Genomic DNA, 57220 nt, shown 5'->3' with positions numbered 1-57220 from the left:
GCTTCGCGTGGGACTCCTACCGCCGCCTCATCCAGATGTTCGGCAAGACGGTCCTCGGCGTCGACGGCGACCTCTTCGAGGACGCGCTGGACGCGGCCAAGGAGGCCAAGAAAGTCGCGGTCGACACGGAGTTGGAGGCCGCGGACCTCAAGAAGCTGGTCACCAAGTTCAAGAAGATCGTCAAGACCGAGGCCGGGCGGGACTTCCCGCAGGACCCGCGCGAGCAGATGGACCTCGCCATCAAGGCGGTCTTCGACTCGTGGAACGGCGACCGCGCCAAGCTCTACCGCCGCCAGGAGCGCATCCCGCACGACCTCGGTACGGCCGTGAACATCTGCTCCATGGTCTTCGGCAACCTGGGCCCCGACTCGGGCACGGGCGTCGCGTTCACCCGCGACCCGGCCTCCGGCCACCAGGGCGTGTACGGCGACTACCTGCAGAACGCGCAGGGTGAGGACGTGGTGGCGGGCATCCGCAACACGGTCCCGCTGGCCGAGCTGGAGCGTATCGACAAGAAGTCGTACGACCGGCTGATGCAGATCATGGAGACGCTGGAGAACCACTACAAGGATCTCTGCGACATCGAGTTCACCATCGAACGCGGCCAGTTGTGGATGCTGCAGACCCGTGTCGGCAAGCGCACGGCGGGCGCCGCCTTCCGCATCGCCACCCAGCTGGTGGACCAGGGGCTCATCGACGAGGCCGAGGCGCTGCAGCGCGTCACCGGCGCTCAGTTGGCGCAGCTGATGTTCCCGCGGTTCGACGAGAAGGCGGAGGTCGAGCAGGTCGGCCGGGGCATCGCCGCCTCGCCGGGCGCGGCGGTCGGCAAGGCGGTCTTCGACTCGTACACAGCGGTGAAGTGGTCGCGTTCGGGCGAGAAGGTCATCCTGGTGCGCCGCGAGACGAACCCGGACGACCTCGACGGCATGATCGCCGCTGAGGGCATCCTGACGTCGCGCGGCGGCAAGACCTCCCACGCGGCCGTCGTCGCGCGCGGCATGGGCAAGACGTGCGTGTGCGGCGCGGAGGAGCTGGAGGTCGACACCAAGCGCCGGCGGATGACCGTGCCGGGCGGCCGCGTGGTCGAGGAGGGCGACCTCATCTCGATCGACGGGTCGAGCGGAAAGGTGTACCTGGGCGAGGTCCCGGTGGTTCCCTCGCCGGTCGTGGAGTACTTCGAGGGCCGGATGCACGCGGGCGCCGACGACGCCGACGAGCTGGTCGAGGCCGTGCACCGGATCATGGCGTTCGCCGACCGCAAGCGGCGCCTGCGGGTGCGCGCGAACGCGGACAATGCCGAGGACGCGCTGCGGGCGCGGCGCTTCGGCGCGCAGGGTATCGGCCTGTGCCGCACCGAGCACATGTTCCTCGGTGACCGGCGCGAGCTGGTCGAGCGCCTGATCCTGGCGGACACGGAGACCGAGCGCGAGGAGGCACTCAAGGAGCTGCTCCCGCTGCAGAAGAAGGACTTCGTGGAGCTGTTCGAGGCGATGGACGGGCTCCCGGTGACCGTCCGTCTGCTGGACCCGCCGCTGCACGAGTTCCTGCCCGACATCACCGAGCTCTCGGTGCGGGTGGCGCTGGCGGAGGCCCGTCAGGAGCCGCACGAGAACGAGCTGCGCCTGCTCCAGGCCGTGCACCGCCTGCACGAGCAGAACCCGATGCTGGGTCTGCGCGGTGTGCGCCTCGGGCTGGTCATTCCGGGCCTGTTCGCCATGCAGGTGCGTGCGATCGCCGAGGCGGCGGCCGATCGCAAGGGCGCGAAGGGCGACCCCCGCGCGGAGATCATGATCCCGCTCGTCGGCACCGTGCAGGAGCTGGAGATCGTGCGTGAGGAGGCCGACCGGGTCATCGCCGAGGTCCAGGCGGCCGCCGGAACCGAGCTGAAGCTGGCGATCGGCACGATGATCGAGCTGCCGCGTGCCGCGCTGACGGCCGGCCAGATCGCCGAGGCGGCGGAGTTCTTCTCCTTCGGCACGAACGACCTGACCCAGACGGTATGGGGCTTCAGCCGCGACGACGTGGAGGCCTCGTTCTTCACCTCCTACCTGGAGAAGGGCATCTTCGGCGTCAGCCCGTTCGAGACGATCGACAAGGACGGGGTCGGCAAGCTGGTCCGCGACGCGGCCAAGGCGGGCCGGGCGACGCGCCCCGACCTGAAGCTGGGCGTGTGCGGCGAGCACGGCGGTGACCCCGAGTCGGTCCACTTCTTCCACGAGGTGGGTCTTGACTACGTGTCCTGCTCGCCGTTCCGTATCCCGGTGGCCCGTCTGGAGGCCGGACGGGCGGCATCGCAGGCGCAGGGCAGCGACCACCGCTGACCGTTCCTTGAAACCTCCGGGGCCGTCGGCGGTCATCCTGACCCTCACCGACACGACGACGGCCCCGGACCGCCGGGAGAGGGCGGCACCCCTGTGCGGGGGGTGCCGCCCTCTCCCGTTCCCAACCTCAGAAGACGCTCAGGTTCATGGACCGTGCGCTTCTCCGCTCCTTAGTGTCGTGATCATGCCCGACATATCGCTGACCATGGTCGTTGTCCTCTGTCTTACCGCGTTCGCGGCCGGCTGGATCGATGCGGTGGTCGGCGGTGGAGGGCTCCTCCTGCTTCCCGTCCTGCTGCTCGCCCTGCCCGGCGGCACCGCGGCGAAGTTCGCGCTCGGCACCAACAAGGCGGTCGCGATCGTGGGTACGACGGGCGCGGCCGTGACGTACGCGCGCAGGGCGCCGGTCGATGTGGCCATGGCCGTGCGGATCGGGCTCGCGGCGCTCGCCGGGTCCACGGGCGGGGCCATGGTGGCCGCCGGGATGAGCACGGACGTCCTCAAGCCGGTCGTCATGGTCGTGCTGCTCGCTGTCGGGACCTTCGTGATCCTGCGGCCCGCCTTCGGGACGGCTCCCTCGACCGCGCCGGTCTCCGCGCGCCGCGTGCTGGCCGCGATCGGTCTGGCGGGCCTCGGTATCGGCTTCTACGACGGTCTCATCGGCCCCGGCACGGGCACCTTCCTCATCCTGGCGCTCACCGCTGTCCTCCACTTCGACCTGGTGACCGCCTCCGCCACCGCAAAGATCGTCAACTGCTGCACCAACGCCGGCGCCCTCGCCACGTTCGCCTGGAAGGGCACCGTCTTCTGGCAGCTGGCCGCGGTGATGGCGGTCTTCAACCTGGCGGGCGGCATGTTCGGCGCGCGCACCGCGCTGAAGAAGGGCAGCGGGTTCGTCCGGATCGTGCTGCTGACGGTGGTGTTCGCGCTGGTCGCGAACCTCGCCTACCAGCAGTGGCTGCGCTGAGCGGTCAGCGGCTGCCGGTGAGGTGGGCGAACACCACGACGTTCCCCTGGTAGCCCGTCGTCTTCGTGTAACCGCCGCCGCAGGTGATCACGCGCAGCTCGGGGCGCTTCGCCGCCCCGTACACCCTGTCGTCGGGGAAGTCCTTCGTCTCGTAGACCTCGACCGCGTACACCGTGAAGACGGCCGTCGAGCCGTCGCGGCGGTCGACCTCGATGGTGCTGCCCCTCGCCAGGGCGCCGAGGTCGTAGAAGACGGCCGGGCCCTGGGCGTTGTCGACGTGCCCGTCGATGATCGCGGTGCCGGTGTCGCCGGGGGTGGTGCCGGACTCGTACCAGCCGGCGAGGTTCTTCTGGTCGGAGGGCGGGGCGTCGAGGTTGCCGGCCTTGGTCAGGCCGAGGCCCGTCAGAGGGGCGTCCACACGTATCGACGGTATGCGGATGCGGTCAGGCGGGGAGGGCGGCAGCGCGGGTGCGGCGGAACGTTCGCGGTCGGCGTCCGTGGACGCCTGCGCGGCCGACGGCTGCGGTGGCGCGTGGCTGCTCTCCGCGGCACTGTGCAGCAGCCACGCACCGCCGCAGAGGGCTATCGCCGTGGCGGAGGCTATGGCGGCGTTGCCGACTCCGCCGGGGCTGCCGGCCTTGCTCACGTGTGCCTCCTTCGTGGACACGGCGTCCCGTGCCCCCTCCGGGCCGCGAGGGGCGTCGGACCCGGAGGGGAGGGGACGGCGGTACCGGCGGACGGACAGCGGAGGGTGTCCGTCAGATCCCGTCGCCTCTCGCGCGGCGATGCAGGAGCCAGGTACCGCCCGCGGCGGCGACGGCGAGAGCCGCCACGCCTGCCGCGGTCCGCACGGGGTCGGCGCCGAGTGCGCCGCCGACCCCCGTCTTCACGCTTCCCCGCGGACGCGTTCCGTCCGTGGCCGCGGTCAGGGTGACCGTCAGGTCGCCGGTCACGGTCGCCTGCCGGCCTCTGGAGCACTTCGCGACGATCTCGTACGTGCCCGGTTGAGCGCTCGGCGGCACCCTGAACTGCCCGATCATGTCCTTCTCGTGGGTGCTGGGCGCGAGCGTGAAGGTGCCGGCGCCGACCGCGGTGGCGTCGCCCGTCGCCAATCCGTCCGCGCCGCACGCCGCCGTGTTCACGGTGACATGGGCTCCCGGCACGACGCTGGAGGGAAGGATCTCAAGCTGCCCGGCGCCCTCGGCGTACGCGGGAACGGCCCCGAGGCCCGCGGCGACGGTGATCGCGGTACCGGTCAGCAGGCGGGCCGTACGTCGCATCGTGGCGCTCCTTGGAGGGGGCACGGCCCGCGACACCCCCAGTGTGCCGCTGCGTCGGTCGTACCCCTGCCCTTTCGAGGTAAAGGGCACTCGACCGCGCCCGCTCGTTGACGGAGCGTCAGAAATACGGTGAACGGGTGGCGGTGAAGCGGCCCGAGAGGCGTGAGGGCCAGGCGTTCCGGCAGGTCACCGGTGTGCGGATGATGAGCGGCAAAAGGAAGCCCGATGAGGGGAGGGGTGGCTGTGAAAGGGTGAATCGGGGTCCGGTGCGGGGTGGACGCATGCTGCCACTTGACCTCAAGAATGGTTGAGGTATCAGGCTGGTCTGCATGAACACCGCCACAGAGTCCCCTGTCTCGTCCCCTGTCTCGTCCCTCGTCTCGTCCCCTGTCCGTGTTGCCGTCGTGATCGGCAGCAACCGGCACGGCCGCTTCGGTCCCGTCGTCGCGAAGTGGCTGCTCGGCCGGATCCGCGAACGCGACGACCTCGTGCTCGACGTCGTGGACGTGGCCGAGGTCCCGCTGCCCACGACCCTGACCCCGTCCCCGGAGGCGACGGCCGCGCTCGCCGACGTCACCCCCAAACTGGCCGGTGCCGACGCTTTCATCGTCCTCACTCCCGAGTACAACCACTCCTTCCCGGCCGGCCTGAAGAACCTGATCGACTGGCATTTCTCCGAGTGGCGCGCCAAGCCGGTCGCCCTGGCCTCCTACGGCGGCATCTCCGGCGGCCTGCGCGCGGTGGAGCACCTTCGCCAGGTCTTCGCGGAACTGCACGCGGTGACGGTGCGGGACACCGTGTCGTTCATGGGCGGGAGCGCGGCGTTCGACGAGGAGGGCAACCCGCGTGACGCGGCCGGTCCGGATGCGGCGGTGAAGGTGATGCTGGACCAACTGATCTGGTGGGCAAAGGCGTTGCGGGAGGCGAAGGAGAAGAGGCCGTACGCCGGTTAGCCTTCTGCGGAGCCCGAAGGCCTTCAGCCGTGAGAATGGAGTCGATCTGAGGACCCCCATGGCTGGACCGCCGAGGATCTTCACCCACCGTATCGAGGCCGAAGTGCCACGCGGCCCGACCGTCGTGACCATCCGGGGAGCGGGCGCGTGAGACTGCCGTTCTTCGTCTACGGGACCCTGCGCCCCGGCGAGCGCAACCACGACCGCCTCCTGCGTGGCCGTGTCCGGTCCGAAGAGCCGGGGCTGCTGCCCGGGGCCGTTCTGTACGAAGGTCCCGGATACCCGTACGCCGTGGCGGAGGAGGGCGGCACGGTCAGCGGAGAGATCGTCACCGCGTTGCCCGAGGCGTACGGGGAACTGCTCGGTGCGCTGGACCGCCTGGAGGAGTACGTGCCGGGCGATCCCCGCAGCCTGTACGAGCGAGTGGCCCGGGATGTGACGGCCGCCGACGGCAGGACCGTGCGGGCCTGGGTGTACCTCGCCGCGCCCGCCGTCGCTGCACGACTGAGAGCGCACGGCAGACCGATCGAGGGCGGGGACTGGCTCGCCCGGCGCTGAGGCCCGGTAGGCAACGGCCGCCCCGGACATGGCGTCGTAGCGGCAGTCGGGCGCCCGCGTCGCTCGTGCGGGCGACCGCCTCCGTGCGCCCCTGCCCGGCGCCCGGTCGTCGCGCCTAGGGTCCCGGCCATGACCGATAGCGACATCACCCGGCGGCGTGCGCTCGCGCTGGGCGGCGCCGCGGCGGGTGCGGTCCTGGGACTCGGTATCGCCTCCTGCACCTCCTCGGACCGCGGCTCGCCCGCGTCGGCGCCGGACGACGCGTCGAACGCCGCCCCGGACGCCGAACTGTGCATGCTCAACCCGAGCACCACGGAGGGCCCTTACTACCTGGAGGGCGCGCTCTTCCGCAGGGACATCACCGAGGGCAAGAAGGGCGTTCCGCTCACGGTACGGCTGACCGTGCGCGACCAGCCCCACACCTGCGCACCCCTGAAGGGCGCGTTCGTCGAGATCTGGCAGCCCGACGCCTGGGGCTACTTCTCCGGCTACACGGCCCTGCCTCCGGGCGGCACGGTGCCCGCCGCCGACGCGGACGCCAGCGGCGCGAACCCCGAGACGTATCTGCGCGGCTACCAGAGGACCGGCGCCGACGGAGTCGCCGAGTTCAGGACGATCTTCCCCGGCTGGTACAAGTCGCGCGCCCCCCACATCTACGTCAAGGTGCACACCGGCGGCAGGAAGACCGGCCGCACCTACGAGGGCGGCAGGGTCAACTGGACCGGACAGCTCTTCTTCGACGACCGGTACGCCGACGCGGTGTTCGCCAAGGCCCCGTACACCGAGCACATCGGGACGAGCGCGCGGCTCGCGCAGGACACGGTGTATCACGGGGGCGGTGAGCGGGACGGCCTGATGCATGTCGCCGGGAACGCGGACGCGGGGTTCGTCGCGACGCTGACCGTCGGGATCGACCCGACGCGGGAGAACGCCGGGGCGGAGGTCGACGGCGAAAGCCCCGCCCGGCCGAGTTCCCCGCCGAGTTCCTCGCCTCCGAGCTCCTCGCCGTCGAGTGCCCCGCCGACTGCTTCGCGTTCCTCGCCGTCGGGCACCCCGTCGCCGGGCGGCGGCCCGCCGTCGACTTCCGCGCCGCCCCGCGAGGCCTCCACCGCCGCCGTGGCGACTACTGGCGCGACAAGGAACGCGTGATGCCCGCCGCGATCGTCGTCGCCAGGATCCAGCCGGTGGCGATCAGCAGATACGACAGCCACTGGTATCCGGCGCGTGGCGCGAACGCCCCCGCCTGCCCGAAGTCGATGATCGGCAGGAGCAGGTCGAGGGTGTAGAAGAGCGGGTTGAAGCCGGGTGCCTCGGAGGGCTTCAGCGCGGGCGGGTGGTGCAGGGCGAAGGCGACCGTGCCGGTGCACAGCAGCAACAGCAGCCAGCTCGCGGCCCGCATCGGGCGGAAGCCGTAGCCGACCGCCGCGTCCTGCACATAGCCCCACAGCCGGGCGTAGGCCGGCAGCGTGCGGCGGTGCCGGCGGAGCTTGGCCAGCTGGACGGTGCGGGCCGCCGCCTCGTCGCCCGCCGTGCGGTACGCCGCGGTCAACTGCTCGTAGGCGTACGGCTGATAGCCGTCGGCCTCGCGCTCCAGCAGCGGGAGGCGTTTTTCGGCGGGGAGGTGCGGGGCCAGCACGCGGTAGCTCAGGCCGTCCATCCGGACCTGCCGGGGCCAGAACTCCGGCGGGACGTGCAGCAGGTCCAGCTGGGTGCGGCGCAGGTTCACGGCGCCCTCGACGGGCGCGGCATCGCGCAGCCACAGTTCGCCTATGACACAGCTGCTGGCGCGCAGGGCCTGGCCGTCCGGGTGGGACAGGCTGGCGTAGGTGAAAACGAGCTGGCCCGGAATCCGGGAGCCCTTCAGGTTGACCAGCCCCTTTGCCCGTAGCCCTTTGGCGAGCAGGTCTGTGCCAAGAGTCAGAGTCTCGGCCTCAAGGGCCGTGTCACCGGGGGCGTGCAGCTGTGCGTCGTTGAGGTTGACCTGCCCGGCGACGGTGGCCCCCTTCAACCGGACCTGGCCGTGGGCGGTGAGCCCGACGGCCCACACGTCCGTGCCCACCTCCGCGTGGTTGAGCTGGAGGACGGGCTCCTCGGCGGCCTCGTCGGGGCTGCCGAGCCGCGCCTTGTTGACGAAGACCGCACCGGAGAGCTTCGCGCCCGCGAGCCGTACCGGGCCCGAGATCCGGCAGCAGGTGAGCCGCAGCACCCCGTCGACGCGGAGCGTTCCCGCGGTGAGCCCCGGAAGCACCGAGTCGGTCAGGACCAGCGCGGGGATCCGCGCCCCGTACAGGTTCGGGACCCCCTCGAAATGACAGGACCGCAGCCGGACGGGATGGTCGATCGTCCCGTACATCAGATGCAGCACCCCGGTGATCCGAGCGCCCCATATCTTCAGTCCGGCGATCTCGCCGCCCCGGGTGGGCCCGCCGAGCAGCAGCGCCCGCAGCACCTCGGCCCGGACGGTCCGCTCGGGACCCCAGGACGTGCCCTGGGCCGCGTCGTCGTCGGCGCCTTCGCGGAAGTCGACCGTGGCGCCGAGCGGGAAGGCTTCCCAGACGCGGCGCTCCGCCGGGGTCAGGTCGGTGATCTCCACGGTCAGCCCCGCCCCGCCGCCAGCGCCTTGGCGATCCCTGGCTCCTTCGGGCCGAGGAACGTCGGATCCGGCCGGAACAGGGCCTCCAGGGCCGCCTTGCCCGCGGCGAAGACCTCCCGCGCTCCCCCGTAGTACCAGGTCGCGTCGTGCTTGGCGTCGACACCGACGCCGTACGAGGTCACGCCCGCCGCCTGGCACAGGGCGACCGCGCGGCGGATGTGGAAGCCCTGGGTGATCAGGACCGCGCGGTCGACGCCGAAGACCTTCTTCGCGCGGACGCAGGAGTCCCAGGTGTCGAAACCCGCGTAGTCGCTGACGATGCGCCCGTTCGGCACGCCGTGCCTGGTCAGGTAGGCGCGCATGGCGTCCGGTTCGTCGTAGTCCTCGCGGCTGTTGTCGCCGGTGACGAGAACGACCTCGATACGGCCCGCCCGGTACAGCCGCGCCGCCGCGTCCAGACGGTGGGCGAGGTACGGCGACGGCTCGCCGCCGTTCCACAGACCGGCGCCGAAGACGACGGCGACCTCGGTGCGAGGCGCGCCCTTCGTCGTGTAGAGCCGGTCGCCCGTCGCCAGGAACAGCCACGTCGCCGGCAGCAGCGCCAGCACGCACAGGAGCATCAGGAGCTGTACGGCCCTGCGCTGCCCGGCACGGGTGCGCGGCAGGCGCGGTCTGCGGAGCGTCAGGCGCGGCAGGCGCATCGAACACATCCCCCGGGGTCGGTGGTAACACCCATGAAGACGCGCCGGACGATGATCCGGTTCGCGCGGCACACGAGGGACATCGCCTCGCCCGCCGGATACGGGCGCCCGCATCCCGATTGTCCCCTGCTGCGATTACTGTCGGGTCATGGACGGGACTGCACCGAAGGCCTACGAGACCTCTACGCGGCAGGAGACCGGCTCGACGATCGGCCCGGCGTACGAGGCGGCGGCCGTCGAACGCTGGGCCCCCGAGCCCGACAAGCGTCCGGGCCGCACCGCTTTCCAGCGCGACCGCGCGCGGGTGCTGCACTCGGCCGCACTGCGCCGGCTGGCGGGCAAGACCCAGGTCGTCACCCCGGGCACCGGCGGTCGGGCGCAGGCCTGGGACGCCACCCCCCGCACCCGGCTCACCCATTCGCTGGAATGCGCCCAGGTCGGCCGCGAGCTGGGCGCCGCCCTCGGCTGCGACCCCGACCTCGTCGAGGCCGCCTGCCTCTCCCACGACCTCGGCCACCCGCCCTTCGGGCACAACGGCGAACAGGCGCTGAACGAGTTCGCGGAGGACTGCGGGGGCTTCGAGGGCAACGCCCAGTCCCTGCGCCTGCTCGCCCGTATCGAGCCGAAACGGTTCGTCCGCAGCGCGGCGACGGGGAAACTCGTCAGCGTGGGCCTGAACCTGACCCGCGCCGTTCTCGACGCCGCCATCAAGTACCCCTGGCCGCGCGGCGCCCACCCCAGCGACCCCAAGTCCCCGAAGTTCGGCGTCTACGAGGACGACCGGCCGGTCTTCGACTGGGTCCGCATGGGCGCCCCCGCGCACCGCGCGTGCTTCGAGGCCCAGGTCATGGACTGGGCCGACGACGTCGCCTACTCGGTGCACGATGTGGAGGACGGCCTGCACGCGGGTCACATCGACCCGGCCAGCCTGCACGCCGAGCCCGAGCGACAGGCGGTCTTCGCCGTCGCCGTCGGGCGGTACGTGCCGGCGGACACCGACCCCGACGAACTCGCCGAGGCCCTCGACCGGCTGCTCGCCCAGGAGTGGTGGCCGCACGGCTACGACGGCTCGGCGGTCGCCCAGGCCCGCCTCAAGGACGCCACCAGCCAGCTCATCGGCCGTTTCTGCCTGGCCGCGGAGGGCGCTACCTGGGCGGCATGGGGGCACCGCCCAGCCCGTCCGGGCACGGGGTCGGGCAGCGGCCGCCTCACCCGGTACACCGCCGAACTCGTCGTACCGCGCAGCACCCGCATGGAGTGCGCGGTCCTCAAGGCGGTCGCCGACCGGTACGTGATGCAGCGCGCCGAGCAGGAACGGCTGCGCGCCGACCAGCGCGTCGTGGTCGCCGAGCTCGCCGAGGAGCTCACCGGCCGCGCGCCCCACGGGCTCGATCCACAGTTCCGGGCACTGTTCGAGGAGGCGGCCGACGACCGCGCCCGCAAGCGGGTGATCGTCGACCAGATCGCCTCGCTCACGGACGCCTCGGCACGCTCCCTGCACGCGAGACTGACGGGGCGCCTGTGACCTGTATGTGACCCAGCGTGGCCTGATCGGGCCACTACCTCTTCCCGCATCACGCTCCGTGCGGGACGCTCGCACAACGGCGACATCATCACCAGGAGGCATCAAGTGGTCGACGCGGATCAGACGTTCGTCATCGTGGGAGGAGGTCTGGCCGGCGCGAAGGCGGCCGAGACGCTCCGTACGGAGGGCTTCACCGGCCGCGTGATCTTGATCTGCGACGAACGCGACCGCCCCTATGAGCGGCCGCCCCTGTCCAAGGGTTATCTGCTCGGCAAGGAGGAGCGCGACAGCGTCTTCGTGCACGAGCCCGCCTGGTACGCGCGCAACGACGTCGAACTGCACCTCGGTCAGACCGTGGACGCCGTCGACCGTGCCGCGAAGACGGTCCGTTTCGGCGATGACGGGACGCTCGTCCACTACGACAAGCTGCTGTTCGCCACCGGCGCCGAGCCCCGGCGGCTGGACATCCCGGGCACGGACCTCGCGGGCGTCCACCATCTGCGCCGCCTCGCCCACGCCGAGCGCCTCAAGGGCGTCCTGGCCACGCTCGGCCGGGACAACGGCCACCTGGTGATCGCGGGCGCCGGCTGGATCGGCCTGGAGGTGGCGGCGGCGGCCCGCGTGTACGGCGCCGAGGTCACCGTCGTCGAGCCCGAGCCGACCCCGCTGCACGGGGTCCTGGGCCCCGAGCTGGGCAACCTCTTCGCCGAACTGCACCGCGAACACGGCGTCCGCTTCCACTTCGGGGTCCGGCTCACCGAGATCATCGGCCAGGACGGCATGGTGCTGGCCGCCCGCACCGACGACGGCGAGGAACATCCCGCGCACGGCGTGCTCGCCGCGATCGGCGCGGCGCCACGAGTGGCTCTCGCGGAGGCGGCCGGGCTGGAACTGGCCGACCGTGCGCACGGGGGCGGCATCGCGGTGGACACACGGCTGCGCACCTCCGACCCCGACATCTACGCCGCCGGTGACGTGGCGTCCTTCCCCCTGGAGCTGTTCGGCACCAGGCTGCGTGTGGAGCACTGGGCGAACGCGCTGAACGGCGGCCCGGCGGCGGCCCGGTCGATGCTCGGGCGGGAGCTGACGTACGACCGGGTGCCGTACTTCTTCTCGGACCAGTACGACATGGGGATGGAGTACTCGGGGTGGGCACCGCCCGGGTCGTACGACGAGGTGGTGATCCGGGGCGACGCCGGCAAACGGCACTTCATCGCGTTCTGGCTGAAGGAGGGGAGAGTGCTGGCCGGGATGAACGTGAATGTGTGGGACGTCACAGAGCGGATCCAGGCCCTGATCAAGGCGAGGACCGTGGTCGATCCGGAAGCGCTCGCGGACCCGGGGGTACCGCTGGAGACTCTGTCCGCCTAGGCGTCCGGCGGGGTGTCCGTGGGTCTGTCAGCACGGTCCCCCGCCTTCTTCCGGAGCGCGGCACGAGCCGCGTGCATGTCTGCGCTCCCCCGTAGAATCTCCTCGTGGCAGGACGGATCAACGACGAGGACGTGAAGGCGGTACGGGACGCGGTCCCGATCGACTCCGTCGTGTCCGAATACCTCCAGCTACGCAACGCGGGCGGCGGGAACCTGAAGGGGCTGTGCCCCTTCCACGACGAGAAGTCGCCGTCCTTCCAGGTCAGCCCGAGCAAGGGCCTGTTCCACTGCTTCGGCTGCCAAGAGGGCGGCGACACCATCACCTTCGTGATGAAGGTCGACCACCTCTCCTTCTCGGAGGCGGTCGAGCGCCTCGCCGCCCGCGCGGGCATCACGCTGCGGTACGAGGAAGGCGGGTACAACCCCACCCACCAGCGCGGCGAGCGCATCCGCCTGGTCGAGGCGCACCAGCTCGCCGCCCAGTGGTACGCCGAACAGCTGGGCAGCAGCCCCGAGGCCGACACCGGACGCAAATTCCTGGCCGAGCGCGGCTTCGACCAGGCCGCCGCCGTGCACTTCGGCGTCGGCTACAGCCCCCAGGGCTGGGACCACCTCACCCGCTATCTGCGCGGCAAGGGCTTCAGCGACAAGGAACTGCTGCTCTCCGGCCTCTCCCAGGAGGGCCGCCGAGGCCCCATCGACCGCTTCCGCGGCCGGCTGATGTGGCCGATCCGCGACATCGGCGGGGACGTGGTGGGCTTCGGCGCGCGCAAGCTGTACGAGGCGGACAACGGCCCGAAGTACCTGAACACCCCCGAAACGGCGATCTACAAGAAGTCGCAGGTCCTCTACGGCATCGACCTGGCCAAGAAGGAGATCGCGAAGGCGAGCCGCGCGGTCGTGGTCGAGGGCTACACCGACGTCATGGCCTGCCACCTCGCGGGTGTCACCACAGCCATCGCGACCTGCGGAACGGCCTTCGGCGGTGAACACATCAAGATCCTGCGGCGGCTGCTGATGGACAACGGCTCGGCGCGGGTGATCTTCACCTTCGACGGTGACGCGGCCGGCCAGAAGGCGGCCCTGCGTGCCTTCGAGGACGACCAGAAGTTCGCCGCCGAGACGTACATCGCGATCGCGCCGGACGGCATGGACCCCTGCGAGCTGCGCCTCGCCAAGGGTGACGAGAGCGTCGCCGACCTGGTCGTCCCCCGGACGCCGCTGTTCGAGTTCGCGCTGCGCCAGATCGTCGGCCGCTATGACCTCGAAACCCCCGCGGGCCGTGCCGCCGCGCTCGACGAGGCGGCTCCGGTCGTCGCCCGTATCAAGAACAGCGGCGCCCAGCACGAGGTCGCGGTGCAGCTCGCCGGCATGCTCGGCATCCTGGACACGCAGTTCGTGGTCAAGCGGGTGGCGCAGTTGGCCCGTTGGGCGCGTGAGCGGGGCGGCAGGGGTCCGGCGCCGAGCGGGCAGCGCCCGGCGCGGCCGTACGAGGCGACCCCGCGTCCGACCGTGACGGGCCCGGCGCTCAACCTCCGCAACCCGGTCTACGCGACCGAGCGCGAGCTGCTCAAACTCGCCCTCCAGCAGCCCGAGTTGGTCTCCCCGGCCTTCGACGCCTATGGCGTCGACGAGTTCACTGCGGCACCGTACGCGGCCGTCCGTGAGGCGATTTTGGAGTCGGGCGGGGCGGAGTACGGCGTACAGGACCCGCAGGAGTACCTGATCCGCGTCCGCGAGGCGGCCCCCGACGACACGGTCCGCGCCATGGTCACGGAACTCGCCGTCGAGGCGATCATGCGCCGGACGGTGGACGAGGCGTACGCGGGCACCGTGCTCGTCACGGTCCGCCGCCGCGCGGTCGAGCGCCGCGTCCGCGACGTCCAGAGCTCCCTGACCCGCCTGGGCTCCCACGGGGACCCGGCCCACCTGTCCGCGGTCCAGAACGAACTGTGGGTTCTGCAGCAGTACGACCAGGCCCTGCGGGAGAGGGGCGCGGCGGCGCTCTGAGCCCGAGCGCGCGAGCGGCTGTGCCTCCGGGACGACCTGAGTAACCGCGCGGTCACGGACCGGACTCAAAAAGTGGTCGCACGCCCCTCGTGGCGGCGATGTGTCGTACCCCACACTGGATTCCGGTTCCTGAGTCCTCGGAGCGCGGCCGACCCGCACACGGCGGGTCCGGCACCTCGCGGCTCCGCTCGATGACTTCGGGATGCCCGGCGGGCGGACCCGTCGGCCCCATCCCCGACGTACCGCTGTTGCATGCCTTGGCAGCGACATTCCTGGAGGTCGCCCCCGTGCAGACCCAGACCCTCACCCAGACCGACACCCGTACGGACGAGCCGGACGCGGAGACCGACGTCCTCCCGGCCATGCCGGCGCAGAGCAGGCTCGTGCACCATCCCGAGACGGAGCCGGAGCCGGAACCGCAGGGCCGGCCCACCGGCGCCGTGGAGACCGTCGAGGCCGGCGAGACGCCCGAGCCCGTCGACCCGTTCCGCGGCCACGCCGACACCGGCCCCTCCTCGGACCTGTTCCGTCAGTACCTGCGCGAGATCGGCCGCGTTCCCCTGCTCACAGCCGCCGAGGAGGTCGAACTCGCCCGCCGCGTCGAAGCCGGACTTTTCGCGGAGGAGAAGCTCGGCAACACCCCCGACCTGGACACCCGACTCGCCCTGGACCTCGACAGGCTGGTGGTCATGGGGCGGATGGCCAAGCGGCGGCTCATCGAGGCCAACCTGCGGCTCGTCGTCTCCGTCGCCAAGCGGTACGTCGGCCGCGGGCTGACCATGCTCGATCTGGTCCAGGAAGGGAACCTCGGTCTGATCAGGGCCGTCGAGAAGTTCGACTACGCCCGCGGGTACAAGTTCTCGACGTACGCGACCTGGTGGATTCGTCAGGCCATGTCGCGCGCCCTGGCCGACCAGGCCCGCACCATCCGCGTCCCGGTCCACGTCGTGGAGCTGATCAACCGCGTCGTCCGCGTCCAGCGCCGCATGCTCCAGGAACGCGGCTACGAGCCGACGCCGGAGGAGGTCGCCGCGCACCTGGGCCTGTCCGGCGAACGCGTCAGCGAGGTGCTGCGGCTCGCCCAGGAACCGGTCTCGCTGCACGCGCCCGTGGGGGAGGAGGACGACGTGGCCCTCGGTGACCTCATCGAGGACGGCGACGCCACGAGTCCGGTCGAGTCCGCTGCCTTCCTGCTGCTCAGGGAACACCTGGAGGCGGTCCTGTCCACCCTCGGCGAACGCGAGAGGAAGGTCGTACAGCTGCGGTACGGCCTCATGGACGGCCGCCCCCGCACTCTGGAGGAGATAGGCCGCCTCTTCGGCGTGACCCGCGAGCGGATCCGGCAGATCGAGTCGAAGACGCTGAACAAGCTGCGGGATCACACGTTCGCGGACCAGCTCAGGGGATACCTCGACTGACCGGGAGCCGCCCCACCGGGCGGCCCCCCAAGGCTCAGTCGACCTCCGCCACGGCCTGCGCGAACTGTGCCTTGTACAGCCGCGCGTACGCCCCGTCGGCCGTCAACAGCTCCTCGTGCGCGCCCTGTTCGACGATGGAACCGTTCTCCATCACGAGGATCGTGTCCGCGTCCCGGATCGTGGAGAGACGGTGCGCGATGACGAACGACGTCCGCCCGTGCGCGAGTTTGGCCATCGCCTTCTGGATGAGCACCTCGGTACGGGTGTCGACCGAACTCGTCGCCTCGTCCAGCACCAGGATCACCGGGTCGGACAGGAACGCCCGCGCGATGGTGATCAGTTGCTTCTCACCCGCGCTGACGCCCGTGCCCTCGTCGTCGATCACGGTGTCGTAGCCGTCCGGCAGCGTACGGATGAACCGGTCCGCGTGCGCGGCCCGCGCCGCCTCCTCGATCTCCCCGCGCGTGACCTCGCGCGCGGCACCGTAGGCGATGTTCTCCGCGATCGTGCCCCCGAACAGCCAGGTGTCCTGGAGTACCATCCCCACCCCGGCTCGCAGCTCGTCCCGGGACATCTTGGCGATGTCGACGCCGTCGAGCGTGATCCGGCCGCCGGTGACCTCGTAGAACCTCATCAGCAGGTTCACGAGCGTCGTCTTCCCCGCTCCGGTCGGGCCGACGATCGCGACCGTCCGCCCCGGCTCCACCTTCAACGACAGGTCCTCGATGAGCGGCTTGTCGGGGTCGTAGCGGAACGACACGTTCTCCAACGCGACGCGTCCGCGCAGCTCGTCGGGGCGCATCCCGGGCTCGGGGTCCGCCCCCTGCTCCTCCGCGTCCAGCAGTTCGAAGATCCGCTCCGCCGAGGCGACACCCGACTGTACGAGGTTCGCCATCGACGCGACCTGCGTCAGCGGCATCGAGAACTGCCGCGAGTACTGGATGAAGGCCTGCACGTCACCGATGGACAGCGAGCCGGAGGCGACCCTGAGACCGCCGACGACCGCGATCAGCACGTAGTTCAGGTTGGAGACGAACATCATCAGCGGCTGCATCACACCGCTGTTGAACTGCGCCTTGAAGCCTGCCTCGTACAGCTTCTCGTTGTGCTCGGCGAACTGCTGCGCCGACTCCTTCTGGCGCCCGAACACCTTCACCAGCGTGTGCCCGGTGTACATCTCCTCGATGTGCGCGTTCAGTTTGCCGGTGGTGCTCCACTGCTGCACGAAGTGCGGCTGCGAGCGTTTGCCGACCCGCGTGGCCACGAAGAAGGAGAGCGGCACGGTAACCAGCGCGACCAGCGCCAGCAGCCACGACACCCAGAACATCATCACCAGCACACCCACGACCGTCAGCAGTGAGTTGACGAGCTGGCCCAGCGACTGCTGGAGCGTCTGACCGATGTTGTCTATGTCGTTGGTCGCGCGGCTGAGCACCTCACCGCGCTGCCGCTGGTCGAAGTACGACAGGGGGAGCCGCGACAGCTTCCCCTGCACGGCCTCGCGCAGGCGGAAAACGGTCATGTTGATGGCCCGGTTGGAGAGCCGGGTGGCGACCGCCATCAGCAGGCCGGCGGCCAGGAACGTCACCAGCGCGAGCAGCAGGACGTTCCCCACGGCACCGAAGTCGATGCCCTTGCCCGGCGTGAAGTCCGTCCCGGAGAGCATGTCGGCGATGCCGCCCTCGCCCCGCTTCCGCATGGACTCCAGGACCTGCTCCTTGGACACCCCCGACGGCATCTGACGGCCGACGATCCCGGCGAAGACCAGGTCGGTCGCCCTGCCCAGGATCTTCGGTCCGACCACGGACAGGGCCACGCTCAGCACCACGCAGGCGAGCATCCCGTACATCGTGCCGCGTTCGGGCTTGAACTGGGCGAGGAGCCGTTTTCCGGACCCCTTGAAGTCCATCGAGCGCTGGTCGGGGCCCCCTCCGGCCATCATGCGTCCCATGGCCATCAGGCAGCCTCCGCTTCCGTGAGCTGGGAGAGCACGATCTCCCGGTAGGTCTCGTTGCTCGCCATCAGTTCCTGGTGGCGGCCGGCGCCGACGACCCGGCCCTCGTCCAGGACCAGAATCCGGTCGGCGTCCCGGATGGTCGACACACGCTGGGCGACGATCACCACGGTCGCCTCGGCGGTCTCCTGCCCCAGCGCCGAGCGCAGCGCCGCGTCGGTGGCGTAGTCGAGCGCGGAGAAGGAGTCGTCGAAGAGGTAGATCTCCGGGCGCTGCACCAGCGTGCGCGCGATGGCGAGCCGCTGCCGCTGGCCGCCGGAGACATTGGTGCCGCCCTGCGCGATGGGGGAGTCGAGGCCGTTCTCGAGCGCCTCGACGAACTCCTTGGCCTGCGCCACCTCCAGCGCGTGCCACAACTCCTCGTCGGTGGCGTCCGGGTTGCCGTACCGCAGATTGCTGGCGACCGTGCCCGCGAACAGGTACGGCTTCTGCGGGACGAGCCCGACCGCCTTCGCCAGCAGCCCGGGTTCGATCTCCTGGACGTTGACCCCGCCCACGAGCACCTCGCCCTCGGTGACGTCGAAGAGTCGGGGGATCAGCCCGAGCAGGGTCGACTTGCCACTGCCGGTGGACCCGATGACGGCCGTGGTCTCGCCGGGCCGCGCCACCAGGTCGATGGCCTTGAGTACCGGCTCCTCGGCCCCCGGATAGCCGAACCCGCCACCACGGATCTCCAGATGCCCGTGCCGCCGCAGTTCGACGACGGGCGCGGTGGGCGGCACGACGCTCGTCTCGGTGCCGAGCACTTCCTGGACGCGCTCGGCGCACACTTCCGCGCGCGGCACCATCATGAACATGAAGGTGGCCATCATCACGGACATCACGATCTGCATGAGGTAGGCGAGGAAGGCGGTCAGATCGCCGATCTGCATACCGCCGCTGTCGATGCGGTGCGCGCCGAACCAGACCACGGCGATCGACGAGAGGTTCACCACGGTCATCACCAGGGGGAACATCAGCGCCAGGGTGCGGCCGGTGCCGAGGGAGACCTCGGTGAGCTCGGTGTTCGCGCCCTTGAAGCGGTCCTTCTCGTAGCCGTCCCGGACGAAGGCGCGAATGACGCGGTTGCCGGAGATCTGCTCGCGCAGCACCCGGTTCACCGTGTCGAGACGGGTCTGCATGCTGCGGAACAGCGGCCGCAACCTGCGCACGATCAGCGTCACGCAGATGCCGAGCACCGGGACCACCGCGACCAGGACACCGGACAGCGGGACGTCCAGGCCGAGCGCCAGAACGATGCCGCCCACACACATGATCGGGGCCGACACCATCAGGGTGAACGTCATCAGGACGAGCATCTGGATCTGCTGCACGTCGTTCGTGGTCCGGGTGATCAACGACGGCGCACCGAAGTGACCCACCTCACGGGAGGAGAAGGACTGCACGCGGTCGAAGACGGCGGCCCGCATGTCCCGGCCGAGCGCCGACGCCGTACGGGCGCCGTAGTAGACGGCGCCCATGTTGCAGACCACCTGGCCCAGCGAGACACCGATCATCAGGCCGCCGAAGCTCAGGATGTACCCCGTGTCCCCCTTCACCACACCGTTGTCGATGATGTCCGCGTTGAGGGTGGGCAGATAGAGCGTGGCGCAGGTCTGCAGGAACTGCAGCAGCACCAGCAGAGTTATGGGTTTCTTGTACGGGCCCAGATGGGCCCTCAGAAGTCGTATGAGCACGCGAGATCTCTCGGAGTCGTCGGCGGTCGCGGGGCGGTCGGTGATGCACCACCCCCTATCGTCGAACACTCCACCGGCGTTACCTCAACCGATTAACCCAACAGTAGGGCGGGTATTGAGTCAGATTCAGCCGTGCGACGTAGGCCTGTGAATGTGACAGGCCCCCACCAGGCGCTCACACGCATGTACGACGACGCATGAGACGCACGTCACAGACGTTCCGGTCGTGCGACACAGTGGCGCCCTATTGCTGGAACGCCCCCGGATGCGTCTGCTCGCGTACCGACACGTACTGCCGGCGTACGGCCTGGCCCACCGCCAGATCCTCGCCCGGCTCCAGGACCTGCGCGACCGCGCCCTGCCAGGCGGGCGGGGTGTGCGGGTCGAGGGTGCCCTGGGAGGCGCCGAGCGCCCAGGCCGCCTGCCGGGCCGCGCCGATCGCCGCGTAGTCGGCGGGCTGTGGCACCACGACCTGTACGCCGAACAGCGCCGGTGCCGCCGCCTGCACGGCGGGCAGCTCCGCCGCGGCACCCAGCAGGAAGATCCGCCGTACGTCGACCCCGCGGCCGCGCAGCACGTCCAGCGCGTCCGCGAGCCCGCACAACATGCCCTCGAACGCGGCCCGCGCCAGGTGCTCGGGCTTCATCGACTCGCGCCGCAGTCCCGTCAGAGTGCCCGCGGTGTGCGGCAGGCTGGGGGTCCGCTCGCCCTCCAGGTACGGGAGCATGACGAGCCCGTGCGAGCCGGGCGTCGACTTCATCGCCAGGTCGGACAGCGACTCCAGATCGGGAACGCCGAGCAGTTCGGCGGTGCCGCGCAGGGCGCGCACGGCGTTGAGCGTGGTCACCACCGGCAGATGCATGCCCGTCGCGTCCGCGAGCGAGGTGATCATCCCGGTCGAGTCGACGAGCGCCTCGGGGTGCACCGCCATCACCGACCCGGAGGCGCCGAGCGAGACGACCGCGTCGCCGAGCCCGATGCCCAGGCCCAGGGCGGCGGCCATGGTCTCGCCGGTGCCCGCGGAGATCAGCAGCCCCTCCGGCGTCGTACCCGCCACCTCGGACGGGCCGAGCACCTCGGGCACCATGGCCGAGTGGCCGAGCGCCAGCTCGACCAGGTCGGTGCGATAGGTGCCGGTCGCGGCCGACCAGTACCCGGTCCCCGAGGCGCCGCCGCGATCGGTGGTCCTTCTCGCGGGCCGCCCCAGCAGTTGCCAGACGAGCCAGTCGTGGGCCTGCATCAGCACGGCGGTGCGCCGCACGTTGTCGGGTTCGGTTCTGGCGAGCCAGCGCAGCTTGGTCACGGGCTGCGCGGCCTGCGGTACACAGCCGACGGCCTCGGCCCAGGCCTGCCGTCCACCGAGGGCGTCGATGAGGTCCGCCGCTGCCACCTGCGCCCGCCGGTCGCCGCCGACCAGCGCGGGCCGTACGGTGGCGCCCTGGGTGTCGAGCGGGACGAGGGCGTTCTGCTGTGCGGAGACGCCGATGGCCTGCACGCCCTCCAGGAGGCCGCCGGCGGCCGCCTCTCCCAGGGACCGCAGCCATGCCTGCGGGTCGACGTCGGAGGGACGGCCCCCTCCCTCGGGGCGCTCCACCGGATGTGGCGCATAACCCTGCCTGAGCACGGCCCCCGTGTCCGTGTCGCAGACGACGATACGAGTGAAATCGGGCGAACTGTCCAACCCGGCGACTATCCCCATGGCGGAAATTCTGCCGTACCGGCGGGGGTGTGCGTGCCGCGCCGGTACGGCAGCCAGGGAGCTTGTGGGGCGCGCGCCCGCTGTCTCGCCGGGCGGTCAGGTGGTGCTCGTGCCCCAGTCGTCCTCGCCGCTTCCCTTGGCGCGTCGTTCGCGCAGGGAGCGCACCCGGGCGGCGACCGATTCGGGCACACAGGCCTTGTCGCTCACCGCGTGGAAGGCCCGGCCCGCGTACTGGCGCCCCTGCTGGGCGGCCGACTCGGCGGTGTTGCGCACCGCGGGATTCTGCGCGACCTGGCGGGCGGACTTCTTGAGCTGTTCGTATCGCTCGCGCCCGGCCCGGGTGCCCAGTACGTAACCGAGAGCCAGCCCGGCGAAGAACGTGAGCCGATAGCGCATGGCGGTCACCCTTCCCTTGTGTCTGCGTCGTTCCCTGCGTGAGCGTCGATCGCAGGGGATACCGATTGGCGGAGCACCCCCCTGCTTGCGCTAATGTATGTGTCGCAGCGAGCGAGCGCCCCCTGGCGGATACCCAGGGAGGTACGTTCGATGCGAACGAGGCATTCCTCCGTAGCTCAATTGGCAGAGCAGCCGGCTGTTAACCGGCAGGTTACTGGTTCGAGTCCAGTCGGGGGAGCTCGGTCCTCCGTAGCTCAATTGGCAGAGCAGCCGGCTGTTAACCGGCAGGTTACTGGTTCGAGTCCAGTCGGGGGAGCATGTTGGAAGGGGACCCCGCAGGGGTCCTTTTTCATGTCCGCAGGAACCGCCGCCCGCGCGGCGGAGTCCTCAAGGTCATGTGAAGCCGACCATGCGAAGCAGGAGATCGTATGAGCGGCTATGCTGCGGCAGACGGCGCGCACACTTGTACGCGACGCGCCGTACGGGGCGGTAGCTCAGCCGGTTAGAGCAGCGGACTCATAATCCGTCGGCCGTGGGTTCGAGTCCCACCCGCCCCACCGCAGGGTTCTCCCTGGAGAACTGTTTCTATCTGCGCAGACGTGAGAACGGGGGCCGCCACTCCACAGTGGCGGCCCCCGTTCAGCCGTTCGGACCAAGATCCAGGGCAAACGCAGAGGGCCCGGACGGCATCGGTCCGGGCCCAGTCAGCGCGGGCGCTCGTACAGCCAGTCGGCCTTGACGGCGTCCAGGATCCACTTCGCTGTTGCCGACCTTGCGTGGACCCGAACCGCGGAGGAAGTCGATCCGCTACTCGAACTCAATGTGACGGTGCGGCAGTTGAAGTCCCCGGGTGCGCGTCTTCGGCTCAGTGCGAGGCGAGGAGCTCAAGGGTGTCGACCACGCGGTTGGAGAAGCCCCACTCGTTGTCGTACCAGGCGACCACCTTGATGTGGCGACCGTCGACGCGGGTGAGCTTCGAGTCGAAGATCGACGAGGCCGGGTTTCCGGTGATGTCGGAGGACACGAGCTCGTCCTCCGAGTACTCGAGGATGCCGGCGAGGGGGCCCTCGGCCGCGGCACGGTAGGCCGCCAGCACGTCGTCGCGCGTCACATCGCGGGCGACGCTCGTGTTGAGCTCGACGATCGAGCCCACCGGGACCGGGACGCGGATCGAGTCGCCCGACAGCCTGCCGTCGAGATTCGGCAGCACACGCCCGATCGCCTTGGCCGCGCCCGTCGTGGTCGGGGCGATGTTGACGGCGGCGGCGCGGGCGCGGCGGGCGTCCCGGTGCGGGCCGTCCTGGAGGTTCTGCTCCTGCGTGTAGGCGTGCACCGTCGTCATGAAGCCGTGCTCGATGCCGGCGAGGTCGTCGAGGACCGCGGCGAGCGGGGCCAGCGCGTTGGTCGTGCACGACGCGTTCGAAACGATCGTGTGCGTGGCCGGATCGTAGACGTCGGTGTTGACGCCGTACGCGAGCGTGACATCGGCGCCGTCCGACGGGGCACCGACGAGCACCTTCTTCGCACCCGCGTCGAGGTGGCCGCGTGCGGCCTTCGCCGAGGTGAAGCGGCCGGTCGCCTCCAGCACGACGTCGACGCCGAGTTCGCCCCAGGGCAGCCGCGCCGGCTCCCGCTCGGCGAGCACCTTGATGCGGCGGCCGTCGACGACGAGGTCGTCCCCGTCGACGGTCACCGGGCGGCCGAGCCGGCCCGCCGTGCTGTCGAAGGCGAGCAGCCGCGCGAGGGCCGTGGGATCGGTCAGGTCGTTGACGGCGACGACTTCGAGGGCGCTGTCGCGTTCGAGCAGGGCGCGCAGCACATTGCGCCCGATGCGACCGAATCCGTTGATGGCGATGCGAGTCATGAGTGGTGTCCGTCCCTTCGGTTCCCTGCGAGATTCGCACGCACCCTGTGCCCCCACCAGTGGCGTGATCGCCAGCATCCGCAAGGATCGTGCCAAGGGACGGGCGCGCTATGTCCCGCGGGTGAAGGTGCGCCGGTACTCGATCGGCGAGGTGCCGAGGATGCGCTGGAAGTGGCGCCGCAGATTGGCGCTGGTGCCGAGACCGACCTCGGCGGCGATCTGCTCGACGCTGCGTTCTGATCGTTCGAGCAGCTCACGGGCCATGTCGACGCGGGCTCGCATCAACCATTGCATCGGCGTGTATCCGGTCTCCGTGACGAAACGACGGGAGAACGTGCGCGTCGAGACCGCCGCGTGCTGGGCGAGCAGCTCCAGGGTGAGTGGCTCGTCGAGCCGGCGCAGGGCCCACTCGCGGGTGGCGGTGAACCGCTCCCCGCGTGGCTCGGGAACGCTGCGCGGCACGTACTGCGCCTGGCCTCCGCTGCGGTAGGGGGCCGCGACCAGGCGCCGGGCGGCGTGGTTCGACGCGGCCACCCCGAGCTCGCCGCGCAGGATGTGCAGGCACAGGTCGATGCCCGAGGCCGCGCCCGCCGACGTCAGGACGTCGCCCTCGTCGACGAACAGGACGTTCTCGTCGACCCTCACCCGGGGATGCTTCACCGCCAGTGCCTGTGTGTAGTGCCAGTGAGTCGTGGCGCGCTTGCCGTCGAGCAGGCCGGTGGCGGCAAGCGCGAAGGCGCCCGTCGAGATGGCGGCGAGCCGCGCGCCCCGGTCGTGGGCGGCGGTCAGGGCGTCGAGGACGGCCTGGGGCGGGTCCTCGCGGTCCGGGAAGCGGTAGCCGGGGACGAACACGAGATCGGCCCACTCCAGGGCGTCGAGACCGTGCTCGACGGCGTAGGACAGGCCGTCTTGGCCACTGACCAGGCCGGGTGCCGCGCCGCACACCCGTACCTCGTACGGCATGCTGGCGCGGGTCGTGAACACCTGCGCGGGAATGCCGACATCGAGTGGCTTGGCTCCGGCCAGCACCAGGACGGCGACGCGGTGCAGGCGCAGGACCCCGGAGGGATGCATGCTCGGCTCTCTTCTACCTGAGCCTTGTCGAGCTCGGATGGTCTGGGACATCAGCGGTGACAGGGCGTTCACACAGGAGCACCCCACTACGGGGAACGGGCGCGGACTGCGTGAACCTCTCCCCCGATTTTGGACCCGTGCCGCGCCGCACCGCCAACTCCCCCCTTCGACGCACCGTCCGTGAGTATCCAGGCGACCGACGCCGTCCCCGGCCGCGACGTGCCGTCAGGCCGCGATCGGGTCGAGCGTCAGTGGCCGGATCTTGCCCTCCAGCATGGCGCCCACGCCCTGGACGGCACAGATGTCCGGCCGCTCGGCGATGTGTACGGGCATCCCGGTCGCCTGGCGCAGCATCTGATCGAGCCCCGGCAGCAGCGCGCTGCCGCCGACCATCATGATCCCGCGATCGGCGAGATCGGCCACCAGGTCGGGCGGGCAGTCCCGCAGCACCTTGCCGATGCCGTCGAGCACGGCCGTCAGCGGGGTCTGGATGGCCACCCGTACGGCGGCGGTGTCGATCCGGACGGACCGTGCGAGCCCGGTCGCCACGTCCCGTCCCTGGATCTCGGTGGAGGAGGGGCCGTGCGGGGTGAGCCCGTTACCGGACAGGGCGATCTGCAGGGGCCGTACCGACTGGCTCGGCAGCAGCAACGCGTGTTCGTGCCGCAGGTGTTGCACGATCGCGCGGTCGACGGCCTCGCCGCCCACCGGAATCCGTTCGGCGGTCACGATGTTCCCCAGCGACAACACGGCGATCTGGGTGGCCGCGGCCCCGCACACCATGATCATGGAGGCCTCGGGCTGCTCGACCGGCAGCCCGCACCCCACGGCGGCGGCGACGAGCGTGTCGACCAGCTCGACCCTTTTGGCCCCCAGCCCGACGAGGGTCTCGATGGCGGCACGCTGGGCCAGCGGATCCGCGTCGTGCGGGGTGCAGGCGGCGGCCCTCAGCCGGGGCTTGCGGCGCAGGGCGCGACGCAGCTTCTCGCCGAGCAGATGGCGCAGCATCCGCTGGGCCATGTCGATGTCGACGACGGTGCCGCCGGAAACGGGCCGTACGACACGGATGTAGGCGGGCGTGCGCCCCGTCATCTGTTCCGCCAGCTCACCGACGGCTATCAGCGCGCCTGTCCGGGTGTTCACGGCAGCGGCGCTGGGTTGGTCCACCACCAGCCCGGCTCCCTTGACGTACACACGGGTCCTGGCCGCCCCGAGGTCCACGGCGAAGTGGCAGCGGCGCAACTGGTCAAGGCTGACGGTCATGGCGGTACCTCCCGAGAACGGACCGCAGGCGGCCGCCGCGCGGCCGCCTCTTCTTACGCATCGTGCTAGGGAGAGAGGGGTCGCGCCCTTCGGGGTGGGCCGGGCGGAGTACGGCCGAACAGGGGAAGGCGTCGACGATGCCGGATGGGGTGATTGACTGTCCGCCTTCAGAGGGACTGAGCGGCCTGTAGAAGGAGAGGGGAGGCTGGAGACCGAGAGTGTGCGCGGGTCGGGGGGGCCGCGGGGCCTGCGTGGCGCTCGAGACGCCCTCCACGACGATCAGGGCCCCGTCCTCGGTCCTGAACGCCACCAACTCGTCCTGTTGCGGCCCGCTTTCCCACTGTGTGCCTTGGCGAACTCCACTGTGAAGGACAGCGCTTGGGGGTGTCGCGGATTCGGGGGACGGCATCGGCGGCCCGGTGGCGGGAACCCGCCACTGCGCTTTCCCGTCACGAACGACCAACTCCCTTGCGACACAAGCGCCCTGACACTCTTCGGAGCATTCGACGAAGAGAGGGCATGGATGTCCACAGCACCAGTCAGACGCGGGATGACCCTGCTGTCCGCCGGGCTCTTGCTCGCGCTGTTGCCACCAGGGAACGCCGGCGCGGCGAGCAGTTCACCGGCCCCCGCGCGCACCGCCACCGCCGCCCATACCGTCACGCTTGTGACGGGTGACAAGGTGACCGTCACCGACCTCGGAGGCGGGAAGAAGACCGTCTCCGTGGAGCGGCCCCGAGGAGCCACCGGAGCAGTACGGACCGACGTCGCGAACGGGGACGTCACCGTCGTACCGGATGAGGCCCTGCCGTATCTGCGGGCCGGCACGCTCGACCGGCGGCTGTTCGACGTCAGCACCCTGATCCGGCAGGGGCTCAGTGACGCGAAGGCCGACACGCTGCCGCTGATCGTGACCTACGGCAAGGGCACGCGGCAGGCGGCGCTCCGAGGTGCCGCGCGGACCCGTTCGCTGCCGAGCATCGACGGCGCCGCCCTCGACGCCACCAAGGGGCGCACCTTCTGGCGGGCCCTCACCGGACAGCGCGGCATCGGCAAGGTCTGGCTCGACGGCCGGGTCAAGGCCGACATGGCGGAGAGCAACCAGCAGATCGGCACGAAGTCCGCGTGGGACGCCGGCTTCACCGGCAAGGGCGTCACCGTCGCCGTCCTCGACACCGGAGCGGACACCGGACACCCGGACCTGGCGGGGCGCGTCTCCCAGACCAAGAGTTTCATCGACGGGCAGGAGGTCGCCGACCGCAACGGGCACGGCACGCACGTCACCTCCACCGTCGGCGGCAGCGGCGCCGCCTCCGACGGCACCGAGCGCGGCGTGGCGCCCGACACCACTCTTGCCGTCGGCAAGGTGCTCAGCGACCAGGGCACGGGCAGCGAGTCGCAGATCATCGCCGGTATGGAGTGGGCCGCACGCGACGTACACGCGAGGATCATCTCCATGAGCCTCGGGTCGAGCGAGGCCAGCGACGGCACCGACCCCATGGCCGAGGCCGTCAACACCCTCTCCAAGGAGACCGGCGCCCTCTTCGTCATCGCGGCCGGGAACACCGGCGCTCCCTCCTCCATAGGCTCGCCCGGCGCCGCCGACTCCGCGCTGACCGTCGGCGCCGTCGACTCCGCCGACCAGGCCGCCTACTTCACCAGCGCCGGACCCCGGTACGGGGACAACGCGCTCAAGCCCGACATCTCCGCGCCCGGGGTCGACATCCTCGCCGCGCGCTCCCAACTCGTCAGCGGCAGCGGCTACTACACGCGGATGAGCGGTACGTCGATGGCGACCCCGCACGTAGCCGGTGTCGCCGCCCTGCTCGCCGAGGAGCACCCCGACTGGACCGGCGCACGGCTCAAGGACGCGCTGATGTCCAGCTCGAAGCAGGTCGACGACTCGGCCTACACGTTGGGTACGGGCCGGGTGAGCGTTTCGGACGCCGTCACGGCGCAGGTCACCGCCACCGGCAGCGCCGACCTCGGCTTCTACGGCTGGCCGTACGACGCGAACAAGCCGGTCACCCGCACCGTCACCTACAGCAACTCCTCGGACAAGTCAGTTGAGCTGAACCTGGGTGTGCAGGGCGCACCCGACGGGGTCGCCACGCTCGCCGACTCCACGCTCACCGTGCCCGCGCACGGCACCGCGTCCACCACCGTCACCGGCGACGGTTCCAAGGCGCCGGTCGGGAACCTCTCCGGGCAGATCATCGCCTCCGAGCACGGCACTCCCGTCGCCCACACCGCGTTCGGGCTGGTCAAGGAGGACGAGCGGTACACGCTCACCGTGCACGTCAAGGACCGGGACGGCAGCTCCACCCCCGCCGACCTCGTCGTGCAGCAGCTCGCGAAGGGCACCGACCCGTTCCCCGCCCGCGTCGGCGACTCCGGCACCCTCGAGCTGCGGCTCAAGCCGGGCAATTACAGCCTGGCCTCCTTCCTCGACGTGCGCGGCAGCCATGGCGCCGACTCGCTCGGGCTCGGCTTCCTCGCCGCACCCGAGATCGCCCTCGACCGGGACCGCGAGGTCACCCTGGACGGCCGGCGGCTGAGGGAGATCAGCGCCGATGTCCACCGGACCACCCAGACCCGGCAGTTGCTGATGGAGTACGACCGCAACGCGGGCGGCTCCGACTACTTCGGCGGGGTCCAGGTGCCGGTGAAGTACGACAGCATCTTCGCCGCACCCACCGAGAAGGTCACCCAGGGCAGCTTCGAGTACCGCACCGTGTGGCGGCTGGGCAAGCCTCTGCTGGAGGTCAAGGGCCTCGGTGAGGCGGTCTCACAGCCCGGCGCCACACTGATCGAGGGACGCACCCGGCTGCCGCTCGTCGACGTCGGGGACGGTCCGTTCCCGGCGGACGTGCGCGGCAAGGCCGTCCTGGCGCGCCTGACCGACGGCACCGAACCCACCGACCTCGCGCAGGCCGCCCAGGACGCCGGCGTCAAGGCCCTGTTCGTCACCGACGACACCCCCGGACGCCTCAACGCATGGTGGGGCACTGACGACGGCGCGGACCGGCCGCTGCAGATCGCCACCGTGAACGCGGCGGACGCGGCCCGGCTGCGCAAGGCCGGGCAGGTCGACATGACGGGGACCCGCAACACCCCGTATGTGTACGACCTGTCGCAGGGACACCAGGGAGCCGTCCCCGACAAGGACCTCACCTACGCCCCCGGCCCGCGCGAACTCGCCGTGCTGGACACGAAGTTCCACGCCGTGAAGCCGGTGAGCGGCAGCGAGTTCCGGTACTCGCTCACCGACGACGCCTTCCCCATCGGCATCGGCTTCCAGGAGTGGATCGACTACCCGGCCGAGCGGACCGACTATGTGTCGACCGGGCCCGGTCAGCTGTGGCACGAGTCCGTGAACGCCGGTACCGGCACCCTGGAGGAACGAAGCGGCCGGGTCCGCTACCAGGGCGGAGAGCATTCCACGCTGAACTGGTTCAAGCCCGTCTGGCACCCCTGGCTCGGCACCGGCCTCGGCTGGGGACAGCAGCGCACCGGGAACGCGATGCGGTTCAACACGCCCGGCTGGGGCGACTCCGGGCCCGACCACACCGGCTTCGGTGATGTGTGGAGCGCCGACAGCGGCATGACCCAGGTCACCGCCGTGTACCAGGACGGCACGCTCGTCGACCGGGGCACCGGTTCCGCCGCGTATGCGTGGGACGCGCCCGCCGACGAGCACACCTACAAGGTCGTCACCGACACCACGCTGGACGCGGACCGCTGGAAGCTCTCCACCAAGGGCCACTCCGAGTGGACCTTCCGCTCCTCGGCGACCCCGACCGACCGTACGACCTTCCTGCCGCTGCTCAACCTCGCCTACGACGTCGACACCGACCTCTCGGGCGACGTCCGCGGCGGCCGGGTGCCGGTCGGGATCTCCGCCTCGTACGTCGTGGGCGCGCCCGGCACCGGCACGATCGGCGGCGCGAAGCTCCAGGTGTCCTACGACGACGGTGCCTCCTGGCAGTCGGTCCCGCTCACCGGCGGCACGGCAGCCTCCTGGAAGGCGACGCTGACCGTGCCACGCGACGCGCAGTACGTCTCCCTGCGCGCCTCGGCGAGCGACGACCGCGGCGGATCCGTCACCCAGGAGATCATCCGGGCGGTGGGGGTGAAGAAGTAGCCTCCCCGCCGACGATGCCCCGTACGACCCCCAGGGCCACCAGGTCCTGGGGGCGTACGCGGAGCTGGTCCGCCGTCTCCCGCACCTGGCCGGCCGGTCGCTTGAGGATAGCGGCGGCGAGCTCCGGTGCGATCACGGAGAAGTAACTGTCCGGTGTGGCCCAGGTGTTGCCGGGTGCGGCCAGGGCGAGCGCCCCGCCGGACCCGCCCTCGCCCACGACCAGCGTGGTCAGCGGCGTACGGGCGGCGGCGACCGCGGCGAACAGGTCCGCGAGCGCCGCCCCCAGGCCCTGCCGTTCGGCGTCCGCGTCGTTGGCCGCGCCCGGCGTGTCCACCAGCGTCAGCACGGGAACGGACAGGCGGTCCGCCAGCCGGATCAGCCGGGTGGCCGTGCGGTATCCGGCAGGGCGGGTCGCGGTGCCGGTCTGGGCGGCGTACGCGATCGTACGGCCCTCGTGGGTGCCGAAGCCGCACAGCATGCCGTCCGCGTCGGTGCCGCAGCAGCGGTCGCCGCCGAGCGCGGCCCGGCGGGTGAAGTACGCGTCCAGGTAGGCCCGCGCGCGAGGGCGCCCCGGATCGCGGGCGCGCCGCACGGCGTCCCAGCCGGTCGCCGGGAGGTCCGCCGGTCCCAGCGCCCCGGGCACGGGCGCGGGTTCGACCGACGGGACCGTGAGCAGTCCCAGCCACCGGCCCACCGCCTCCCGCAGTTCCTCGGGCGGTACGACCGCGTCGACCGCGCCCGCCGCCAGTTGGGCCTCCGCGGTGTATGCCGCCGGGTCCGCGTCCGGCGGGCGTACCCGGGAGCCGGCGAAGCCCACCTGGGCGCCCGGCAGGGCCAGTACCACGTCGGCGCCCGCGCCCAGCGTGGCCCAGCCGCCGCCGGTCGTCGGGTCGCGCACCACCGCGAGCTGTGGCAGGCCCGCCGCGCGGGTGAGTGCCGACTGGCGGGCCACGCGCTGCAGTTGGGTCAGCGCGAGCATGCCCTCCTGCATACGGCTGCCGCCCGTCGCGACCAGCGAGACGACCGGCAGCCGGTGGTCACGGGCGTAGGCGTGCGCCGACTCCAGCCGGTCGCCGGTGCGCTGTCCGAGCGAACCGCCGAGGAAGCCGAACTCGAACGCGATCAGCACGGCCGGCGTGTCGCCGACGGTCGCTCGGCCCCAGACGACGGACTCCTCCTCGCCGGTCCGTGTGGCGGCGCGGGCGCGCGAGGCGTCGTAGCCGGCCCACCGCAGCGGCCCGTCGAGCCCGGACTCCCGTGCCGGGGTGGCGAGTTCGACGAAGTCGTCGGTGACCAGGGCGAGGGCCGCGCGGGCCGGAAGACCGTCAGCCATCGCGCAGCGCCCGCTTCATGATCTTCCCCATGTCGTTGCGGGGGAGCGCGTCGAGGTGGCGCACGACACGCGGCCGCTTGTGCGGGGCGAGCCGCCGGGCCACATGGTCGGCGAGTTCCTCCGTACCGGGAGGCGCGGCCGGGTCGGTGGGGACGACCCAGGCGACGATCCGCTCGCCCAGGTCGTCGTCGGGCTCCCCGGTGACGGCGGCCTCCCGCACCCCCGGGTGTTCCAGCAGCGCGTTCTCGATCTCGCCCGCCCCGATCTTGTACCCGCCGCTCTTGATGAGGTCGGTGGCCTTGCGGCCCACGATGCGTACGTATCCGTCGGCCTCGCGGACTGCCATGTCGCCCGTGCGGAACCAGCCGTCGGCGGTGAAGGCACCGGCGGTGGCGTCGGGACGGTTGAGATACCCGGTGAACAGGTTCGGGCCACGGACCTGGATCTCGCCGACCGTCTCCCCGTCGTACGCGGTGATCGGCGAGCCGTCGTCCTCGACGAGCCGCAGCTCGACCCCGGGCAGCGGCACGCCCACGGTTCCCGGGCGAGGCTCACCGTCGGCGCGCACGCTCGTGTTCATCAGCGTCTCTGTCATCCCGTACCGTTCGATGACCCGGCGGCCGGTCGCGGCGGCGATCCGCTCATGGTCGTGCACCGGCAGCGCGGCTGACCCGGAGACCAGCAGCCGGGCCCCGGCCAGCGCCTTGGCCAGTTCCGGGTCGGTGGGAAGAGCCTCGGCGACGCGGTGGTACATCGTGGGCACGCCGAACAGCATGGTCGCCCCCTCGCCCAGCTCGCGTGCCACCCCGCCCGTGCTGAACCGCCCGAGGTGCCGCACGGATCCGCCGCGCCGGAGCGGGCCGAGGACGCCGAGGACCAGCCCGTGCACATGGAACAGCGGCAGGCCGTGTACGAGGACGTCGTCCCCGGTCCACTGCCAGGCGTCCGCGAGCGCGTCGAGCGTGGTGGCGACGGCGCGGCGGGGAAGCACCGCGCCCTTGGGCGGGCCGGTGGTCCCGGAGGTGTAGACGACGAGAGCGGGGTCCTCGTCGTCCACCTCGGCCGGAGCGAACGCCGCCGCACCGCGCACGTCTACCTCGACACGCTCCAACTCCCGTACCGGCGAGGGAAGCTCCTCGCCGGGGGCGGCCAGCACCAGCGACGGTGCGCTGTCCGACAGGATGTGTCCCAGCTCGCCCTCCCCGGACTTCGGGTTGAGCGGCACGAAGGGCACGCCGGCGGTCAGCGCGGCCACCGCCGCGACCGCGGTCTCCAGGGAGGGCGTGGCCCACACGGCCACCCTGCCCGCGCCCTCGATCCGCCCGGCGAGCGCACCGGCGGCCGCGGCGAGCTCCTCGTACGTCAGAGCCCGCTCACCGAACCGCAGGGCGAGCCGGCGCGCGGCTCCGGGATCGGACAGGGCCGGAAAGAGGGAGGGCACGCGGGGACTCCTTGCGTCGAAGCGGACGTACGGACTCAAGGACCGTTCCTCCACCGGAGCGAGCGAAACCCGCCCGGCGTGGGCACGAACACCTTGTTCCGTCCGGGCGCGGCCCGCGGCCGTCGAGGCGATGCTCACGGCCGTCGAGGCGATGCTCACGGCCGCACGACGACGCCCGTCCGCTGCAACAGCCCCCAGGTGAACTCCGCCGCGCACGCGTGCCGGGCGCCCGACGCGTCCCGGGCGGTGAAGGCCAGGCCCCAACCGGTGGGGGCTGTGCCTTCCAGGGGGCGGGCCGGGGCGAAGGCGCGGGCCACCTCGTCGACCGTGCAGCACCAAGGCGTCAGGTCCTCCAGGGTCTCCAGCGTGGGACCGGGCGCGCCCGGTGCCCGCACCAGCCACTCGTTCCACACCACGCCGTTCGGCGCCACCAGGACCTCGAAGCGCAGGTCGGGCCAGAGCGGGACCGGCCACAGCAGAGCGTCGCAGACCAGGTCGCCGATCCGGCGGGGTGCCGTCGACTCCGGCTCGCCGAGGACCGAGCGGTACCTCGAGGCGGCGGAGCGGGCGCGGGGGGCGTGCAGCATGGCCTGCCAGCGGCGGTTCGCCTCGCGCATGCCGGCGATCGAGACACCCAGCTCACGGCGGGCGTCCTCGACGAGGTCCGGATTGTGGTCGGCCATGCGGCGCAGCAGGACCAACTGGAAGTCGAGGGGCGTGAACGGGCCGGCAGGGCGTTTCGCGGACGGCATGCGATCCATCCTCGCGCACGGCACAGGCCCTAACGGACCCAGCCGGGGGAGTGCACCCGTGTCACGGGCACTCCGCCCGCCGCCCGGCCGAGCAGTGTCAGCTCGACCCTGCCCGGACCCGACGGAGTGGTCCCGTCGGCCAGGACCGCAAGCGCGAGCGTGTTGGGCCCCCGGGTGTCGAGCACCCCGTTCGGCAGGACGAAGGTGTGCTGTGGGCCGACGTCGTTGATGTACTGGCCCATGTTCCAGCCGTTGAGGAAGATCTGCACCCGGTAGGCGCGGGCCGGGTCGTCGGTGAGGGTCAGCCCGATCGACGCGTCCGTGCCGGGATCGACGGCCGGCCGGAAGACCGTCCGGTACCAGACCACGCCCTGCCCTCGGTCGGCGCGCGGGAGTGTGGCGGGCTGCCAGCCGTCGTCCGCGAACCCGGGCAGATGCCAGCCGTGGCGCTCCCCGTGGAGGCCGCCGTTGTTGAGCGGACCGCGCACGGGATCGGGGGCCGTCCCGCCCTGGATCCGCCAGCGCACCGCGGGCGACGCCCCGTCGAAGGCGACGGAGGCCAGCCCCCGCCCCGCCTTGTGCGCGTCGTTGGCCTGCAGGTCCTCGTCGTGCTGCATACGGCGGACGAGCACGGACAGGACGTGGGCGCCGGGCGTCCGGACCTCGATGGGGAATGTCGCCGTCGCCGACCACGTCCCCTGCCGGACCGTCTTGCGGTCCGGCACGGGCATCCGGTGCGTGCCAAGCGGTCTGCCGTCCAGCCACGCCATCAACAGCCCCTGGGTGCCCGTGACGTAGGCGAGGGAGACCGACCTCGCGCCTACCGCGCCCTCGAAGCGGCCCCGGTACCAGACGTCCCCGTAGTGGAATCCGTAGTCGTCGGCGAAGAGGACAGGCCCTCCCGCGGGCAGGGCAGTCGTGCTGAACGAGGAGGTGCGGTCGGCCTCCCGCCACGCCGAGTCGTCGAAGCCGGGAGCCGACTCGGGGTTCTCGGCCTTCCGGCGCCACCCGGTCAGCTCGGGCAGCCGGACCGGTCCCGCGCCCGGCAGCCGCCGTGCGGCACGCAGGCTTCCGGAGGCGGTGGCGCGCGTGCGCACCGGACGCCCGTTCCAGACGATCTCGGTCACCCCGCGCGGCGCCCACACCTCCAGGTCGGCCTTGTCGACCGTGTCGCCGGTGAGGTAGGCGGTCGTGCCGCGCAGCACGGCGGTGCGCAGCAGAGCGGGCCCGTACACCAGGACCGGACCCGACGGAGTGTTGTGGCGCCACAGCCGTGCGGACGTCTCGTCGTCCGCGAGCAGGAGCAGCAGCGGCCGTGACACGCCCGCGCCTCGCACCGACAGCCGAGTGAGCCCGCCGAGGGCGGCGTCCACGCGCAGCGCGCCGCGCTCGTACGTGTACCGGGCCTTCCCCTCGAGCACGGTGACGGCCGGTTCGCTCGCGCACTCCAGAACGGTCCGCGTCGCCTCCGCCGAGCGGCCGGTGAGCACCGCGATGTCCTGGCGCCCGGCGGTCAGTCGCAGCATGGGCTGGGCGGTGGAGTACCGCAGCGTCCGCCGCCCGAGGGAGAGCCCCGTGGCCAGCAACCTGGCGTCCCGGCCGGGTACGGGCACGGGGACCGTCGTCCCGGCGAGTGGAACGGTGGCGACGGCCTCGGTGGATGTGTCGTTGCGCAGCACGTGGACGTGCGCCCCGGTGTCCGGGTTGGCGAGGTGGTAGGCCCTGACCCCCGGGACGCCGGTGTCGATGTCCTCCGCCCGGTCCAGCTTGGCCAGGTCGGGCACGCTCTGCAGCAGGTACCCGATCTGGTGCAGGGGGACCAGTTTGGCGGTCGGCCGGCGGCCCTCGTCGAGGCCGGCCCCGTAGTCGTACGACGTGTAGACGACCGGCGCGGGCAGCCAGCCCCACGATGTGCCGCCGAAGGCCATGTAGATGTTGTGGGCCGTGATGCCGTTGGCGAGGTTGGTCAGGTAGAAGCGCCGCTCGTACGCCGCGTCCCGGGTGCGGCGCGACTGTGCGTACCCCTTTCCGTCGAACTCGACGCCGCCCCACGGATCGAACCAGCCGCCCCCGAACTCGGCGAGGAAGCCGGGGGTTTCGGGGCTGGCGGTCGATCCGCCCTTCGGTCCGCCGGTGCCGAAGTATCCCCAGTCCGGTGGCGTCTTCGACGGCGACGGGTAGCCGTCGAAGCCGTACAGCCAACGCCCGCGTTCACCACCGGTGTCGAACGAGCCGGGCACCCAGTAGCCGTTCCTGCCCTTGTCATTGTGGAAGAGCGGCACGTCGACGCCGTCGGCACGGACCTTCCGGTACAGATGGGCCATGTAGGCGTGGCCGGTGGCCTCGGTGACATGGTTCGCGTACTCGTTCTCCAACTGGTAGAGGACGACCGTGCCGGTGCCCCTGGTGTACAGGTGGCGCACCGCGATCCGGTTCACGGCGGTCAGCCACTCATCCACGTACGACAGATAGGTGGGGTCGGCGGTACGGGCCGTGCCGTGCGTGGCGGTCAGCCAGCCGGGGAAGCCGCCCGCGTCGACCTCCGCGTTGATGTACGGGCCCGGCCGCAGGATCACATACAGCCCCGTCTCGGCGGCGGTGCGCAGGAACAGGTCCAGGTCCCGGACGCCCGTGAAGTCGTACGAGCCCGGGGCGGGGGAGTGGTAGTTCCAGGAGACGTAGACGCTGACCGTGTTGTAGCCGTGGGCGCGCAGTTTCTGCAGGACGTCCCGCCACAGCGACGGGCTCGGCAGCCGGAACGGGTGCACCTCGCCGGACCACAGCACGACCCGCCGACCGTCGACGATCAGCGAGTACCGGTCGAAGCCCACCGTGTGCGCCCGCCCGTCCGTGCCAGCCGGGCCGGGGGCCGGTCCGGTCGATGCGGTTACGGCGGCCGCCCCGTTGTGTCCGGTGAGCGAGAGGCCGAGCGCGGCGGTGCCGGCGATCGCGCTGAAGGTACGTCTGCTCAACACCAAGGGAGTCTCCTCAGGGGCGCGGGTGCCGTCATTGTCCACACCGCGCGGCACGACTTCGGGATCATGAGGCTCTCGGCGCGGGCGGATTACCCGGTACGGGTGCGCAGGCGTCGCTACGGGCTAGTGCCCTGGCTTGACCAGCCCCGTCTCGTACGCCAGGACGACGGCCTGGGCGCGGTCGCGCAGGGCCAGCTTGGCGAAGATGCGGGCCACGTGGGACTTCACGGTGGCTTCGCTGAGGGTCAGCTCGGCGGCCAGCTCCGTGTTGGACAGGCCCCGGCCCAGCAAGGTCAGCACCTCCCGTTCGCGTGGGGTCAGGGCCGCCAGGTCGGCGTGCGCGGCGGGCGGGTCGGCGGGCTCCGACGCGAAGCGTTCCACCAGGCGGCGCGTGATCGACGGGGCCAGCAGCGCGTCGCCCGTGTCGACCAGTCGTACGGCCGCCGCCAGGTGTCCCGGGGTGACGTCCTTCAGCAGGAAGCCGCTCGCCCCGGCCGACAGGGCCGTGTAGACGTAGTGGTCCAGGTCGAAGGTGGTCAGGATGAGCACCCGGCAGTCCGGGTCCTGTTCCAGGACGCGGCGGGTGGCCTCCAGGCCGTCCATGTTGGGCATGCGGATGTCCATCAGCACGACGTCGGGCCGGAGTTCGCGTGCCGCCGCCACCGCTTGCGCGCCGTCGGCCGCCTCGCCCACCACGTCGATGCCGCGGGCCGTCAGGATCAGCCGGAAGCCGGTCCTGATCAGGGTCTGGTCGTCCGCGATGAGCACGCGAGGAGCCCGCTCGCCGGTGGTCCGCGTCATGGGCGGTCCAGGGGGATGCGCGCCCGGACCCGGTAGCCGCCGCCGAGGCGGCGGCGGGCGTCCAGTTCTCCTCCGTACACCGCGACCCGCTGCCGCAGTCCCAGCAGTCCCCGGCCCGCACCTTCCCGCTGCCGCGGTGCGGTTCGTGCCGGCTGCGCCGGTGCGGTGCCCGTCAGCACGCTCGGGCCGGTGTTGAGCACCTCGACGCGCAGGGCGTGGTCGGCATACCGCACGGTCACCTCGGCCTTGCCACCGTCGCCGTGCTTGAGCGCGTTGGTCAACGCCTCCTGGATGACGCGGTAGGCGGTCACGTCGATGCCCTGGGGCAGCGGGCGCGGTTCTCCGGAGATCCGTACCTCCACGGGCAGCCCGGCGAACGAGATCCGGTCCACGAGCGGGCCCAGCCTCTCGAGGCCGGGCTGCGGTGCCAGTTCGGCCGCGGCGTCGCCGGCTCCGCGCGGCCCTTCATCCGTGTCCTCGCCGTTCTGCGAGGGCGCCAGCAGTCCCAGCAGATGCCGCAGGTCGGTCATCGCGCCCCGTCCGGCGTCCTCGACGGCGCGCAGGGCGGTCGTCGCCTCGTCCGGCATGGTACCCAGCACCTCCCGGGCGGCCCCCGCCTGCACCACCATGAGACTGACGGTGTGGCTGACGATGTCGTGCAACTCCCTGGCGATACGGTCGCGTTCGGCTGTCACCGCGGCACGCGCGGCGCTCTCCCGCTCACGCTCCAGCAGCCAGCCGCGTTCGCCCACCGCCGTCTGCCAGCGCCGCCGCGTACGCACGAGCGCCACCGTCAGCCACAGCACGACCGCGCTCACCACCCCCAGCGCCGCCACCAGCGCGTACGGCTCCCGCTCCCACACGGCGCCCACTTTCGCAGACCGCCCCCGGATGTGCATCATCCCGGGGATGCAGGGCACTGCATCCCCGGGATGAGCCGCAGGTCAAGATGCCATCGCGGGAGGGATGTCCGGGACCCACCGCCCCCTTAACGTCCTGTGCATGGTCACTGAGGACAGCAGGGCAGAGGTCGTCGTACGGCTCGACGACGTCCGCAAGGAGTACGGCGAGACGACGGCGCTGAACGGTGTGTCGCTCCAGATCCGGGCTGGGGAGGCGGTCGCCGTGATGGGGCCCTCGGGGTGCGGCAAGTCAACCCTGCTCAACATGGTCTCCGGCCTGGACCGTCCGACGGACGGCACGGTCGTCGTGCATGGCGAGAACGTGGGGGCACTGAGCGAGAAGGGCCTCGCCCTGTACCGGCGGCGCCGCATCGGCATGGTGTTCCAGTTCTTCAACCTCATCGACGACCTGTCCGCCCTCGACAACGTCGCCCTCGCCGCCCAGTTGACCGGCACCCCGGCCCGGCAGGCCCGCCGTCGCGCCCTGGAACTCTTCGACGAACTCGGCATCGCCGACCGCCAGAACGCCTATCCCGCGGTACTCAGCGGCGGCGAAAGGCAACGCGTCGCGGTGGCCCGCGCCCTGATGAACCGTCCGGCGCTGCTGCTGGCCGACGAGCCCACCGGGGCTCTGGACAGCCGCGCCGGCGAGCAGGTGATGGACCTGCTGCTCGACCTCAACCAGATCGGGCAGACGCTGATCCTGGTCACTCATGACGAGCACCTGGCGCGGCGCTGCGCCAGCCGCCTGGTTCTCCTCGCCGACGGCCGGGTGACCGGCGAGCACACCCTGGAGCCGTCCGCATGAGGGCGGTGTGGCGGGCCGCCCGTGCGGCCGTACGACGGCGCATGCTCCAGACGATCATCATCTTCCTGATCACGCTGACCTCGACCGGGTCGATCGTGGTCGCCCTCGGCCTGGTCGACTCGGCCTCCGCCCCGTTCGACAGGGCGTTCGCCAAGCAGCACGGCCCGCATGTCGTCGCCGCGTTCGACCCGGCCAAGGCCTCGGACGAGAAGCTGGCTCAGGCGGCCCGCCGACCCGGGGTCGAGGCCGCCGCCGGACCCTTCGCACAGGCCGTGCTCGACATGCCGAGAGACGGCACCTACCGCCTCTTCGGCAGTGTCACGGTCGTGGGCCGTCCCGGTCCCGGGGGCCCCGTGGACCAGGTGGACCTGTGGGCGGGCCACTGGGCCACCAGGCCCGGCGAGATCGTCGTGAACCGGCACCCGGACTGGACGCCGCGCGACCTCGGTAAGCAGATCCACGTGCCCTCGGGGCCGACTCTCACCATCGTCGGGTACGGCTTCGACATGAGCCGCACCGCGGACGCCTGGGTCGCACCGGGCCAGATGCCGGCCCTGCACCCGACGGTCACTCAGATGCTCTTCCGCTTCACCGACGCGTCCTCGGAAAGTCGGCTCCGCGCGGATCTGTCCGCGGCGACCGCGGCACTGCCGAAGGACGCGCTCACCGCCTCCCGGTCGTATCTCACCCTCAAGAGCCAGGTGGGAAGCTCGGCACGGGCCTACGCCCAGTATCTGATGGTCTTCGGCATCCTGGGCGTCCTGGTGGCGGTGCTCATCGTCGCCAACGTGGTGAGCGGCGCGGTGATCTCCGGCTTCCGGCACATCGGCATTCTCAAGGCCCTGGGGTTCACCCCGAGACAGGTCGTCGCCGTCTACCTCACGATGATCTCCGTTCCCGCGGTGGTGGGCTGCGCGGCCGGCACCGGCGTCGGCAATCTGCTGGCGCGTCCCCTCCTGCACTTCGTGTTCACCGGGCCGGACGCGGGAATGTTCCACGACAGCGTCGGCATCGCGCCCTGGGTGAACGCCGTCGCCCTGCTCGGCATGCCCGCCGTCTGCGTGCTGGCCGCGCTCGTTCCGGCGGCGCGCGCGCACCGGCTGTCCGCGGCGCGGGCGATCAGCGCGGGCAGCGCCCCGCGAGCCGGGCGGGCGCTGGGCATCCAGCGCCGACTGGCGGGCAGCAGCCTGCCACGGGCGGTGAGCCTGGGGGTGGGCCTGCCGTTCGCCCGGCCGGGCCGCAGCGGCCTCACTCTTGCGGCCGTGGTCCTGGGGGTGGCTACCGTGACGTTCGCGACCGGCCTGGCCACGACGATGACCAGGTTCGGGGAAGCGGGCCAGGACGCCTACCAGGTGTCGGTGTACACGAGCAGGGTCAGCCACGGCAAGGTGATCGAGGCGAAGCAAGGGGACCTCGCGCTGGAGTCGCGGCTGCGCTCGCTGCCCGGGACGAGCGCAGTCACCGCGCGGGGGGTGGCGGAGGCCCATGTCGCCGGCTCCACGCAATCGACGCTTCTCGAAGGACGTCGCGGTGACCGGCCGCAGTCGGACACCGTGGTTGTCAAGGGACGGTGGGCGCACCGTACCGGCGAGGTCGTGGCCAGCACGGCCTACCTGCGCCGGAACGGCCTGCAGGTCGGTGACCCCCTCTTCCTGGAGAAGGGTGACCGTCGCGAGAAGACGGTCATCGTCGGCGAGTCCATGGACAACAACGGCCGGCTGCTCCTCGCCGACTGGTCGACGCTGACGGCGCTGTCCCCGCACGAGAAGCCCATCGCGTACCTCATCGCCTTGCGCAGCGGCGCGGACCCGGCCGCCTATACGCGCGCGGCCCGCGCCATCGACCCGGGGATCGACCCGGTACCGACGGGCCCGAACACCGGCGCCCAGACCATCATCGGCTCCGCGACGCTGCTCACCGCGATGCTCGCCGTGGTCGCCTCGCTCGGCGTCCTCAACACGGTCGTCCTCAACACCCGTGACCGCCGCCGCGACCTCGGCATGCTGAAGTCCATCGGTATGACGCCACGACAGGTCACGGTGATGATGGTGACCTCGATGGCGGTGCTCGGCGCGATCGGCTCCCTGCTCGGCATTCCGCTGGGCATCGCGGGCTACGACCTGGTGGTGCCACGGATGGCGGACGCGGCGGAGACCACCCTGCCCGCCTACATGACCGACGTCTGGCACGCGGGATCCCTGACCGGCCTGGCCCTCGCAGGCCTCGCGATCGCAGTGCTGGGCGCGTACCTTCCGGCCCGGAGCGCGGCACGGCTGACGGTCGCGGAGGCGCTGCACAACGAGTAGGGCGGAGCAACGTCCGTGCCACGCCGATCGAGTTCCGTGACAAGCAGGTGAACTACTCGTAGTTTGTGAAGAGTTGGTGAGTGATCCAGGAAGGCCGCTCGATCGCGGAACGGCGAGTCGCCGCGACGATCAGCGTCTGATCCGGGACGAGTGCCTCACCTGGCAGCCCCGGTCCGGGACCTGACCACCGGACCGGGGTTTGCCACATCCCCCTCATGCGTGACCGCCACACCGGCCCAAGGGAAATGCGCGCAGGTAAAAGTGGATTGCGACCCCGGATTTCGCGCGGGTAGCGTCGCCGTCCATGACCCCGACCCTGCGGACCGCGCGCCTGCTTCTCGATCCGTATGTCCCAGAAGACGAGGAGGCTTTCGTCGCTCTGTTCCAGGACGCGAGGGTGTCTCAGTGGATGGGGAACGGCCCTTCTTCCGAGGCGGACGACCGGGCCTTGTTCGAGCGGATCTTCACCAAGGTCTACGCCCGGGACCTGTTCGATGTCTGGGCTGTTCGCCGGGACGGACACCTGATCGGGCACGCGGAGATCAAACGGACCGCCGACGTCGGCGGCCACGAGATCGTCTACGCCCTGTCCCCGGCGGTCTGGGGTGCCGGTCTGGGGACCGAGCTGGCGGAGGGAATCGTCGCCTACGGCTTCGGCACGCTGGGGCTGACGGAGGTGCATGCCACCGTGGACGCACAGAACGCGGCTTCACTGGCGCTGCTGGCCAAGATCGGTTTTGAGTACGTCCGGGACACCACAGAGGACGACGGCGGCATCACTCGTGTGCTGACCCGCCGCCTCGCGGCGACGGACAGGTCTCCGCTCGCCCGATGAGCACGCTCTAACGGCGGGCGCCGAAGCCGTACACGGTCTCCGAGCGGTACACCTCGCCCGGTCGCAGGCACGTGCTCGGGAACTCCGGGCGGTTCGGGGAGTCCGGGAAGTGCTGCGTCTCCAACGCGATCCCCGCACCGGGGGCGAACGGGACGTCGAGGTGGTCCGCGGTGTAAAGCTGGAGTCCGGGCTCGGTCGTCGCCACGGTGAGCAGCCGCCCGGACGCCGGGTCGTACAACTCGGCGACCTCCTCCGGTGTGCCGGTCACGCCCTTGTCGAGCACGAAGTTGTGGTCGTACCCGGAGCCGACCTTCCGCGCTGTCCGGAAGTCGAACCGCGTGCCGTCCACGCCGTCGAGCGCGCCCGTCGGAACCAGGGTCGTGTCCACCGGAGTGAACCGCGAGGCGGCGATCCGCAGTTCGTGCCTGCCCGCGTTGCCCGAACCGGCCAGGTTCCAGTACGCGTGGTGCGTCAGGTTCACCACGGTCGGCGCGTCCGTGGTGGCCTCGTACGCGATCCGCAGCGTGCCGTCCGCGTCGAGGGTGTACGTCGCCGAGACCTCCAGCCGGCCCGGGAAGCCCTCCTCGCCGTGCGGGCTCACCCGGGACAGCCGTACGCCGTGCTCGACGGGTTCGACCGCCCACACACGCTTGTCGAAGCCCCGCTCGCCACCGTGCAGGGAGTTCGGCCCGTTGTTCGGTTCGAGGGCGTAGGTCCGTCCGTCGAGCGTGAAACGCGCGCCCGCGATGCGGTTGGCATACCGGCCCACCAGCGCCCCGAGGTAGGGACCCGGGTTCCCGACGTAGCCGTCCAGGTCCGGGAAGCCCAGCACCACGTCGGCCGGACGGCCGTCCCGGTCGGGGACCTCGACCGACTGCACGATCCCGCCGTACGACAGGACACGCACCCGTACCCCGCCCCGCCCCAGCGTCCAGCGATGGACGGGCGTACCGTCCGAAAGTGCGCCGAAAAGTTCATTCATGCCAAAACCCTAGGTCACGGGCTTTTCGCCGTGACGGTGCGGTAGGCGATCTCGGCAAGTCGCGCCTGACCGTTCCTGCTCGGATGGAACCAGTCCCAGTGGCTGAGCTGTTCCGGGCCGAAGCGGTAGTCGAAGACCGCGTTGCCGTCGAAGCGGCATCGCAGATCCTTCGCGCACACTTGCCGCAGCACCTCGTTGTACGCCTCCACGCGGGCCTGCACCGTGTCACGCCGCTTGGTCGCCGTCGCGTCCAGCGCGTCCGCGTCGGCCAGCATCGACGGACAGATGCCCAGCTTCCACACCTGCTTGCCGAGCACGTTGGTACGGCCCTGCGACCACAACCGCTTCAGGTTCGGCACGCTCGACACGTACACCTGCGTCCTGGGCAGCGATTCGCGCAGCGTGTCCATGGCGTCCTGGAACCGGGCGCGGAAGTCGGCGACCGAGGTCATCGCCGAGGTGGAAGTGCGGCAGGCGTCGTTGGCGCCCACCATCACGGTCACCAGCTCCGGCTTCTTCGCCGCGGCCTGCGTCATCTGCTCGGGCAGATCCGTCACCCGGGCCCCGGTCACCGCGTAGTTCCAGCTACGCTCGGCGGCCCCGGCCGCCCCGAGCAGCCGTACGGCGAGGCTGTCGACGTCGCTGTCGCCGCCCGTCGCCCAGGACACCTCCGGGCAGTCGGACAGCACGGTGCAGGCGTCGAAGCCGCGTGTGATGGAGTCGCCGACGGCGGCGATCGAGTCGGGGGCGCGGTTCCAGACCGGAGCGTGCCGCGACTTCGTGACCGAGCCCGGCGGGGTGACCCTGTTGTCGCACCCGGCGAGCCCCACGACAGCCGCCGCCGCTATCGCGACGACGGCTCGTGAACGGTGGCTCCGCTTCCGCATCCCCTGGTCCCCTCGCTCGTCGTCCGCGGCCGGTCGGTCCGTGTCCGCGGTCGTTCGACCAGCCTTCGAACACGTTGGGGCGCTCCCGCGTCCCCTTGGGTGAAACCTCGGAGTTTGCGGGCGCCAGGACCGACGGTACGTCACACTCCATGCCCTGCCGCACGGTAGCCTCGCCCCGTGGCTGCCCCGCCACACCCGTTCCGTAAAGTTACAAGATGTCGCGGTCTGCCCGGAGGTTCAGGTGACGACACGTGGAGTCCTGTACGTGCACTCCGCGCCACGCGCACTGTGCCCGCACGTCGAGTGGGCAGTCGCGGGCGTACTGGGGACGCGCGTCAGCCTCGACTGGATCCGGCAGCCCGCCGCTCCCGGCACCTGGCGGTCCGAGTTCTCCTGGCAGGGCGAGGCCGGCACCGCCTCCAAGCTCGCCTCCGCGCTGCGCGGCTGGCACCTGCTGCGCTTCGAGGTCACCTCGGAGCCCTGCCCGACCGCCGAGGGCGAGCGCTACAGCTGTACTCCCGACCTCGGTATCTTCCACGCGGTCACCGGCATTCACGGCGACATCCTGATCCCCGAGGACCGGCTGCGCGCCGCGCTGGAGCGCTCGCAGCGCGGCGAGACGGACCTGGAGGCCGAACTCGCCAAGCTGCTGGGCAAGCCGTGGGACGACGAGCTGGAGCCCTTCCGGTACGCCGGCGAGGGCGCTCCGGTGCGCTGGCTGCACCAGGTCGTCTGACTCCCGATCATGAGAAGGGCCCCCACCACCGGGTGGGGGCCCTTCTCATGGGTGCCTGTGGCGGTGTCAGACCGTACGGAACGCCAGGACCACGTTGTGTCCGCCGAAGCCGAACGAGTTGTTCAGCGCGGCGATACGGCCCTCGACGGGCAGCTTGCGGGCCTCGCCGCGGACGATGTCGGCGTAGGCCTCGGCCTCCGGGTCGAGGTTCTCGATGTTGATGGTCGGCGGGGCGATGCGGTGGTACAGCGCGAGAATGGTCGCCACCGACTCCACGCCGCCCGCACCACCGAGCAGATGACCGGTCATCGACTTGGTCGCGGAGATCGCGATGTGGTCCGTATCGTCGCCGAACACCTTGCGCAGCGCCTTCAGCTCGGCCACGTCACCGGCCGGCGTCGAGGTGGCGTGCGCGTTCGCGTGCACGACCTCCGCCGGGTCCAGGTCGTTGTTGTCGAGCAGGTTCTGCAGGGCGTGCGAGATACCGCGGCCCTCGGGCTCCGGCTGCACGATGTCGTGGCTGTCGGCCGAGATGCCCTGGCCGACCGCCTCCGCGTAGACACGGGCACCGCGCCGGGCGGCGTGCTCGGCCGACTCCAGCACCAGGACGCCCGCGCCCTCGCCGAGGACGAAGCCGTCACGGTCGACGTCGTAGGGCCGCGACGCGCCCTGAGGGTCGTCGTTGTTCTTGGACATCGCCATCATGTTGCCGAACGCGGCGATCGGCAGCGGGTGGATGGCCGCCTCCGTACCGCCTGCGACGACGACGTCGGCGCGGCCGGTGCGGATCATCTCGATGGCGTAGCCGATGGCCTCGGCGCCCGACGCGCAGGCGGAGACCGGGGTGTGCACACCGGCACGGGCGCCCACGGCCAGGCCCACGTTGGCGGACGGGCCGTTCGGCATCAGCATCGGCACGGTGTGCGGGGAGACACGGCGAACGCCCTTCTCCTTCAGCACGTCGTACTGGTCGAGCAGGGTCGTCACGCCGCCGATGCCGGAGGCGATGACCGTGCCCAGCCGGTCGGGGTCGACGGCGTCGTCGGCACCCGCCTTGTCGGTGAAACCGGCGTCCGCCCAGGCCTCCTTGGCCGCGATCAGCGCGAACTGCGCCGAACGGTCCAGACGGCGAGCCTGGGGCCGCGGGATGATCTCGGACGGCTCCACGGCGATCTGCGCGGCGATACGGACCGCCTGCTCGGCGGCCCAGTCCTGCTCCAGGGGTCGGACACCGGACTTGCCGGCGATGAGGCCTTCCCAGGTAGAGGCCGCGTCGCCACCCAGCGGTGTGGTTGCGCCGATACCGGTGACGACCACGGTGCGATTGGTCGAGCTCACGGGAATTCTTTCTCCAACGGATACGAGGATTCAGCGGCGCCACCGCCGGGTGGCGGGGCAATGGCCGGACAGCCGGGCACGGCCCGGCGCCTGGCTGTCTGCCCAGGTGATCGGTCGATCAGGCCTGGTTCTTGAGGATGTACTCGACGGCGTCACCGACCGTCTTGAGGTTCTTGACGTCGTCGTCGGGGATCCGCACGGAGAAGCGCTCCTCGGCGGCGACGACGACCTCGACCATGGACAGCGAGTCGACGTCCAGGTCGTCGGTGAAGGACTTGTCCAGCTGGACGTCCTCCGTGGGGATCCCGGCGATCTCGTTCACGATCTCGGCGAGACCCTCGACGATCTCTTCCTGAGTGGCGGCCATGTCCGGCGCTCCTTCGTAAATATCCAGAGGGTGTGGCGCCCGCCGCGTCAGCGGCAGGAGTCTGCGGTTCCCGTGCCGGACCGCATGATCCGGCACGGAGTGCCTAGGGGAGGGTAACGACCGACGCGGCGTACACGAGGCCGGCGCCGAAACCGATGATGAGCGCGGTGTCGCCGCTCTTCGCCTCGCCGGTCGCCAGGAGCCGCTCCATCGCGAGCGGAATCGAGGCGGCCGAGGTGTTGCCGGTGGTGCGGATGTCACGGGCGACCGTGACGTGCTCCGGAAGCTTGAGCGTCTTCACCATCGAGTCGATGATCCGCACGTTCGCCTGGTGCGGAATGAAGACGTCCAGGTCGTCCGCGGTGATCCCGGCCGCGTCCAGCGCCTGCTGGGCGATCTTCGCCATCTCGAACACGGCCCAGCGGAACACCGCCTGGCCCTCCTGCGTGATGGCGGGGAACTTCACGTTCCCCTCGCTGTCGACCGGGAGCTCGGAGACATCGCCGATCCGGAACGCGTTCCACGGGATCGTCTGCTTGATGGTCTCGGACTTGTCGCCCTCCGAACCCCACACGGTCGGACCGATGTGCGGTTCCTCGGAGGGGCCCACGACGACGGCGCCCGCGCCGTCGCCGAACAGGAACGCGGTGGCGCGGTCCTCCAGGTCGGTCAGGTCGGACAGCCGCTCCACGCCGATGACGAGGACGTACTCCGCGGACCCCTCGACGACCATGCCCTTGGCGAGCGTGAGGCCGTAGCCGAAGCCCGCGCAGCCGGCCGAGATGTCGAAGGCGGCGGCCTTGTTCGTACCGAGCTTGTCGGCGATCTCGGTGGCGATGGCTGGGGTCTGGCTGAAGTGCGAGACGGTGGAGACGACGACCGCGCCGATCTGCCCGGCGGTTACGCCCGCGTCGGCGATCGCCTTGCCCGAGGCCTCGATGGCCATCGCGGCGACGGTCTCCTCGTCGTTCGCCCAGTGCCGGGTCTCGATGCCGGAGCGGGAGCGGATCCACTCGTCGGAGGAGTCGATCTTCTCCAGGATCACCTCGTTGGGCACTACCCGGACCGGGCGGTAGCCACCGACGCCCAGGATGCGCGCGTACGGGGCGCCCTTCCGTGCCTTGATCTTCGACATGCTGCTCTCGGGCTCCTTCTCAGGCGCTGTGCTCGGCGATGAGAGCGCGAGCGGCGTCGAGGTCGTCGGGGGTCTTCAGGGCAAGGGTGGTGACGCCCGGCAGCGCGCGCTTGGCGATACCGGTGAGGGTGCCGCCGGGGCAGACCTCGATCAGCGCGGTCACGCCCAGCTTCTGGAAGGTTTCCATGCACAGGTCCCAGCGGACCGGATTGGCGACCTGGCCGACCAGGCGCTGCAGCACCTCGGCGCCCGACGTGACGGCCTGCCCGTCCTTGTTCGAGACGTACGTGACCGTCGGGTCGGCGGGCGTGAGCGCCTCGGCGGCCCGCGCCAGGGCGTCGACCGCGGTGGCCATGTGATGGGTGTGGAAGGCACCCGCCACCTTCAGCGGAACGACACGGCGCACACCCGCGGGCTTGTCCTCGGCCAGGGCGGCCAACTGCTCCAGGGTGCCGGCGGCGACGATCTGACCGGCGCCGTTCACGTTCGCCGGGGTCAGCCCCAGCTTCTCCAGGTGCGGGATGGTCGTCTCGGGGTCACCACCGAGCAGCGCCGACATGCCCGTGGGCTTGGCGGCGGCGGCTTCGGCCATGGCCAGTCCGCGCCCCCGGACAAGGGACAGCGCGGCCGTCTCGTCGAGGACGCCCGCGAAGGCGGCCGCGGTGATCTCGCCGACGCTGTGGCCGGCGACGGCGCCGGGGACGATGTCACCCAGTGCCACCGCGGACAGCAGACCGGCAGCGACCAGGAGCGGCTGGGCGATGGCGGTGTCCCGGATGGTGTCGGCGTCGGCCTCTGTGCCGTAGTGGGCAAGGTCGAGCCCAATGGCGTCCGACCAGCCGGCGATGCGGTCGGCGGCGCCGGGGAGGTCTAGCCAAGGAGTCAGGAAGCCGGGCGTCTGGGCGCCCTGGCCGGGAGCGACGAGTACGAGCACTCTCACACTCTCTCTTGGGGACGGCCGCGGCCGCCGGTGGGGACAGGGACGAAGAACGGCAGGGGGTTTTGTGCACCTCCTACAAGAGGCTAGGCCTGGGGGTCTCCATCGACCAGGCGCCCCAGGATCAGCGCGATACGCAGCGTAAACGCGGAGCGTACATCAGAGGGTGACCAGCCGGTGACGTCCGTCACACGTCGGAGCCGGTAGCGCACGGTGTTCGGGTGAACGAAGAGCATCCGGGCCGCGCCTTCGAGGCTGGAGGCCTGCTCCAGATAGACGCTGAGGGTCTCCAGGAGTGCGGAGCCCGCCTCCTCCAGCGGTCTGTAGATCTCCTCCACCAACTGCTCGCGCGCACTGGGATCACCGGCGATCGCGCGCTCCGGAAGCAGATCGTCCGCCAGGACCGGCCGTGGGGCGTCCTGCCAGGCGGAACATGCCTTGAGGCCCGCCGTGGCGGCCTGCGCGGACCGGGTCGCGGTGAGCAGGTCGGGCACGATCGGCCCGGCGACCACGGGTCCGGCGGCGAACGGCCCGATGAGCGACTTGGCGGCGGCGAGCGGGTTGTCGCTGCCTCCAGTGATCACGACCAGCCGGTCCCCGAGCACGCCCGTCAGGACCTGGAGCTTGGCGTGCCGGGCGGCCCGCCGGATGGCCTCGACCGTCAACTCGCTGTCACCGTCGGGTGCCGTACCCAGCACCACGCACACATGCTCGGGCGAGTTCCAGCCGAGCGCGGCGGCCCGGCTGACGGCCCCCTCGTCGGCCTCCCCGCTGAGCACGGCGTTCACGACGAGCGACTCCAGACGCGCGTCCCAGGCGCCACGCGCCTCGGCGGCCTGGGCGTAGACCTGGGCGGTGGCGAAGGCGATCTCACGGGCGTACACGAGGAGCGCCTCACGCAGCACGGACTCGTCGCCGGGAGCGGCCACCTCGTCGATGGCGGACTCCATGACCTCGATGGTGGTGCGCACCATCTCCACGGTCTGCCGCAGGGTGACGGCCCTGGTCAGCTCGCGGGGCGCGGTCCCGAAGACATCGGTGGAGATGGCCTGCGGGGCCTCCGGGTGCCTGAACCACTCGGTGAACGCGGCGATACCCGCCTGGGCCACCAGGCCGATCCAGGAGCGGTTCTCCGGGGGCATCGCCCGGTACCACGGCAGTGTCTCGTCCATGCGCGCGATGGCCTGCGCGGCGAGACTTCCGGACGATCTCTCCAGCCGCTTCAGGGTCGCCGCGTACGTATGAACGGGGCGTGCTGCGGGTCCGGCGCTGTGGGATTGGGGTTCGGGCACGGGAACAAGACTGCCTTATCGGGAAGGGAGCGTGCCGCGGTGGGTCCCCGAGGGCGGTGGACGCGGGGCTACGGTGGGCGCTGTGATGGATGTACGGCGCGCCGACGAGCGCTACCGCGGAGGGGACCCGGCCGCCGGGATCGAGTCCGTGCACGCCTTCAGCTTCGGCCCGCACTACGACCCGGACAACCTCCGTTTCGGTGCGATGATCGCCTGCAACGAGGAGCGGCTGGCGCCTGGCGCGGGCTTCGACGAGCACCCGCACAGCCACACGGAGATCGTCACCTGGGTGGTGGAAGGCGAACTGACCCACCGCGACTCCACGGGCCGCACATCGGTGATCCGCCGCGGCGACGTCCAGCGGCTGAGCGCGGCGGGCGGCGTCCGTCACGTGGAACGCAACGACGCCGACGTCCCGTTGGTCTTCGTCCAGATGTGGCTGACCCCTCTTGCGCCGGGCGGCGACCCCGCGTACGAGGTCGTCCACGGCATCGCGGACTGCACGCCGTACGCGGTGCCTGGGGCGGGAGCGGTGCTTCACGTACGGCGGCTCGGGGCGGGGGAGCGGGCGGAGGTGCCGGGTGCCGCGTTTGTGTACGTCCATGTCGTACGGGGGGAAGTGCGGCTGGACGGGGAGGAGTTGCGGGCGGGGGACGCGGTGCGGATCACGGGTGCTGCTATCACGGGTGCTGCTGAGGATGTGGAGATGCGGGCGGTGACGAGCGCTGAGGTGTTGGTGTGGGAGATGGAGGGGTGAGGGGGCGGGCCGAGTGGAGGACCTGCTGTCGATAGCCTCTCCCGGCGGCCTTGGCGGAGCTGACCCGATCCAGGCCTCACCTGGGATGGGCTGTGGCTGTTGGGCCGCCCGCTTCTTCGCCAGTGTCGTGCTTCCGCGGTCCGAGTAAAGGGCGCTTCGCGTCGGCTTCGCCGATCGGCCTGTGGCCGACCCTTGACTCGGCCCGCTCCAGCACGGGTGAGAAGCGAGCGTGCGGCCGAGGGAGGAGCGGGGGCCCTGTCGGTGTTTGCGGCGGGGTGGGCCGGCTGGGGACCCGGCGGCGGACGGCGCGCTCGCGCCTCGCCTGCACGCCGGGCCGGTTCGGCGGCATGCGGTGAGTGGGGGTACGGCCCGTGTCCCAGGGGGGAACGGGCCGTGTCCCAGGGGGTGGGGTGGTGTCCGCTGGAATGTGTGACACATTTCGCGGATGTGTCACACATTCCAGCCAGCGCCCTGGAGACCGACAGTCGTGCGGCGGTACGCCCCATGAGTGTGGGTATGGGCAGGCGGCCCCCTCGACAAGGCTTCGGCTCGTTGAGCCTCAGGCGGTCGCCTCGTCGTCCCAGCGTGGGAGTGTGACCGTCCCGGTCGACCAGTCGCGGCGCAGGATCGCGTAGCCGATCGTGTCGTGGAACGTTCCGTCCTGGGCCGGCCACGCGTCCCGGTAGTGCGCCTCCTTGGCGTAGCCGCAGCGCAGGAAGACGCGCCGCATCGGGCGGTTGTCCTGACGTGTAGTGCCCTCGATGCGGCGCATGTGCGGGAACTCCTCGAACAGATACCGCGTCAGCCAGGTCACGGCCTCGCGGCCGATACCGCGACCCCGGTGCGCAGCCTGTATCCGCAGGTCGAACAGGGGCGTGTCGTCGGCCAGGTCCATGAGGCGGACCAGGCCGACGAGGTCCTCATCGGCAAGGACCCAGAAGCTTCTGTTGTCCTCGCTCTCGAAGCGTCCTTCGGTGATCCACCGGAGCGCCGTGTCGCGGTCCACCTCGCTGACGCTGTGGAACGGCCAACTCTCGCCGGTCAGGAAGCGGACCAGGGACTCGGTGTCCGAGGGGCGAAGCCGCCGGAATGTGATGACCATGCCCGGCACCCTAGGGTGCCGGGCGGTGTCGGGCGACCTTGTGACTACCGGAGGTTGTCGATGAACGCCTGCCATGCGCCGGCGCCCACGGTCACGACAGGGCCGGAGGGGTTCTTGCTGTCGCGGACGGGGACGGTGCCGATGGGGCAGCCGTCGGCTACCTCGACGCATTCGCCGCCGCTGCTTCCGCTGTACGAGGAGGTGCGCCAGGCGGCGCCGTCGGTGACGGTGCACTCGACGCAGTCACCGCCGTTGCTGCCGCTGTAGCTGGACTTGCGCCACTCAACGTTCGTCAGTGCTGTGCGGGGTCGCATAGCGTTCCTCCATCACGCGGGTGATCAGTCTCGCCGAGTCCTCGGGGGAGAGAGCCGATGCTTGCAGTCGAGCGTAGCCGACCGAGCGCTCCTTGATCAGGTCTGGATTGGCCGTCATGCGACCTTGGTCGTAGTCGTCCATGTAGAACAGATCGGGGTCGTTGTCGAACCTCAGCAGATTGAACGTCCCCATCATGCCTGCGTGTTGGCCCGTGGAGAACGGAAGAACCTGGATCTGCACCCACGGGTCTTCCTGGAAGCCCAACAGGTGGGAGAGTTGGCGCCGCATGACGCCAGGTCCGCCGATCTCCAGGAGTAGCGCGGCCTCGCTGAGGATGACCCAGAGCGCGGGTGGCTGATCACGCCGGAGGATGCGTTGGCGTTCCATTCGGGCCGCCACCATCTCGTCCACCTTGCTGCGATGTTCGACACCGAGCACCGCCCGCGCGTACTCCTCCGTCTGCAACAGCCCGTACACCAACTGCGCCTGATACGTGGAGATGTACGTAGCCTTCGCCTCCATCTCCGCGTACGGCTGGAACCAGTTGGGCAGTTGGCTGCGCAGGACCAGGCCGACCAGGCGGGAGAACAGGCCGTCCGTGCCCAGCGCGGCGTCGACCCGTTCGGAGAAGTCGCGGGTGGGGACCTTCTTCGTGGTCTCGATCTGGCCGATCAGTGATCCCGTGCAGAAGATGATCTCGCCGAGCTGCCCCTGTTTGAGGCCGTGGGCCTCGCGTTGGCGGCGCAGTTCCCAGCCGTAGTAGTCGAGCGGGGAAGCGGTGGGGTCGAGCGACTGGATGTTGACCACGGCGGCACCTCACTCCGGGATGCGCCTGCAACGCCTCCCCACGTTCGTTTCACTACGTAGCAGAGCGTATGCGCAGCGTTGCACGCTTGTGGTGTGAATCACGTAACTGGTCCGCCTGTGACGGACGTCGAAAGCGAGTACCACGCCGCATTCGCCGTGGGGGAGCACTCGGCCAGGCATCTGCGCCGCATTCTGCGGCTGTATCTCGTCGGCTCGGGACTGGCGGACGTGACCGACGCCGCTGAACTGGCGCTCACGGAACTGGTCGCCAACGTCGTACGGCATGTACCCGGCCGCCGCTGCCGTATCTGCTTCCTGCTCCAGCCCGGCGGGGTGCGGGTGGAGGTCGCCGACGACTGCCCGGAACTGCCTGCGCGGGCGAGAGTTGATCCACTCGGTGACGGCGGGCGCGGGATGGTGATCGTGGACGCCGTCACCGACCGGTGGGGTGTCACCGTCCGTCCCGACAGGCGGGGCAAGACGGTGTGGTTCGAGTGCCTGACCCAGGACTGAGACGTGCGTGCCCCGGAGGGTGCCGTCAGACGGCGCGCAGCTCCGCCAGCACCGCGTCCGTGAACGCCGGCCACGCCTCGATCGCCCACGGTCCGAACGCGCGGTCCGTCAGGGCCACGCAGGCCGCCTGAGCGTCGGGGTCGATCCACAGGAACGTGCCCGACTGGCCGAAGTGACCGAAGGCGCGAGGCGAGGACGAACTTCCCGTCCAGTGCGGCGTCTTGGCGTTACGGATCTCGAAGCCGAGGCCCCAGTCGTTGGGGTTCTGGTGGCCGTAGCCCGGCAGCACGCCCTTCGTGCCGGGGTACTGCACGGTCATCGCCCCGGCCACCGTCCGCGCGTCCAGCAGGCGTGGTGCCTGCACCTCGGCCGCGAACCGCACCAGGTCCGAGACCGTCGAGACGCCGTCCTTGGCGGGGGAGCCGTCCAGGCTCGTCGAGGTCATGCCCAGCGGCTCAAGGACCGCCTGGCGGGCGTACTCGGCGAACGGGATGTCCGTCGCCTTCGCCACATGATCGCCCAGCACCTCGAAGCCGGCGTTCGAGTACAGCCGGCGCTCGCCGGGCGCCGACGTCACCCGGTGTTCGTCGAACGCCAGCCCGGAGGTGTGAGCGAGGAGATGGCGGACCGTGGCTCCGGGCGGCCCGGCGGGTTCGGCGAGGTCGATCGCCCCCTCCTCGTACGCGACGAGCACCGCGTAGGCGGCGAGCGGCTTGGTGACCGAGGCCAGCGGGAAGCGGTGGCTGACCGGGCCGTGCGTGCCGGGCACGGTGCCGTCCGCACGGACGACCGCCGCGGCGGCGGTGGGGACGGGCCAGTTCTCGATCAGCGCCAGGCTCTGCAAGGACATGCGTACGAGCCTATGCGGCTCACAGCTCCAGCCGCATCGAGGGGTCGGGCTTGCGTACGAAGCCCAGCGAGGCGTACAGCGGCTCGGCCTCGGCGGACGCGTTCAGGTCGACCTGCCGTACGCCCTGCTCCCGGAACCAGTCCAGCAGGCTCTCCATGCAGGCGCGGGCGTACCCGCGGCGGCGCATCTCGGGGTCGGTGGCGACGCTGAAGACGTAGCCCACCCGGCCGTGCGGGTTGCCCTTCCGCCCGATCCGGTACTCGACCGTCCCGACCGCGAGCGCCGCCAGCGCGCCCAGCCGTTGCGGATGGTCGACCACGAACGCGGCGAAGCCGCCGTCCGGATCGGCGAGCCGACGGCGCACGGTCGGCAGGGACTCTGCGTGCCACTGTGTGGAAGAGCCCGCAGAGAAGACGGAATCCAGCATCACCTGGCGCAGTCGCAGCACTTCTTCGGCGTCCTCGGGCACGGCCCGGCGTACAAGACTCATGGCGGCCACGCTAGTCGGCAACACCAGACAGCGGCTCGCCGAATTCTCCCGAACCCGCTTGCTTGGAGTGCGCTCCAACCCCATAGCGTGGAGGCCATGACGGTGATGCAGACCACTGCCGTGGCCACCGAGGAAACCCCGCACGCCCCCACCCGCACCGACATCTGCTCAGCCCCGCCCCGGCGGCACCCGCGCCCCGACGGGCAGGATCGTTACACGATCAGCGAGGTCGTCGCCTTCACCGGACTGACGGCCCACACCCTGCGCTGGTACGAGCGGATCGGCCTGATGCCCCACGTCGACCGCTCCCACACCGGCCAGCGCCGCTACACCAACCGCGACCTGGACTGGCTCGACCTCGTCGGCAAGCTTCGGCTGACCGGGATGCCGGTCGCCGACATGGTCCGGTACGCGGAGTTGGTGCGCGCGGGCGAGAACACCTACGGCGAGCGGCAGGAGCTGCTGGAGGCGACCCGCCGGGACGTCCTGACCCGGATCGCCGAACTCCACGACACGCTCGCGGTACTGGACCGCAAGATCAGTTTCTACGCGGAGGCGGGAAGCCAATTCGAGGCGGAGAGGACCGGAACCCGATGACTGACAGCAGGATCCCGACGGTACGGCTCGGCGAGAGCGGGCCCGAGGTCGGTGTGCAGGGACTCGGCTGCATGGGCATGAGCTTCGCCTACGGCCCCGCCGACGCCGAGGCGTCCCGCGCCACCCTGGAGCGGGCGCTGGAACTGGGCGTCACGCTCTACGACACGGCCGACATGTACGGCGCGGGGGAGAACGAGACGTTCCTGTCGCCGTTCTTCAAGGCGCACCGGGACGAGGTGGTCATCGCGACGAAGTTCGCGATCTCGACCTCGCCGGACGACCCGTACGAGCGCACCATCCGCAACGACCCGCCCTATATCCGGCAGTGCGTCGAGGCGAGCCTCAGGCGTCTGGACGTCGACGTGATCGACCTCTACTACATGCACCGGCGTGAGGTGAACGTCCCGATCGAGGAGACCGTGGGGACCATGGCCGAGCTGGTGCGCGAGGGCAAGGTGAAACACCTGGGCCTGAGCGAGGTCACCGCGGACGAGCTGCGGGCCGCGCAATCGGTGCACCCGATCGCCGCCGTGCAGTCGGAGTGGTCGCTGTTCAGCCGGGACATCGAGGCGAAGGTGGTGCCGGCCGCCAGTGAGCTGGGTGTGGCGCTCGTGCCGTACTCGCCGCTCGGCCGCGGCTTCCTCACCGGCTCCTTCTCGAACGCCGAAACGGACCTCACGACCGAGGACTTCCGCCGCTCGCTGCCCCGTTTCACGGGCGAGAACGCAGCCGCCAACGTGGCACTCCTGGAGCCGGTGCGGACCGTGGCGAAGGCCCACGGCGCCTCGCTGGGTCAGATCGCGCTGGCCTGGGCACACCGACAGGCCGCGGTGCACGGCCTCCCGGTCGTCCCGATCCCGGGCACGACCAAGCGCTCGCGCGTCGCGGAGAACGTGGCGGCGACGGGGCTCGTGCTCTCCGACGACGAGCTCGCACTACTGGAGCCGATCGCCTCCAAGGTGTCGGGCGACCGTTACGCGGACATGACGTTCACGTCGGCGGGCCGGGAGTAGGGCTTCCTGAAGGGCCGCGGGCAACCGCGGCCCTTCAGGGACGCTAAAGCTCCGCCAGCAGCTCCGCCTTCTTCGTGGAGAACTCCTGGTCCGTGACCAGCCCCGCCTTGTGGAGCTCCCCGAGATGCCGGATCCGCTCGGCGATGTCCGCCGGGTCCCGACGGGCCGCGGGCACCGCGGCCAGGGCGGGCACGGCGGAGCGCACCGCGGCCAGCACCGCGGCAGCGAACGGCAACGACTCGTGAACGGGCCCGTACCCGAGCCCGAAGACGACGGCGGCCGGATCCTGATCCGGCTGCGCGGGCTGCGTGGCACCGGCGCAGTCACGCCGCAGCAGTCGCAGATGGCCCTCGAACGCCTCGGGAGAGCGCCACTGGACCCCGCTGAGGTCGGTGACCGGGAAACTCTGGTCGCCGGCCTTCCACTTGGCGGAGGAAGCGCCCGTCCAGAACCACCGGAAGGACACCGCCTTGCCGTCGAAGGACGCCTTCCCGTCGTAGGCCTTGAACTGCAGTGGCACCTCCGGCGGCGCGACCAGGAACCGCTCGGCGGGGGCGGAGTCCTCGGTGAGCAGGGGGCGCAGCTCGTCCGCGTAGTACTCGGCGAGGGTCTCGCGCTCGGCCGGCAGGACCAGCCGGTAGGGGTCGGAGGTCTCCTTGAGCTGCCCGGCCGCCGCCTCCATCAGCGGGTCGGCGCCGGGTCTCGGCATCGCGTGCAGGACAACCGTCCCGCGCCTGCCCGCACGCAGCGTCACCCCCGTGATCGCCTCCAGCGGGATACGGCGTTCGCCGAGTGCCTGAAACAGCTTCGGCGTGCGGATTCCCCGTTCGAAGCGGATGAGCACGGAGTCGGACTGAAACTCCCAGGCGGCATGAAATCCGGCCAGTACGTCACCCATGCGGCTCATCGTATGCGGCACGTGCTCTTCCGTCGCCTCCCTGGGCAGACCGCAATTCCTGGTCTTCTACGCGCGTCCGGTCTACACGGTGCCGGACAAACCGGTCCGGCACGTGTCATCGTCACGGGCGCACCGCACCGCCTGATACGCGCCAGTACCGATCGCGGCGAAGTTGTGCAGGCTCGTGGTGCCGGGTTCGAAGTAGCCGGCGTGACCCTTCGCGCC

Annotated in this window: 49 protein-coding genes and 3 tRNA genes (2 of these 52 running past the window's edge); 21 read left to right on the top strand and 31 right to left on the bottom strand. The window is 70.9% G+C overall.

Annotation, left to right across the window (positions count from 1 at the left end; genetic code table 11):
- Positions 1 to 2321, top strand: the 3' portion of a protein-coding gene (gene ppdK, locus ACWDEX_RS00535) for a pyruvate, phosphate dikinase (RefSeq protein ID WP_450460893.1). Its footprint begins 421 nt before the window's first position; only the last 2321 of its 2742 coding nucleotides appear in the window; the start codon falls outside the window, past its left edge; it ends in the stop codon at positions 2319 to 2321.
- Positions 2322 to 2505: 184 nt separating this feature from the next.
- Positions 2506 to 3288 carry a sulfite exporter TauE/SafE family protein gene (locus tag ACWDEX_RS00530; protein ID WP_450460892.1) on the top strand — a complete coding sequence of 261 codons (783 nt, stop codon included), beginning with the start codon at positions 2506 to 2508 and terminating at the stop codon, positions 3286 to 3288.
- Positions 3289 to 3292: 4 nt separating this feature from the next.
- Here the strand turns inward: ACWDEX_RS00530 and ACWDEX_RS00525 are convergent, their stop codons facing one another.
- Positions 3293 to 3934 (bottom strand): class F sortase, encoded by a 642-nt coding sequence (locus ACWDEX_RS00525; RefSeq protein ID WP_450460890.1) that lies wholly within the window; start codon positions 3932 to 3934, stop codon positions 3293 to 3295.
- Between the two features lie 112 nt (positions 3935 to 4046).
- The gene (locus ACWDEX_RS00520) at positions 4047 to 4568 is read right to left on the bottom strand and encodes a hypothetical protein (protein ID WP_450460889.1); all 522 of its coding nucleotides are present in this window, start codon (positions 4566 to 4568) and stop codon (positions 4047 to 4049) included.
- 329 nt (positions 4569 to 4897) lie between these two features.
- On the opposite strand from ACWDEX_RS00520, the gene ACWDEX_RS00515 reads away from it, so the two are divergent.
- The 3 genes from ACWDEX_RS00515 (at position 4898) to ACWDEX_RS00505 (ending at position 7228) form a co-directional block, all read left to right on the top strand.
- Complete coding sequence (locus ACWDEX_RS00515; RefSeq protein ID WP_450460888.1) at positions 4898 to 5521, top strand: NADPH-dependent FMN reductase; 624 nt, start codon at positions 4898 to 4900, stop codon at positions 5519 to 5521.
- A gap of 147 nt (positions 5522 to 5668) precedes the next feature.
- Entirely contained in the window at positions 5669 to 6079 is a 411-nt protein-coding gene (locus tag ACWDEX_RS00510) for a gamma-glutamylcyclotransferase family protein (RefSeq protein ID WP_450460887.1), read from the top strand.
- Positions 6080 to 6208: 129 nt separating this feature from the next.
- Positions 6209 to 7228: an intradiol ring-cleavage dioxygenase gene (locus tag ACWDEX_RS00505; protein ID WP_450460886.1), complete on the top strand. Its 1020-nt coding sequence runs from the start codon at positions 6209 to 6211 to the stop codon at positions 7226 to 7228.
- On the opposite strand, the gene ACWDEX_RS00500 is transcribed toward ACWDEX_RS00505, so the two are convergent.
- A complete protein-coding gene (locus tag ACWDEX_RS00500) occupies positions 7203 to 8672 on the bottom strand; it encodes a membrane-associated oxidoreductase (protein WP_450460885.1) in 1470 nt (489 codons plus the stop codon). The genes ACWDEX_RS00505 and ACWDEX_RS00500 overlap by 26 nt on opposite strands.
- Positions 8673 to 8674: 2 nt before the next feature.
- Positions 8675 to 9373, bottom strand: a complete 699-nt coding sequence (locus ACWDEX_RS00495) for a SanA/YdcF family protein (RefSeq protein ID WP_450460884.1) — start codon at positions 9371 to 9373, stop codon at positions 8675 to 8677.
- Between the two features lie 148 nt (positions 9374 to 9521).
- Here ACWDEX_RS00495 and ACWDEX_RS00490 point away from each other — a divergent pair, with 148 nt between their 5' ends.
- The 4 genes from ACWDEX_RS00490 to ACWDEX_RS00475 all read left to right on the top strand — a co-directional run bounded on the left by ACWDEX_RS00490 (position 9522) and on the right by ACWDEX_RS00475 (position 15696).
- On the top strand, positions 9522 to 10898 hold the full coding sequence (locus ACWDEX_RS00490) for a deoxyguanosinetriphosphate triphosphohydrolase (protein ID WP_450460883.1): 1377 nt from the start codon (positions 9522 to 9524) through the stop codon (positions 10896 to 10898).
- A 105-nt stretch (positions 10899 to 11003) separates the two neighbouring features.
- Complete coding sequence (locus ACWDEX_RS00485; protein ID WP_450460882.1) at positions 11004 to 12269, top strand: NAD(P)/FAD-dependent oxidoreductase; 1266 nt, start codon at positions 11004 to 11006, stop codon at positions 12267 to 12269.
- Between the two features lie 104 nt (positions 12270 to 12373).
- Positions 12374 to 14278, top strand: a complete 1905-nt coding sequence (gene dnaG / locus ACWDEX_RS00480) for a DNA primase (protein ID WP_450460881.1) — start codon at positions 12374 to 12376, stop codon at positions 14276 to 14278.
- Positions 14279 to 14376: 98 nt separating this feature from the next.
- Positions 14377 to 15696, top strand: a complete 1320-nt coding sequence (locus tag ACWDEX_RS00475; protein WP_450460880.1) for an RNA polymerase sigma factor — start codon at positions 14377 to 14379, stop codon at positions 15694 to 15696.
- A gap of 34 nt (positions 15697 to 15730) precedes the next feature.
- On the opposite strand, the gene ACWDEX_RS00470 is transcribed toward ACWDEX_RS00475, so the two are convergent.
- The 4 genes from ACWDEX_RS00470 to ACWDEX_RS00455 all read right to left on the bottom strand — a co-directional run bounded on the left by ACWDEX_RS00470 (position 15731) and on the right by ACWDEX_RS00455 (position 21481).
- Entirely contained in the window at positions 15731 to 17647 is a 1917-nt protein-coding gene (locus ACWDEX_RS00470) for an ABC transporter ATP-binding protein (protein WP_450461103.1), read from the bottom strand.
- A gap of 5 nt (positions 17648 to 17652) precedes the next feature.
- Entirely contained in the window at positions 17653 to 19386 is a 1734-nt protein-coding gene (locus tag ACWDEX_RS00465; RefSeq protein ID WP_450460879.1) for an ABC transporter ATP-binding protein, read from the bottom strand.
- A gap of 244 nt (positions 19387 to 19630) precedes the next feature.
- Complete coding sequence (locus tag ACWDEX_RS00460) at positions 19631 to 21085, bottom strand: FGGY family carbohydrate kinase (protein ID WP_450460878.1); 1455 nt, start codon at positions 21083 to 21085, stop codon at positions 19631 to 19633.
- 96 nt (positions 21086 to 21181) lie between these two features.
- On the bottom strand, positions 21182 to 21481 hold the full coding sequence (locus ACWDEX_RS00455) for a YtxH domain-containing protein (RefSeq protein WP_450460877.1): 300 nt from the start codon (positions 21479 to 21481) through the stop codon (positions 21182 to 21184).
- Positions 21482 to 21646: 165 nt separating this feature from the next.
- On the opposite strand from ACWDEX_RS00455, the gene ACWDEX_RS00450 reads away from it, so the two are divergent.
- The 3 genes from ACWDEX_RS00450 (at position 21647) to ACWDEX_RS00440 (ending at position 22038) form a co-directional block, all read left to right on the top strand.
- Positions 21647 to 21719, top strand: a tRNA-Asn gene (locus ACWDEX_RS00450).
- Between the two features lie 5 nt (positions 21720 to 21724).
- A tRNA-Asn gene (locus ACWDEX_RS00445) sits at positions 21725 to 21797 on the top strand.
- 167 nt (positions 21798 to 21964) lie between these two features.
- A tRNA-Ile gene (locus ACWDEX_RS00440) sits at positions 21965 to 22038 on the top strand.
- A 308-nt stretch (positions 22039 to 22346) separates the two neighbouring features.
- On the opposite strand, the gene gap is transcribed toward ACWDEX_RS00440, so the two are convergent.
- The 3 genes from gap to ACWDEX_RS00425 form a co-directional block, all read right to left on the bottom strand.
- Complete coding sequence (gap, locus tag ACWDEX_RS00435) at positions 22347 to 23345, bottom strand: type I glyceraldehyde-3-phosphate dehydrogenase (RefSeq protein WP_450460876.1); 999 nt, start codon at positions 23343 to 23345, stop codon at positions 22347 to 22349.
- A 108-nt stretch (positions 23346 to 23453) separates the two neighbouring features.
- Positions 23454 to 24419, bottom strand: coding sequence for a GlxA family transcriptional regulator (locus tag ACWDEX_RS00430; protein ID WP_450460875.1), 966 nt, complete (start codon positions 24417 to 24419; stop codon positions 23454 to 23456).
- 225 nt (positions 24420 to 24644) lie between these two features.
- A complete protein-coding gene (locus tag ACWDEX_RS00425) occupies positions 24645 to 25682 on the bottom strand; it encodes a rod shape-determining protein (RefSeq protein ID WP_450460874.1) in 1038 nt (345 codons plus the stop codon).
- 523 nt (positions 25683 to 26205) lie between these two features.
- Between ACWDEX_RS00425 and ACWDEX_RS00420 the strand changes: the two genes are divergently transcribed.
- Positions 26206 to 29826, top strand: coding sequence for a S8 family serine peptidase (locus ACWDEX_RS00420; protein ID WP_450460873.1), 3621 nt, complete (start codon positions 26206 to 26208; stop codon positions 29824 to 29826).
- On the opposite strand, the gene ACWDEX_RS00415 is transcribed toward ACWDEX_RS00420, so the two are convergent.
- The 6 genes from ACWDEX_RS00415 to ACWDEX_RS00390 form a co-directional block, all read right to left on the bottom strand.
- Positions 29798 to 31159: a carboxyl transferase domain-containing protein gene (locus tag ACWDEX_RS00415; RefSeq protein WP_450460872.1), complete on the bottom strand. Its 1362-nt coding sequence runs from the start codon at positions 31157 to 31159 to the stop codon at positions 29798 to 29800. The two genes, ACWDEX_RS00420 and ACWDEX_RS00415, sit on opposite strands and share 29 nt — an antisense overlap.
- The gene (locus tag ACWDEX_RS00410; protein ID WP_450460871.1) at positions 31152 to 32600 is read right to left on the bottom strand and encodes an acyl-CoA synthetase; all 1449 of its coding nucleotides are present in this window, start codon (positions 32598 to 32600) and stop codon (positions 31152 to 31154) included. Before ACWDEX_RS00410 ends, ACWDEX_RS00415 begins: the two co-directional genes overlap by 8 nt.
- A 155-nt stretch (positions 32601 to 32755) precedes the next feature.
- Positions 32756 to 33361 carry a hypothetical protein gene (locus ACWDEX_RS00405; RefSeq protein ID WP_450460870.1) on the bottom strand — a complete coding sequence of 202 codons (606 nt, stop codon included), beginning with the start codon at positions 33359 to 33361 and terminating at the stop codon, positions 32756 to 32758.
- Positions 33362 to 33381: 20 nt separating this feature from the next.
- Positions 33382 to 36330 (bottom strand): glycoside hydrolase family 35 protein, encoded by a 2949-nt coding sequence (locus ACWDEX_RS00400; RefSeq protein WP_450460869.1) that lies wholly within the window; start codon positions 36328 to 36330, stop codon positions 33382 to 33384.
- Positions 36331 to 36450: 120 nt separating this feature from the next.
- Positions 36451 to 37128 (bottom strand): response regulator, encoded by a 678-nt coding sequence (locus ACWDEX_RS00395; protein ID WP_450460867.1) that lies wholly within the window; start codon positions 37126 to 37128, stop codon positions 36451 to 36453.
- A complete protein-coding gene (locus ACWDEX_RS00390; RefSeq protein WP_450460866.1) occupies positions 37125 to 37991 on the bottom strand; it encodes a sensor histidine kinase in 867 nt (288 codons plus the stop codon). The genes ACWDEX_RS00395 and ACWDEX_RS00390 overlap by 4 nt, the downstream gene beginning before the upstream one ends.
- 139 nt (positions 37992 to 38130) lie before the next feature.
- Between ACWDEX_RS00390 and ACWDEX_RS00385 the strand changes: the two genes are divergently transcribed.
- The 3 genes from ACWDEX_RS00385 (at position 38131) to ACWDEX_RS00375 (ending at position 41979) form a co-directional block, all read left to right on the top strand.
- Positions 38131 to 38838, top strand: a complete 708-nt coding sequence (locus tag ACWDEX_RS00385) for an ABC transporter ATP-binding protein (protein ID WP_450460864.1) — start codon at positions 38131 to 38133, stop codon at positions 38836 to 38838.
- Positions 38835 to 41144: an ABC transporter permease gene (locus ACWDEX_RS00380; RefSeq protein WP_450460863.1), complete on the top strand. Its 2310-nt coding sequence runs from the start codon at positions 38835 to 38837 to the stop codon at positions 41142 to 41144. Before ACWDEX_RS00385 ends, ACWDEX_RS00380 begins: the two co-directional genes overlap by 4 nt.
- A gap of 304 nt (positions 41145 to 41448) precedes the next feature.
- Positions 41449 to 41979: a GNAT family N-acetyltransferase gene (locus ACWDEX_RS00375; protein WP_450460862.1), complete on the top strand. Its 531-nt coding sequence runs from the start codon at positions 41449 to 41451 to the stop codon at positions 41977 to 41979.
- 7 nt (positions 41980 to 41986) lie between these two features.
- Here ACWDEX_RS00375 and ACWDEX_RS00370 read toward each other — a convergent pair whose 3' ends face one another.
- Together ACWDEX_RS00370 and ACWDEX_RS00365 are read right to left on the bottom strand one after the other, a co-directional pair.
- Positions 41987 to 42961: an aldose epimerase family protein gene (locus ACWDEX_RS00370; RefSeq protein ID WP_450460861.1), complete on the bottom strand. Its 975-nt coding sequence runs from the start codon at positions 42959 to 42961 to the stop codon at positions 41987 to 41989.
- 14 nt (positions 42962 to 42975) lie between these two features.
- A complete protein-coding gene (locus ACWDEX_RS00365) occupies positions 42976 to 43848 on the bottom strand; it encodes an SGNH/GDSL hydrolase family protein (protein WP_450460859.1) in 873 nt (290 codons plus the stop codon).
- Between the two features lie 241 nt (positions 43849 to 44089).
- On the opposite strand from ACWDEX_RS00365, the gene ACWDEX_RS00360 reads away from it, so the two are divergent.
- Positions 44090 to 44584, top strand: a complete 495-nt coding sequence (locus ACWDEX_RS00360; RefSeq protein ID WP_450460858.1) for a DUF3145 domain-containing protein — start codon at positions 44090 to 44092, stop codon at positions 44582 to 44584.
- A gap of 66 nt (positions 44585 to 44650) precedes the next feature.
- On the opposite strand, the gene fabF is transcribed toward ACWDEX_RS00360, so the two are convergent.
- The 5 genes from fabF to ACWDEX_RS00335 form a co-directional block, all read right to left on the bottom strand.
- A complete protein-coding gene (gene fabF, locus ACWDEX_RS00355) occupies positions 44651 to 45922 on the bottom strand; it encodes a beta-ketoacyl-ACP synthase II (protein ID WP_450460857.1) in 1272 nt (423 codons plus the stop codon).
- Between the two features lie 118 nt (positions 45923 to 46040).
- Positions 46041 to 46289 (bottom strand): acyl carrier protein, encoded by a 249-nt coding sequence (locus ACWDEX_RS00350; RefSeq protein ID WP_450460856.1) that lies wholly within the window; start codon positions 46287 to 46289, stop codon positions 46041 to 46043.
- Between the two features lie 103 nt (positions 46290 to 46392).
- Positions 46393 to 47424 (bottom strand): beta-ketoacyl-ACP synthase 3, encoded by a 1032-nt coding sequence (locus ACWDEX_RS00345; RefSeq protein WP_450460855.1) that lies wholly within the window; start codon positions 47422 to 47424, stop codon positions 46393 to 46395.
- A gap of 19 nt (positions 47425 to 47443) precedes the next feature.
- Positions 47444 to 48358, bottom strand: coding sequence for an ACP S-malonyltransferase (locus ACWDEX_RS00340; protein ID WP_450460854.1), 915 nt, complete (start codon positions 48356 to 48358; stop codon positions 47444 to 47446).
- Between the two features lie 89 nt (positions 48359 to 48447).
- Positions 48448 to 49653, bottom strand: a complete 1206-nt coding sequence (locus ACWDEX_RS00335; RefSeq protein WP_450460853.1) for a PucR family transcriptional regulator — start codon at positions 49651 to 49653, stop codon at positions 48448 to 48450.
- An 85-nt stretch (positions 49654 to 49738) separates the two neighbouring features.
- Here ACWDEX_RS00335 and ACWDEX_RS00330 point away from each other — a divergent pair, with 85 nt between their 5' ends.
- Positions 49739 to 50410, top strand: a complete 672-nt coding sequence (locus tag ACWDEX_RS00330; RefSeq protein WP_450461102.1) for a pirin family protein — start codon at positions 49739 to 49741, stop codon at positions 50408 to 50410.
- 559 nt (positions 50411 to 50969) lie between these two features.
- Here ACWDEX_RS00330 and ACWDEX_RS00325 read toward each other — a convergent pair.
- Genes ACWDEX_RS00325 through ACWDEX_RS00315 form a run of 3 tightly spaced genes read right to left on the bottom strand, consistent with a single transcriptional unit; the run spans position 50970 to position 52634 of the window.
- Entirely contained in the window at positions 50970 to 51512 is a 543-nt protein-coding gene (locus tag ACWDEX_RS00325) for a GNAT family N-acetyltransferase (protein WP_450460852.1), read from the bottom strand.
- A 44-nt stretch (positions 51513 to 51556) separates the two neighbouring features.
- On the bottom strand, positions 51557 to 51826 hold the full coding sequence (locus ACWDEX_RS00320; protein ID WP_450460851.1) for a DUF397 domain-containing protein: 270 nt from the start codon (positions 51824 to 51826) through the stop codon (positions 51557 to 51559).
- Positions 51795 to 52634, bottom strand: coding sequence for a helix-turn-helix domain-containing protein (locus ACWDEX_RS00315; protein WP_450460850.1), 840 nt, complete (start codon positions 52632 to 52634; stop codon positions 51795 to 51797). The genes ACWDEX_RS00320 and ACWDEX_RS00315 overlap by 32 nt, the downstream gene beginning before the upstream one ends.
- Positions 52635 to 52751: 117 nt before the next feature.
- Between ACWDEX_RS00315 and ACWDEX_RS00310 the strand changes: the two genes are divergently transcribed.
- Positions 52752 to 53147: an ATP-binding protein gene (locus ACWDEX_RS00310; protein WP_450460849.1), complete on the top strand. Its 396-nt coding sequence runs from the start codon at positions 52752 to 52754 to the stop codon at positions 53145 to 53147.
- Between the two features lie 25 nt (positions 53148 to 53172).
- On the opposite strand, the gene ACWDEX_RS00305 is transcribed toward ACWDEX_RS00310, so the two are convergent.
- The gene (locus tag ACWDEX_RS00305; protein WP_450460848.1) at positions 53173 to 53997 is read right to left on the bottom strand and encodes a serine hydrolase domain-containing protein; all 825 of its coding nucleotides are present in this window, start codon (positions 53995 to 53997) and stop codon (positions 53173 to 53175) included.
- A gap of 19 nt (positions 53998 to 54016) precedes the next feature.
- Positions 54017 to 54487, bottom strand: coding sequence for a GNAT family N-acetyltransferase (locus ACWDEX_RS00300; protein ID WP_450460847.1), 471 nt, complete (start codon positions 54485 to 54487; stop codon positions 54017 to 54019).
- 96 nt (positions 54488 to 54583) lie between these two features.
- On the opposite strand from ACWDEX_RS00300, the gene ACWDEX_RS00295 reads away from it, so the two are divergent.
- Positions 54584 to 55084 (top strand): MerR family transcriptional regulator, encoded by a 501-nt coding sequence (locus tag ACWDEX_RS00295; RefSeq protein WP_450460846.1) that lies wholly within the window; start codon positions 54584 to 54586, stop codon positions 55082 to 55084.
- A complete protein-coding gene (locus tag ACWDEX_RS00290; RefSeq protein WP_450460845.1) occupies positions 55081 to 56097 on the top strand; it encodes an aldo/keto reductase in 1017 nt (338 codons plus the stop codon). The genes ACWDEX_RS00295 and ACWDEX_RS00290 overlap by 4 nt, the downstream gene beginning before the upstream one ends.
- A gap of 43 nt (positions 56098 to 56140) precedes the next feature.
- Here the strand turns inward: ACWDEX_RS00290 and ACWDEX_RS00285 are convergent, their stop codons facing one another.
- The gene (locus ACWDEX_RS00285; RefSeq protein WP_450460844.1) at positions 56141 to 56995 is read right to left on the bottom strand and encodes a DUF4429 domain-containing protein; all 855 of its coding nucleotides are present in this window, start codon (positions 56993 to 56995) and stop codon (positions 56141 to 56143) included.
- An 81-nt stretch (positions 56996 to 57076) separates the two neighbouring features.
- Positions 57077 to 57220: the end of an alpha/beta hydrolase gene (locus ACWDEX_RS00280; protein ID WP_450460843.1), read on the bottom strand. The gene runs 1059 nt beyond the window's last position; 144 of the gene's 1203 nt are visible here — the last part of the coding sequence; its start codon lies off the right edge, out of view; it ends in the stop codon at positions 57077 to 57079.

The sequence above is a fragment of the Streptomyces sp. NPDC001020 genome (assembly GCF_053599115.1).
Note: the sequence above shows the minus strand (reverse complement) of the source record. Positions and strands in the feature narration are given on the sequence as shown.

Excerpts from the sequence above, each read along its gene's own strand:
- ACWDEX_RS00530 (WP_450460892.1), top strand. The coding sequence starts at position 2,506 with ATGCCCGACATATCGCTGACCATGGTCGTTGTCCTCTGTCTTACCGCG.
- ACWDEX_RS00520 (WP_450460889.1), bottom strand. The coding sequence starts at position 4,568 with ATGCGACGTACGGCCCGCCTGCTGACCGGTACCGCGATCACCGTCGCC.
- ACWDEX_RS00515 (WP_450460888.1), top strand. The coding sequence starts at position 4,898 with ATGAACACCGCCACAGAGTCCCCTGTCTCGTCCCCTGTCTCGTCCCTC.
- ACWDEX_RS00505 (WP_450460886.1), top strand. The coding sequence starts at position 6,209 with ATGACCGATAGCGACATCACCCGGCGGCGTGCGCTCGCGCTGGGCGGC.
- ACWDEX_RS00495 (WP_450460884.1), bottom strand. The coding sequence starts at position 9,373 with ATGCGCCTGCCGCGCCTGACGCTCCGCAGACCGCGCCTGCCGCGCACC.
- ACWDEX_RS00490 (WP_450460883.1), top strand. The coding sequence starts at position 9,522 with ATGGACGGGACTGCACCGAAGGCCTACGAGACCTCTACGCGGCAGGAG.
- ACWDEX_RS00475 (WP_450460880.1), top strand. The coding sequence starts at position 14,377 with ATGTGTCGTACCCCACACTGGATTCCGGTTCCTGAGTCCTCGGAGCGC.
- ACWDEX_RS00470 (WP_450461103.1), bottom strand. The coding sequence starts at position 17,647 with ATGGGACGCATGATGGCCGGAGGGGGCCCCGACCAGCGCTCGATGGAC.
- ACWDEX_RS00460 (WP_450460878.1), bottom strand. The coding sequence starts at position 21,085 with ATGGGGATAGTCGCCGGGTTGGACAGTTCGCCCGATTTCACTCGTATC.
- ACWDEX_RS00455 (WP_450460877.1), bottom strand. The coding sequence starts at position 21,481 with ATGCGCTATCGGCTCACGTTCTTCGCCGGGCTGGCTCTCGGTTACGTA.
- gap (WP_450460876.1), bottom strand. The coding sequence starts at position 23,345 with ATGACTCGCATCGCCATCAACGGATTCGGTCGCATCGGGCGCAATGTG.
- ACWDEX_RS00430 (WP_450460875.1), bottom strand. The coding sequence starts at position 24,419 with ATGCATCCCTCCGGGGTCCTGCGCCTGCACCGCGTCGCCGTCCTGGTG.
- ACWDEX_RS00425 (WP_450460874.1), bottom strand. The coding sequence starts at position 25,682 with ATGACCGTCAGCCTTGACCAGTTGCGCCGCTGCCACTTCGCCGTGGAC.
- ACWDEX_RS00420 (WP_450460873.1), top strand. The coding sequence starts at position 26,206 with ATGTCCACAGCACCAGTCAGACGCGGGATGACCCTGCTGTCCGCCGGG.
- ACWDEX_RS00415 (WP_450460872.1), bottom strand. The coding sequence starts at position 31,159 with ATGGCTGACGGTCTTCCGGCCCGCGCGGCCCTCGCCCTGGTCACCGAC.
- ACWDEX_RS00405 (WP_450460870.1), bottom strand. The coding sequence starts at position 33,361 with ATGGATCGCATGCCGTCCGCGAAACGCCCTGCCGGCCCGTTCACGCCC.
- ACWDEX_RS00395 (WP_450460867.1), bottom strand. The coding sequence starts at position 37,128 with ATGACGCGGACCACCGGCGAGCGGGCTCCTCGCGTGCTCATCGCGGAC.
- ACWDEX_RS00385 (WP_450460864.1), top strand. The coding sequence starts at position 38,131 with ATGGTCACTGAGGACAGCAGGGCAGAGGTCGTCGTACGGCTCGACGAC.
- ACWDEX_RS00380 (WP_450460863.1), top strand. The coding sequence starts at position 38,835 with ATGAGGGCGGTGTGGCGGGCCGCCCGTGCGGCCGTACGACGGCGCATG.
- ACWDEX_RS00375 (WP_450460862.1), top strand. The coding sequence starts at position 41,449 with ATGACCCCGACCCTGCGGACCGCGCGCCTGCTTCTCGATCCGTATGTC.
- ACWDEX_RS00370 (WP_450460861.1), bottom strand. The coding sequence starts at position 42,961 with ATGAATGAACTTTTCGGCGCACTTTCGGACGGTACGCCCGTCCATCGC.
- ACWDEX_RS00365 (WP_450460859.1), bottom strand. The coding sequence starts at position 43,848 with ATGCGGAAGCGGAGCCACCGTTCACGAGCCGTCGTCGCGATAGCGGCG.
- ACWDEX_RS00350 (WP_450460856.1), bottom strand. The coding sequence starts at position 46,289 with ATGGCCGCCACTCAGGAAGAGATCGTCGAGGGTCTCGCCGAGATCGTG.
- ACWDEX_RS00345 (WP_450460855.1), bottom strand. The coding sequence starts at position 47,424 with ATGTCGAAGATCAAGGCACGGAAGGGCGCCCCGTACGCGCGCATCCTG.
- ACWDEX_RS00330 (WP_450461102.1), top strand. The coding sequence starts at position 49,739 with ATGGATGTACGGCGCGCCGACGAGCGCTACCGCGGAGGGGACCCGGCC.
- ACWDEX_RS00325 (WP_450460852.1), bottom strand. The coding sequence starts at position 51,512 with ATGGTCATCACATTCCGGCGGCTTCGCCCCTCGGACACCGAGTCCCTG.
- ACWDEX_RS00320 (WP_450460851.1), bottom strand. The coding sequence starts at position 51,826 with ATGCGACCCCGCACAGCACTGACGAACGTTGAGTGGCGCAAGTCCAGC.
- ACWDEX_RS00305 (WP_450460848.1), bottom strand. The coding sequence starts at position 53,997 with ATGTCCTTGCAGAGCCTGGCGCTGATCGAGAACTGGCCCGTCCCCACC.
- ACWDEX_RS00300 (WP_450460847.1), bottom strand. The coding sequence starts at position 54,487 with ATGAGTCTTGTACGCCGGGCCGTGCCCGAGGACGCCGAAGAAGTGCTG.
- ACWDEX_RS00295 (WP_450460846.1), top strand. The coding sequence starts at position 54,584 with ATGACGGTGATGCAGACCACTGCCGTGGCCACCGAGGAAACCCCGCAC.
- ACWDEX_RS00290 (WP_450460845.1), top strand. The coding sequence starts at position 55,081 with ATGACTGACAGCAGGATCCCGACGGTACGGCTCGGCGAGAGCGGGCCC.
- ACWDEX_RS00285 (WP_450460844.1), bottom strand. The coding sequence starts at position 56,995 with ATGGGTGACGTACTGGCCGGATTTCATGCCGCCTGGGAGTTTCAGTCC.